Genomic DNA, 48,422 nt, shown 5'->3' with positions numbered 1-48,422 from the left:
CCGTCCGGCGTTTGAGGACGAGGCCCCTTCAGGGCCGAAAAGGGGGGTCTGGGGGCGCAGCCCCCAGGGACGGGAATGGGAAGGGGCGGCGGGGGCGAGTCAGGTGGACGCGCACCCCCCCCGCAACCGTCACCGCCCCGGCAACATCAACCCCAACGCCCCCTCCCGCACCGTCCACGTCCGCCTCCGCACCGGCCCGCACACCCCCGCATCCGCCCGATACCGAAAATCCGCGCCGACCACGGTCACCGTCTTCCCCGAGGCCCGCAGCGGCGACGCCTCCGCGCCCACCGACGCCGGCCGCACCTCGACCTCGGCCAGGCCCGACTCGCCCGGAGTCACCGACACCGCCTCCACGGGCTGGTCCAGATCCACCAGCGTCACTCCGTCGACCTCCACCCGGAGACGGGAGGGCCCGGCGACCGGCGGCACGGGCTCCCGGGCGGGCCGCGCCGGCACCAGCGTGCGTACGAGGGACTGGTACGTCCGCAGCCAGGGACGGCCGTGCGCCTCCTCCGTCGCAGCCACCGGCACCGGAACCGGCGGAATCCGCAACGCGCCCAGCACCACCCCGTCGCTGTCGTCCACCAGCATGTCCAGCCGCCGCTCGACCCCGTCGAGGACGGCCCGCGCGGCCGCCACCGCCCCCGTGGGGAGGCCCAGGGAGCGCGCCACCGACAGGGCGGCCCCCACCGGCACCACCGACAGCACGCATCCGGCCAGCTCCCGCTGCCGGTGCAGCAGGGCCACCGTGCGCATCAGCGCGCGGTCGTCGCCGACGAGCACCGGTCGCCGCGAGCCCCGCCGGGCCAGGACCCGGGCGAACTCCTCCGGCCCCTCCGGCATGCACACTTTGACCCCGGCACCCGCGCTGAGCACGTCTTTCGCGATCCGGACGGACTCGCCGTCCGTCTGAAGGGCGACCGGATCGATGACCACCAGCAGGTGATCGGAAGTCGCGAAAGTCGCCACCTCGGCCATGCCTCGCTTCCTCGGGTAGCATCTTTGTGCAAGAGCCCCTTGCGCTATTGCGCCAGGGGCTTCGTCTATTCCGGGGCATCCGGTCCGACGGGTTGCGGCCAACGAAGGCCGCCGGTGTACGAGGCACGTGCCGTGTCGCGTACGCCCCTGACCTTGGACATGCCCCGCCCGGAAGGGGTGTACGCGCGTGCCCGCACTTGTGCTGCTCGGTGCTCAGTGGGGTGACGAAGGCAAGGGAAAGGCGACCGACCTGCTCGGTGGCTCGGTGGACTATGTGGTGCGCTACCAAGGCGGCAACAACGCCGGCCACACGGTAGTCGTGGGCGATCAGAAGTACGCCCTCCACCTCCTCCCTTCCGGAATCCTGTCGCCGGGGTGTACCCCGGTCATCGGTAACGGAGTCGTCATCGATCCCTCGGTCCTGTTCTCCGAGCTGAACGGACTGAACGAACGCGGCGTCGACACGTCCAAGCTCCTCATCAGCGGAAACGCGCACATCATCACGCCTTACAACGTGACGGTGGACAAGGTGACGGAACGCTTCCTCGGGAAGAGGAAGATCGGGACGACCGGCCGCGGTATCGGTCCGACCTATGCCGACAAGATCAACCGCGTCGGCATCCGCATCCAGGACCTGTACGACGAGTCGATCCTGGAGCAGAAGGTCGAGGCGGCGCTGGACGGCAAGAACCAGCTCCTCACCAAGGTCTTCAACCGCCGCGCCATCGAGGTGGGCCAGGTCGTCGAGGAGCTGCTGAGTTACGCGGACCGGCTCAAGCCGTACGTCGCCGACACGGTCCTGGTGCTCAACCAGGCCCTGGAGGACGACAAGGTCGTGCTGTTCGAGGGCGGCCAGGGCACGCTCCTCGACATCGACCACGGCACGTATCCCTTCGTGACGTCCAGCAACCCGACCGCCGGTGGTGCCTGCACCGGTGCGGGCGTCGGACCCACGAAGATCAGCCGGGTCATCGGCATCCTCAAGGCCTACACGACCCGGGTCGGCTCGGGTCCCTTCCCGACCGAGCTGCTCGACGCGGACGGCGAGGCGCTGCGCCGTATCGGCGGCGAGCGGGGTGTGACGACGGGCCGTGACCGTCGCTGCGGCTGGTTCGACGCGGTGATCGCGCGGTACGCGACCCGGGTCAACGGCCTGACGGACTTCTTCCTCACCAAGCTCGACGTCCTCACCGGCTGGGAGGAGATCCCGGTCTGCGTGGCGTACGAGATCGACGGCAAGCGTGTCGAGGAACTCCCGTACTCCCAGACCGACTTCCACCACGCGAAGCCGATCTACGAGAACCTCCCGGGCTGGTCCGAGGACATCACCAAGGCGAAGTCCTTCTCCGACCTTCCGAAGAACGCCCAGGACTACGTGAAGGCGCTCGAGGAGATGTCCGGCGCACCGATCTCCGCGATCGGTGTCGGCCCGGGCCGGGACGAGACGATCGAGATCAACTCGTTCCTGTAGAGAGAGTTCTGTGGAGCAGGATCCCTGCTGGTGCAGGGCCAGAAGCGGCGGCCGTCCTCATCACGATGACGGTCGCCGCTTCAACTCCAGCGTGGTGACCTCCGCGTTGGAGTGCCGGGTGAGCGTCGCGGAATCGCCGCCGCCCTCGACGTCGTAGAGATACGACACCTTCGCGGACCGGCAGGCCGGGTCCGACTCCTCCGCGATCACGTGCGCGCCGGTCGTCGCGAGCGTCGTCGGCCGTACGTCCAGGAGCGCGGCCTCCCACTCGCAGTGCCGCCCGTTCCCGTCGTCGACGCCCTGCACGGCGAGGGTGCCCGCGGTGCCCGGGCGGACGGTGACCTGGAGGCTGCCGCGGGTGTCGTACCAGTCGCCGAGGAAGGCCTCGGGGACCGCGACGGACGCGGCCGAGACCCGGTCCACCTGGACGGAGGTCATGGGCTTCTGCTCCCACATGATCCCGCCGTTGCCGGGGTCCGACACCAGCTTCATGGTGGCGGGCAGGCCGCAGTCGTACGTCGTCCCGGAGCTGGCGCCCGGTCCGGTCCGCCGTACGTCGAACCCGCCGAGCACCAGCGTGTCCTTCGACCGGGACTGCACGGTCGCGCGGCCCGAGCAGACCGTGTCGCTCGTGGCCGAGACGACCGTGGCGCCGTCCTCGCCCGCCCGGGCGCCGGGCAGGACGTCGAGCCGGATGCTCAAGAGGTCGCTGTCCTCGTCCAGGCCCGTCTGCCAGGCGCCGGCGAAGGTCTTGGAGCCCGGCACCTCGTCGCTCGCCGCGACCCCGACGCCGAGGTGGTCCTCCAGAGCGCGGGGTCCGACCGTCAGCCACAGCACGGCGAACACCGGCACCACGGCGGTCGCCGCCCAACGTCCGGCCCGTTTTGCTCTCATGATCCGGGATCATGCCAGGAAATTGACCTGGACATGGTCTGTTCCTGGTTCCCGGCGCACGGGTGTGCGACCAGCATCTACGCGTGTAGTCCCCGCATGGCTCACCCCGGCTCACCCCTCATCCCGTTCTCGCAGGAGACCGCATGCCCGTCAGTCCCATGAACCGCAGGCAGTTCGTGAAGAAGTCGGCCGTCACCGGTGCGGCCGTCGCCGCCGCGGGGAGCGTCGCGGCAGGCCCCGCCCAGGCCGCCGACCGCAAGCCCGAAAAGGCCCCCCGAACCTGGTCGTTCTCCATCCTCGGCACCACCGACCTGCACAGCCACGTCTTCGACTGGGACTACTACACCGACGCGGCCTACAAGGACAGCAAGGGCAACTCCGTCGGCGTCGCCCGTGTCGCCACGCTCGTCAAGCAGCAGCGCGAGGCCAAGGGCGCCGGCCGCGTCCTGCTCGTCGACGCCGGCGACATCATCCAGGGCACGTCACTGGCGTACTACTACGCGCGCGTGGACCCGATCACCGGCGACGACGCTCCCGAGCACCCGATGGCCGTCGCCATGAACCACATGCGCTACGACGCCGCCGCCCTCGGCAACCACGAGTTCAACTACGGCATCGACGTGCTGAGGAAGTTCGAGCAGCAGTGTCACTTCCCGCTGCTCGGCGCCAACGCGCTCGACGCGAAGACGCTCCGGCCCGCCTTCGCCCCGTACACCGTGAAGCGGATCTGTGTGCCGGGCGCCCCCGACATCAAGGTCGGCATCCTCGGCCTGACCAATCCCGGCATCGCGCTGTGGGACAAGGACAACGTCAGCGGCAAGATGGTCTTCCCGGGCCTGGTCGAGCAGGCCAAGAAGTACGTGCCCCGCCTCCGCGCGCTCGGCTGCGACGTCGTCTTCCTGACCGACCACTCGGGGCTGGACGGGAGTTCGTCGTACGGCGACGAGCTGCCCTACGTCGAGAACGCCTCGAACCTCGTCGCCGAGCAGGTCCCCGGCATCGACGCGATCCTCGTCGGTCACACCCACGTCGAGGTGCCGTCGTACACCGTGACCAACGAGGAGACCGGCGAGGACGTCCTGCTCTCCGAGCCGTACTGCTGGGGCTACCGCCTCACCGTCTTCGACTTCGAGCTCGAACTCCACCACGGCCGGTGGAAGGTGACGAGCAAGAAGGCCCAGACCCTCAACCCGAACACGGTGGACGAGGACCCCGAGATCACCGAACTCCTCCAGGCGGACCACGAGTTGGTGGTGAAGTACGTCAACACCGCCGTCGGCACCTGCACCGAGGACCTCTCGGGCGCGGAGGCCTGCTGGAAGGACGTACCGATCATGGACTTCATCCACGAGGTCCAGATGAAGACGGTCGCGGCCGGCCTGTCCACCTCGGACGCCGCCCTCCCGCTGATCTCGGTGGCGGCCCCCTTCAGCCGCACCGCCGACATCCCGGCCGGTGACGTCACCATCCGGGACGTCGCCGGGCTCTACATCTACGACAACACCCTGTACGGCAAGAAGCTCACCGGCGCCCAGCTGAAGGACTACCTGGAGTACGCGGCGAAGTACTACGCCAAGGTCCCGAGCGGCACCAAGGTCGACACCGCGACCCTCACCAACGCCAACAGCTTCTGGGACTACATGTACGACACCGCCGCGGGCGTCTCGTACGACATCGACATCGCCCAGGCGGAGGGGGCGAGGATCAAGAACCTCGCCTACGACGGCACTGCCGTCACCGACGACCAGGTCTTCGTCGTCGCCGTCAACAACTACCGGGCCAACGGCGGTTCGGGCTACCCGCACATCGCGGACGCGGACATCGCCTACAGCTCGACCAACGAGATCCGCCAGCTGATGATCGACTACGTGACGGCCAAGGGGACGCTGAACCCGGCGGACTTCGCCGCCACCAACTGGAAGCTGACGCAGGACGGGACGGCGGTGTTCTGAGGCTCAGCGAAGGCATCCGTACGACCTGCTGGTGTAGTACCTGCCCGGCAACGCCGGGTAGGTGACCACCTCGTCGGCGGGTTCCTGGCACCAGACGGAGTTGGAGTTGCTGCCGACACCCAGGAAGTCCGTCTGCCCCTGCAACCAGACCGTGTCGCCCTCCCCCATGACGTACACCGCCCCGCAGGAGCCGTATCGGTGTGGTCGGCTCCTGTGTCGGGGACGGCGAGGGCGTGCCAGGCTCCTCATGCGCCCACCGGTGTTGGGGCCGTCAGCAACGTGATTTCCGGCGGCTGCCAGGACAAGGTCGTTCAGGCAGGGGTAGCCGAATCGCCTTCAGGGCGATTCGGCGTCTCGCCCAGGGTGACGGCGCGTCGTACGACGGCGATCAGCCAGGAGTTCAGGGAGCGGTCGTCGGCATCGGCCGCGGCCCGGGCCTGTTCGTGCAGATCGTCGGGGAGTCTCAGGTTCACATGCTTCATGGGACCATTCTTGAGCTAGAATGGTCCCATGGCAAGGTTTCGCATGTACCCGACGCCGCAGCAGGAGCAGACGATGCTCCTGCACTGCGCGCACGCCCGGTACGTGTGGAACCTGGCGGTCGAGCAGCATGCGCACTGGCAGCCCGGACGGAAGTCGGCACCGGGGTTCGCCGAGCAGTGCCGCCAGCTCACCGAAGCCCGCCGTGAGAACGAGTGGCTGCGTGAAGGAAACGCCGACGTGCAGCAGCAGGCGCTCAAGGACTTCGCCAAGGCCAAGAACGCCCGGTTCAACTCGGGCTTCGGTGAGCCGACCTGGCGCAAGAAGTTCCGGCACGAGGGCTTCCGCGTCATCGGCACCGACCGGGTCGCGGAGTTCAACGACGACGGCACGCCCAAGGTCAACCCGACGACCGGCAAACAGGTCATGGGGCGTTCGGTGGTGGTGCACAAGCTGAACCGCCGGTGGGCGCAGGTCAAGGTGCCCGGCTGCGGCTGGGTGCGATTTCGCCTCACCCGCCCCGAACTGCCCGGGTCGAAGACGTTCCGGGTCACCTTCCGGAACGGGCAGTGGCATGCCGCATTCGCCGTCATCCCCGAGCCGGTCGACGCACCGGGCACCGGCGAGGTCATCGGTATCGACCGTGGCGTGACGATCACCGCCGCTCTGTCGGACGGGCGGAAGCTGAACTGTCCGCAGCTCACGGCCAGGGAGCGGGCCCAGATCCGCAAGCACCAGCGGTGTGCCGCCCGCGCTCCGAAGGGCAGCGCGCGGAAGACGGCCGAGTACGCCATGGTCGCCAGGTTCAAAGCCCGCGAGGCCAACCGGCGCAAGGACTGGTGCGAGAAGACATCGACCATGCTCGCCCGCACCTGTGACCTGGTGCGGTTCGAGAAGCTGAACATCAAGAACATGACCCGCTCGGCGAAGGGCACCGTTCAGGAGCCGGGCAGACAGGTGCGGCAGAAAGCCGGGCTGAACCGGGCGATCCTCGCCCAGGGCTGGGGCCTGCTCCGGCAGCGCACCGAGGACAAGGCCCCTGGGCGGGTCGAGGACGTGCCCGCCGCCTACACCAGCCTGCGGTGCAGTGCCTGCGGATGGATCGACAAGAACTCGCGCAAGAGCCAAGCCGAGTTCGTCTGTTCCTTCTGTGGTTTCACCTGCAACGCGGACAGCAACGCAGCAGTCAACGTCGCGGCAGGACAGGGCGGGATTCCCCGCCCCCGGCGCTCAGCCGGTGTCGGAGGGGTGACAACGGCCACCAGCCGTTCGAGCACCCGTGAACCTCAACTCAACTGGGTTGGAATCCCCCTCTTTTAAGAGGGGGAGGATGTCAATGAAGGGCGTTGGACATGAAGCGGCCGGGGCGCAGGAGCGTCCAGGCGAAGCCGCGGGCCGGGTCGGTCACCGCCGCCTCCGCCGTCGTCTGCCAGCGGGCGATCGGGTCGTCGCCCGTTCCGCCGTCCAGCGTGGACAGCTTCACCACCCGGCGGAGGCCCGCCCGCGCCGCCGCCGCGGCGAGCGCGAGGTCGTGGGTGGGCTCGGGGGCCGTGCCCACCGCCTGCGCCGACATCAGGAAGGCCCCGGACGTGCCAGCGAACGCCGCGTCGAGGCTCGCCGGGTCGGCGGCGTCGCCGTACACCGCCGCCACGCCGGCGGGGAGCCGTGCCTCGCCCGGGCGTCGGGTCATCGCCCGCACCGGCTCTCCGGCCGCCGCCAGTCGCCGTATCAGCTCGCCGCCCACATGGCCCGTCGCTCCGGTCACCAGGATCATCGCGGTCTCCCTTCGTCGATGACTCCAGCCTGCGCGCGGGGACCGCGACGGACGTCGCACCGGGGGAGGCTCCCTGTCTGCTCCCGCCGGAGTAGGCAGGGAGTAGGTAGGGAGAAATGCCACATACAGGCATATTCTGGTGATATCTGCGTGCGTCGATCAGGAGAAGGTGAGTGCGATGCGCGTTCTGTTCAGGGCACAACTCGACACGGAGAGGTCGAACGAGGCCATCCGGAACGGCACTTTGGCGAAGCTGATGCAGGCCTCCATGGAGCAGGTCAAGCCGGAGGCGGCCTATTTCACCGCCGACAACGGCCACCGCACCTGCTTCCTCGTCTTCGACATGCAGGACAGCTCCCAGATGCCGTCGATCGCCGAGCCGTTCTTCCTCGATCTGGGCGCCGACGTCTCGTACACGCCGGTCATGAACGCCGAGGACCTGCAGAAGGGGCTTGCCCAGCTGGGGCGCTGACCCTCAGCTGAAGATGATCATCGACCCCTGCGCCAGGCTCCGCGTCGCCGCCGCGTGCAGGCCGAGCCAGACGTGCCGTTCGCGGGCGAAGGGGCTGGGGTCGTACGGCGCGGGGACGGCCGGTTCCTCCAACTCCGTGGGCGCGAGCGGTGCTTCGGGGGGAGTCGGGGGGTTGGCCGGGTCGATGCCGATCACCGGGGCCACGAAGTCCAGCTCGCGCAGCAGGGCCTGGGACGAGCCCAACGGGCCGCCGCCCGCGAGGAGCTCGTCGTCGGCCAGCGGATGCGGGAAGTCCACCGGGACGTACGCGCCCGCGTGGTCGTAGTGCCAGACCAGGTGCGACTGCTGGGCCGTCGTCTCGAACATCTCCAGCAACTGCTCGTAGTCGCCGCCGAGTTCGTCGACGGGGGTGACCGGGAGACCGCACACCTGCAACAGATACGCGCGGCGCAGGAAGTGCAGCGCGTCGTAGTCGAACCCGGCCACCGGGGCGACCTCGCCGGACAGACCCGGCATGTACTGGTACACCGGCACCGGCGGCAACCCGGCCTCGGCGAGCACCTTGTTGTATTGCGCGAGTTCCTCGGCGAACGGGTTGTCCGGGGTGTGGCACAACACGTCGACGAGCGGCACCAGCCACAGGTCACAGGCCAAAGGTCAGCTCCTCGGATACGCGCGGTACGCGGACGTCGTCACACAGTGGTCAAGGAAGGGTAGCCGCCGTGGCGCCGAGGCGGATCCGGTCGTGCAGGTCCGGGTGCAGGACCCATACCCGGGCCCGCGCCCGTCACTCGGCGGCGAGGCGCTCGATGAGGGTCAGGTAGTGCCCGTTGTACGCGGCGAGGAGCGCGCGGGCGGCCACGGTGTCCCGTGCGGAGAGGGCGTCCACGATCTCGGTGTGCCCGGACCACAGCCGGCCGCGCAGATCGGTCAGCCGGTGCAGGTGCTGCACCGTGCACACCCAGGTCTGCACGCGTAGCCGGTGCAGGAAGTCGGCGAGGTAGGGGTTGCCGAACAGGGTGCTCAGCTCGCGCCAGAAGCGCAGGTCGTAGCCGATCAGGACGGTCAGGTCACCGGCGCCGGCGGCCCGCTGGGCCTCCTCGCCGCGCCGTCGTACGCCCGCTACGGCGGCTGCCGTACGGGGGTCGTCGGGCTCCTGGAAACCCTTGTGGCCGGTGTCGAGCGCGTGGAACATCCCGTCGGTGACCAGGCTGCGGGCCTCGAGCATGCCGCGGAAGTCGTCGAGCGAGTACTCGTGCACCCGGAAGCCGCGGTGCTGGTCGGCTTCGAGGAGCCCCTGCGCGGACAGGTCGACGAGTGCTTCGCGCACGGGGGTCGCGGAGACGCCGTACTGCTCGGCGATCTCCTTGACGGTGAACTCCTGCCCCGGCTGCAGCCGCCCGCCCAGCACCTCGTCCCGCAACGCGTCCGCGATCTGCTGCCGCAGAGTGCTGCGGGTCACGGCACCGGTACCGCTGCTGGCGGGCATGGTCGGGGCGTCTCCTCGTCGCGGTCGGGTGGCGTGCACGTGTATGTGTACGAACACGCCACCTTACGCGTTCGGGTTCGCGGCAGACCTACTCCGTGTACTCGTCGGCCACGGACAGCGCCACGTCCAGCGCGGCCAGGCCTTCCTTGAGCTCCGCCTCGCTCACGTTGCACGGCGGCACGACGTGGGTGCGGTTCATGTTGATGAACGGCCAGATGCCCTGCTGCTTCGCGGCGGCGCCGAAGGCGGCCATCGGGGCGTTCGCCTCACCGGCCGCGTTGTACGGCACCAGCGGCTCGCGGGTCTCCCTGTTCTTCACCAGGTCGAGCGCCCAGAACATGCCGACGCCGCGCACCTCGCCGATGCTCGGGTGCCGCTCGGCCAGCGCCCGCAGCGCCGGTTCGACGACGTCCGCGCCGAGCCGGGCCGCGTTGTCGACGACGCCCTCCTCCGCCATCACGTTGAGCGTGGCGACGGCGGCGGCGCAGGCCAGCGGGTGCCCGGAGTACGTCAGACCGCCGGGGTACGGCCGCTTGGCGAAGGTCTCCGCGATGGCGCCGGAGATGGCGACACCGCCGAGCGGCACGTAACCGCTGTTCACGCCCTTGGCGAAGGTGATCAGGTCGGGCGTCACGTCGAACAGGTCCGCCGCGAACCACTCACCGGTCCGCCCGAACCCGGCCATGACCTCGTCCAGGACGAAGACGATGCCGTACTTGTCGCAGATCTCACGGACCCCGGCGAGGTAACCGGGCGGCGGGACCATGATCCCGGCGGTCCCCGGAATGGTCTCCAGGATGATCGCGGCGACCGTGCCCGGCCCCTCGAAGGCGATGGTCGTCTCCAGGTGCTCCAGCGCCCGGGCGCACTCCTGCTCCTCCGTCTCCGCGTAGAAGCGGGAGCGGTACAGGTACGGCGCCCAGAAGTGCACGACACCGGCGGCCGCACCGTCGGAGGCCCAGCGGCGCGGGTCACCGGTGATGTTGATCGCCTGCTGGGTACCGCCGTGGTACGAGCGGTACGCCGACAGCACCTTCGGGCGTCCGGTGTGCAGCCGGGCCATGCGCACGGCGTGCTCCACCGCGTCCGCGCCACCGTTGGTGAAGAAGATCTTGTCCAGGTCGCCGGGGGTCCGCTCGGCGATCAGCCGGGCCGCCTCCGAGCGGGACTCGATGGCGAAGGCGGGCGCGAAGGTGGTCAGGGTTGCGGCCTGCTCCTGTATCGCGGCGACGACCTTCGGGTGCTGGTAGCCGATGTTGGTGTAGACGAGCCCGCTGGTGAAGTCGAGGTACCGCTTGCCGTCGTAGTCCCAGAAGTACGACCCCTCCGCACCGGCGACGGCGAGCGGGTCGATGAGTTCCTGCGCGGACCAGGAGTGGAACACGTGCGCACGGTCCGCGGCCTTCACGGCGGCGCCGACCTCGGGGTTTGGCTGAGGGGTCATGCGCTCGAGCGTAAATGTCCGCGATGCGGAAGCGGTATCGGCGTCCTGTCTGTGGACAGGGGCTTTCCGCGACAGGTTGTCCAAGACATTTCTATTGACAGCATGCTGTCGAAATGACAGTCTGCTGTCATCGGATCGGTCCGAGGAGGCAACCATGAGCCGCAAGCCCGTCCATCTCGCCGTGTACGACACCTACGCCGACTGGGAGACGGGGTACGCGACCGCGTATCTCGCCCGCGCCGGCTACGAGATCCGGACCGTCGGCCCGAGCCGTGAGCCGGTGACGTCCGTCGGCGGTCTCCGCGTCCAGCCCGACCTGGCCCTGGACGACGTACGCCCCGAGGACAGCGCTCTCCTGATCCTCCCGGGCGCCGATCTCTGGGACACCAGTGGCGACCTCGCCCCCTTCGCCCGCAAGGCCCGTGCCTTCCTCGACTCCGGCGCCCCCGTCGCCGCGATCTGCGGGGCCACCGCCGGGCTCGCGCGCGAGGGGCTGCTCGACGACCGGGACCACACCAGCGCGGTCTCCTTCTATCTGGCGGCGACGGGATACGGCGGCGGTGCGCGGTACGTCGACGCGGACGCCGTGAGCGACCGTGGACTGATCACCGCCGGACCCACCGAGCCCGTCGCCTTCGCGCGGGAGATCTTCCGGCTTCTCGAGGTGTACGACGGTGAGGTGCTGGACGCCTGGTACCGGCTGTTCCACGACTCCGACCCGGAGGCGTACGCCGTGCTGGAGAAGGCAGGAATGTAGTGGTGAGTCGGGAGCGACAGGAACTGCTCAGCCGTAGCGCGCTCGGCGTCTTCCGGCTCAACGGCCAATTCCTCGCCGTGGCCGAGGAGTTGGCCGGACCCGCCGGGCTCACCGCCGCCTGGTGGCAGGTGCTCGGCGCGGTGCTCGGGGAGCCGCTTTCCGTCTCCGGGATCGCGCGCGAGATGGGGATCACGCGGCAGAGTGTGCAGCGCATCGCCGATCTGCTCGTGGAGAAGGGGCTCGCCGAGTACCGCCCCAACCCGGCCCACCGCCGGGCCAAGCTCCTCGCGCCCACCGAGGAGGGACGGGCCGCCGTGCACCGGATCAATCCCCAGCACGCCGCCTTCGCCGACCGGCTGGCGGACGCCTTCGGCGAGGGCGAACTCGCCGACGCCGTACGGACTCTGGAACGGCTGTCGAAGGTGCTCGACGCGCTGTCGACGGCTGCTGCGGAACCGTAGACACTGGCGTTGTCGCGCATATGCGGCGCGGCGCGGTGCGGCGCGGCTCGGGTCTCGGGGGAGGGCCTGCGATGGAGAGGTCGGGGGCCGGGGATGCGCGGGAGCACGCGCCCGCCCGTCCCGCGTACGGCGACCCCCAGCAGCACCCCTCGTCCCCCGACGCGCCCGGGACGCCGTACTACTACCCCGCCGTGCCGGAGGAGGAGTCGGAGCCGTGGCGGCGCAGCGGGCGTTCCACGGCGGCGCTCGTCGCGGTGGCCCTGGTGGTGGCGGTCGGGGCGGGAGCCACGGTCCACACCGTCCTGAAGGGCGGCGACCCCGTCGAGCCGGTGGCCGGCGTGATCCCGGTGGGTTACCTGGGCGACTGGGCGACCGCCGACGGTGCGAACACACGCCGACTGACCATCCGGCAGGGCGAGGTGGGAGACCCGGTCCTGACCATGGTCGCCGACGGGACCACTCAACACAGCACCTACCACTGCGTGTTCGAGGCCGTGTTGCTCAAAGCCCCGGTCGGGAAAGGGCCGTTGACGGTCGGTCCGTCCATGGTGACGACCGGAGCGTCGGATCCCTCCTGTTCGCCCGGCGGGACGACCGCGATCAGGCTCCTGCCGGACGGCAGTCTGGAGCAGGCGAAGCTGCACTTCACTCGGCCGGCGTCGTCGTGAACGCCAGGCGAACTTCGCCCCACCGGACCGGAATGCGCCCTCGCACAGTCGTACGGTGATCACTCGATCGAACTGCGGCAGTTGCGGGGGCACACCGTGGAGTGGTTCAGCGCGGAGAACCTGGTGGCCGTCGCGACGGCGGTCCTGGGCATCGGCGCCTCCGGCGTCATGGTCTGGTATGAGCGCCGGGTGCCGCGCCGCAAACGGATCGGCTACCGCGTCCAGATGGACAACCCCATCGGTGACGGCGTGCGTTCGGGCCGGGCTGGGGGTCCCCCCTCTGAGGGAGTACGCCTCGGGCTCTTCGACGAGGCCCCGGACATGACCGACGCCACCCTCGTCCTCCTCCGCGTCGAGAACGACGGCTCGCAGGGCATCGACCGCGACGACTACACGGGCCCCACGACCCACGGCCTGACCGCGGTCTTCACCGACCGCACCATCCGCGGCGTCTCGGTCACCCAGCCCAACGACCGCGACCACCTCATGGACCACTTCACCCCGGAACGCGGCTTCGCCTACGAGGGCAACCGGCTGCGCATCCCGCGCGTCCCCCTCAACCGCGGCGACCACTTCAAGCTGCTCGTGCTGCTGTCCGGCGGCGATGTGGGCCGCGAGATCAGGCTGACCGGCGGCCTGCGCGAGGGCGAGGTCCACCCCAACCGCAGCGCGACCCCCGACGAGACGCCGCCCCTGCTCAACGGTCCGGCGCGGATCTTCACGGCCCTGCTCACGCTCTCCGTCGTCGCGCTGGCCGGCATCATCGTCGCCCGTGACGACACCCGGCCGCCGCTCGGCTGCGAGCGGGGCGACCTGACGGTGACCGGCTCGACCGCCTTCGCCCCCGTGGTCAGGACGCTCGCGAAGGAGTACGAGAAGGACTGCGAGGGCGCCGACATCACGGTCGAGGCGCGCGGCAGCGAGGCGGGGGTCTCCGAACTCGCCGCCGAGGGCGACGAGTCGAACGTGATCGCCTTCTCCGACGGCCCGATGGGCACCCGGCTGGGGCTGCACGGCGAGAAGATCGCGCTGTCCGCCTTCGCCCTCGTCGTCAACGACGGCATCGACCTCGGGCCCGAGGGCCTGTCCCGGGGGGAGGTGAGGCGGCTCTACGGCGGCGAGATCACGCGCTGGCGGCAGTTGGACCCGTCCCTCCCCGACCTGCCGGTCGTCCTGGTCAGCCGGAACGCCGACTCCGGCACCCGGCAGGTCTTCCAGCAGCGGGTGCTCGACACCTGGGAGCGGGTCCCGAGCACGTCACTGGACTGCGTCCACAAGGACGACCGGTCCGCGCCCGTCGTGCGCTGCGAACTCGGCTCCACGGAGAAGGTCCTGGACACGGTCGCGGACGTCGCCGGCGCCGTCGGCTACAGCGAACTCGGCGTCGCCGACGGCCACAAGGGCCTGCGGGTCGTGCCCCTCGACGGCGTCACCCCCTCCGTACAGGCCGACCGCTATCCGTACCGGGGGGTCGAGTACGCCTACACCTACCGCTCGCCGCGACCGGGTTCGCTCACCGCGGCCTTCCTCGCCTACCTCGACGAGACCGCCAGCCAGAACGTGATCCGTGAGCAGGGGCATCTCCCGTGCGCCCAGGAGGAGGAGTCCTGCGGGTGACCCTTGCCGGTTTCTGAGGTGTACACGACCATTGCAGGGTCGGTCGGCATCCCCAGCACCGGGAGGACACATGCGTCCCAGTCCCAGCAGGAGAACGGTCCTGACCGCGACGGCGGCGGGTGCGACGGCACTCGGGGTCTCCACCCCGGCCGAGGCGGCACCGGCGGGCAGCCGCCCACCCGCGACCGCACAGCCCCCCACCCGTGAACTCCGCGCCCTCCTCCGCGAGATCGACTCGGCCCGCATCGAGGCGATGGTCCGCAAACTCGTCTCCTTCGGCACCCGTCACACCCTCTCGGTCCAGGACGACCCGGCCCGCGGCATCGGCGCGGCCCGCGACTGGCTGCTGGCCGAGCTGAGCTCGTACGCGGCGGCCTCCGGCGGCCGGATGACGGCCGAACTCCAGTCGTACGTCCAGGAACCCGGCCCCCGCATCCCGGAGGCCACCCGCATCACGAACGTCCTGGCGACCCTCCGCGGCTCGGTCACCCCGGACCGGATCTACGTCGTCTCGGGGCACTACGACTCCCGGGTCACCGACGTCATGGACGCGACCTCCGACGCACCGGGCGCGGACGACGACGCGTCCGGCGTGGCGGTCGTACTGGAGCTGGCCCGGGTGATGGCGAAGCGCCGCCCGGCGTCGACGATCGTGTTCGCGGCGGTGGCGGGGGAGGAACAGGGGCTGTTCGGATCGGCGTACCTGGCCCAGCAGTTGAAGGCGGCGGGGTCGGACGTCCAGGGCATGTTCACGAACGACATCGTGGGCAGCTCGACGGCGGACGACGGCACGCGGGACCCGTACACGATCCGCCTGTTCGCGGAGGGGGTCCCCTCCTCCGAAACCGCCGAACAGGCCGCGATCCGCCGCTCGGTGGGCGGCGAGAACGACTCGGCGACCCGCCAACTGGCCCGTTTCGTGCGCGACGTGGCCGACAACGACGCGACGGACATGAACATCCGGGTGATCTACCGCCGGGACCGCTACCGGCGAGGCGGCGACCACATCCCCTTCCTCGAACGCGGCTACCCCGCCGCCCGCTTCACCGAGCCCGCCGAGGACTTCGCCCACCAGCACCAGGACGTACGCGTCGACGAGACCGGCAAGCAGTACGGCGACCTGCCGGAGTTCTGCGACTTCGACTACGTCGGCCGGGTGGCCAAGGTGAACGGCGCGGCCCTGTGGACCCTGGCGCAGGCCCCCGGCACCCCTCGGGGCGCGAAGATCATCACCACCAACCTGACCAACGCCACGGAGCTGGTCTGGACGCGGGGCACGGAACCGGACCTGGCCGGCTACGAGGTCGTATGGCGCGAGACGACGGCGCCGGAGTGGACCCATGTCATCCCGGTCGGCGATGCGACGACGCACGAGGTCGACCTGTCGAAGGACAACGTGTTCCTCGGGGTACGAGCGGTCAACGGCTCGGGCCTACGAAGCCCGGTGGCCTTCCCGGACCCACAGGCGTGAGCCCCGGCCTGTCGGGCGTCCGAGGACGAGGCGCAGACCAGGCATTTCAGCCCGTCCGGCGTTTGAGGACGAGGCCGTTCAGGCCGACAGCGGGGGTCTGGGGGCGCAGCCCCCAGGGACGGGACGGGTAGGGACGGGTAGGGACGGGGTAGGGACGGGTAGGGGCGGCGGGGGCGAAAAACCGCTCACCGCGGCTCCGGCGGCCGCTGTCGAGGCATGTTCGGGCGGGCCGCAGGCCCCGGGGGCAGCGGGAAGCGGCCCTGACCGGTTCCCGCATCCGGCCGTCCCCCAGAAGTCACCACCCCCTGAATCCCCATGGGCGCCGACCCGTTCCGGAACTCCACCATCCAGTCCACGGTCTCCACCCGCACCAACTCCGTCACGTCCTCCGAAAACCTCCGCAGCACCCCCAGACACCGCTCGACCGCCTCCCCCGCAGTCCCCTCCGAAGGCCCCAGAACCTCCCGCACACACTCCGAGGCCCAGTCGAACTGCAGCACCTGAAGCCGCCGCTGCACGGCCTGCGCGGTCGCCACGTCCCTTATCCACCCGGAGGTCACACCGAAGAACCGGTCCACGGCCACGCACGCCACCGCGAGCAGCAGCGCCAGATACCCCCAGGGCGCGACCGGACCGCCCACGACGCCCGTCAGGCCAAGGAGCGGCAGCGAAGCGCCGACGACCGCCCCCACCGCCGCACCGCCCCGCAGTACCCGCGCCGACCGCCGCTTCCACACCCGGTCCGCGAGATACCAGGCCGCCGTCTGCAGCGCCCCGCACTCCACCCACCGGTACAGCTCGTCCAGCCGCCGGGCGGGCTCGCCCCAGTCCCCGAGCGGAAACTCCCGCCCGGTCAGATCGCCCGGCCGCAGCCCGGCCACGCCCTCGCCCCGCCCGTCCTGAGGAGGACCCTCGGGCTGCATCTCAGGCTGACCCACCCGGCGCTCCCTACTGATCACGACTGATCACGGCTGCTCACGACTGCTCACGTTGCGTGACACCTGATGCTGATGTGCCGGATCCTTCCTACCGCCCAATGGGTGGCGAAGGCGTGGGTTTCACCGCTTTTCCGCCCGCAAGAGGGCCTTGATCAGGTATAGGACACAGGGCCGACTCACTCGAAAGAGTGCCGGGGCGAGGCCCGCGCGGACCACGTAGGCTCGTGCCAGGCGGGAAAAAACCTCGTCCAGACAGCCGTACGAACCAGGAGCTGATCGTGATCCCCGGTGGTGGCCAGCCCAATATGCAGCAGCTGTTCCAGCAGGCCCAGAAGATGCAGCAGGACCTGGCGAACGCGCAGGAGGAACTCGCCCGGACCGAGGTCGACGGCCAGGCGGGCGGCGGTCTGGTGAAGGCCACCGTCACCGGCTCCGGCGAGCTCCGCGCCCTCAAGATCGACCCGAAGGCGGTGGACCCCGAGGACACCGAGACCCTCGCGGACCTGATCGTCGCGGCGGTCCAGGCGGCCAACGAGAACGCCCAGACCCTCCAGCAGCAGAAGCTCGGCCCGCTCGCCCAGGGCCTCGGCGGCGGCAGCGGCATCCCCGGCCTGCCGTTCTGATCTCCGGAGATCCCCGGCCCGGTCCGCCTTTCTAAGAGCGGCCCCGGCCAACTACCGTACGTACTGCAAGGAACCCCAGGAAGGACGGCAGTCCGTTGTACGAAGGCGTGGTCCAGGACCTCATCGACGAACTGGGGCGGCTGCCCGGCGTCGGTCCCAAGAGCGCGCAGCGGATCGCTTTCCACATCCTGCAGGCGGAGCCGACGGACGTACGGCGTCTCGCGCAGTGCCTGATGGAGGTCAAGGCGAAGGTCCGCTTCTGCGCGACCTGCGGCAACGTCGCGCAGGAGGAGCTGTGCAACATCTGCCGCGACACCCGCCGCGACCTCACCGTCATCTGCGTGGTGGAGGAGCCGAAGGACGTCGTCGCGATCGAGCGCACGCGTGAGTTCCGGGGCAAGTACCACGTCCTGGGCGGCGCGATCAGCCCGATCGAGGGGGTTGGTCCGGACGACCTGCGTATACGAGAACTTCTCGCGCGGTTGGCCGACGGGACGGTCACGGAGCTGATCCTGGCCACGGACCCGAACCTGGAAGGCGAGGCGACCGCCACCTACCTCGCCCGCATGATCAAGCCCATGGGCCTCAAGGTCACCCGCCTGGCCAGCGGCCTCCCGGTGGGTGGCGACCTGGAATACGCGGACGAGGTCACCCTCGGCCGCGCCTTCGAGGGGAGACGACTCCTAGATGTCTGACGCCACACTGCACGCGACTGCCCAGAACCCCGACGACTTCGCGGTCCAGATCGCGGACCAGGTCGAGAGCTTCCTGGTGGCCGTCCAGGAGGTCGCGAAGGGCGACGAGCCGGACTCGGCGGTCCCCTTCCTCCTCCTGGAGGTCTCCCAGCTGCTCCTGGCCGGCGGCCGCCTGGGCGCCCACGAGGACATCGTCCCCGACGAGCGCTACGAGCCCGACCTGGGCCCGGAACCGGACGTGGACGAACTCCGCGAGCGCCTCGCGGTCCTCCTCGACCCGATCGACGTCTACTCCGAGGTCTTCGACCCGTACGAGCCCCGCAAGGCCCCGGTGCCGGCCCGTATCTCGGACGACCTGGCGGACGTCATGGCCGACCTTCGCCACGGCATGGCCCACTACCGCGCCGGCCGCACCACGGAGGCCCTGTGGTGGTGGCAGTTCTCCTACTTCTCCAACTGGGGCTCCACGGCGTCCGCGACCCTGCGCGCCCTCCAGTCCGTAGTGGCCCACGTCCGCCTGAACCAGCCCCTGGAGGAACTGGACGGCCTCGACACCGACCAGGCGGCCATGGGCGACGAGACCCTCGAGTTCGAGGCCGGCAAGGTGATGGTGGAGGAGATCGCGGGGCCGTTGGGGCTGCGGCCGACGCAGTAGTTCCGTTCCGGGTGATGAAGCGGCAGGCGCGGCCTGACAGCGGGGGCGTGGCGAGTGCGCTGCGCCCCGCGCGCAGGTCCCGGGTGACGTCCCGACGAGCCCCGCAGGGCCCCTGTCCCTGCCCGCACTCCCGTCGGACGGGCGCGCGCCCCTCGTACGCCGAACCGCCGTACGCCCAAGGCCAGTTGTGCTGCCGTACCTCACCCGGCGCCGGCAGGAAGTAGCCCCGGGCTGCATGTCGCCGCCCCCGCCTGGACGGCCTTCCTCTCCGGAGTTACCGCGGGTCGGTCCGGAGCCTGAATGCGCGGTGGACTGCCCACGCGTCCGCCACCGGCCCCACGTGCCCGAGCTTGTCGGGGTTGATCACCGTACGGATCGCCTGGATCCGGCCGTCCAGGACGTCGAGTGCCATGGTGTGGAGCACCCTGCCGTCCCGGTCGCGGAAGATCGCGCCCGGCTGGCCGTTGAGCTCGTGGGGCTCGAACGTGACGTCGATCCGGGCCATCCGGGGGAAGACGGAGGCGAGCAGCCGGGCCACGTTCTGGGCGCCGACGACGGCCCTGGCGAGCTGCGGGGCCTTGCCGCCGCCGTCGCCGACCATCGACACGTCGGCGGCGAGGAGGTCCTGCAGGCCGAGGACGTCCCCTTCGCGCAGGGCGTCGAAGAACCGAGACGCCAGTTCCTCCCGCTCCTTGCGGTCCGCGTCGAAACGGGGGCGGCCTTCGGCCATGTGACGCCGTGCCCGCACCGCGAGTTGCCGGCACGCCGCCTCCGAGCGCCCCACCGCCGACGCGACCTCGAGGAAGCCGAAGTCGAAGACCTCCCGCAGCACGAAGACCGCGCGCTCCAGCGGGCTCAGCCGCTCCAGCAACAACAGGGCCGCCATCGACACCGAGTCGGCCAGCTCCGCCGAGCGCTCCGGATCCTCGTAGGGGTCGGTGAGCAACGGCTCGGGGAACCACGGACCGACGTACTCCTCCCGCCGGACGCGGGCCGAGCGCAGCACGTCGATCGATATCCGGGTCACCGCGGCCGAGAGGAAGGCCTTGGCCGATCTGATCTCCGCCGGGGAGGCCTCGTAACGCAGCCAGGTCTCCTGGACCGCGTCCTCGGCCTCGCTGACGCTGCCCAGGATCCGGTAGGCGATCGAGAACAACAGCGGTCGCAGTTCCTGGAACTCATCGGTTCTGCTCATGATCCGGCTCCCTCGAAGCGGCCCCACGCGATGAATGTCGCCAGCGCAAGATAGATCAGGTTCAGTGCCACGAACTTGTATTCGCCGAGCCGGCCGTGGGTGATCATCGCGCCGGCCATCAGCAGGACCCAGCAGACGGCGGTCACCGGCACCATCACCGGTGCGATGTCGAGCGCGGCGGGCAGGATCAGGCCCACCGCGGCCAGGAGTTCGAGGATGCCGAGGGACCTGACGAAGCCGGCGCTGATGTCTGCCGTCCATCCCCCGCCAGGAGCCGCAGCCAGCCTCTCCTTCGGCACGAAGGTCTTTGTGACGCCGCCGGCCAGGGCCACTGCGGCCAGCAGTCCGGCACCGATCCACAGCGCGAGGTCCATCGTCCACTCCTTGATCGAGGATTGCCTGCACCCCGTAGGACGAGACAGCGACGACGCCTGTGACATCCCCTGCCGGTGTGACGCGGGTCACTCAAGAAGGCTTCGGGAATGGCGTAATGCACACGCCCCCCAGGAGCTCTCACTTCACAACGGCCACACCCGGCCCGTGCCGCCCCCGCCCGAATCGGAGCCCCCGCATGTACGTCACCTTGGAGCAGCCAACCGGCGCTCGTCTGGTCACCGCCACGGACCAGGAGATCGCGATACCCGCCACCCTTCGGTACACCTCCGAAGACCCCCTGGCCGTGCACATCGACTTCCCGCCGCACGTCACGCTCGACGGCGAGGTCACGACCTGGACGTTCGCCCGGGTGCTGCTGGGGGAGGGGCTGCGGGCGCCCGCCGGGATCGGCAGCGTGCGGGTGCGGCCGTGCGGGGACTCCCACACGTACGTGGAGTTCCACGCGCCGCAGGGCATGGCCCGCCTCCGGTTCGCCTCCGCCGATCTGCTCCGTTTCCTGGCGCGTACGTACACCGTGATCGCCCCCGGCGAGGAGGCCGTGGGCGCGGAGCTGGACCACGGACTGGTCGCGCTGTTCGGGGGGCGGGTGTGATCCGCGGAGGCGTTCGCGGCGGCGCGTTGTCGGCCCCGCAGGCGTACGCCCTGGGGCACCGACTGCGCGCGGTCCGCGAGGAACAGGGCCTGACCCGGGGGCAGGCGGCCGACGCCGCCGACCTCTTCCCGACCTGGATATCCCAGATCGAGGGAGGCGAGATCCACGACCTGGAGACCATGCGCGCCTACGCCCGTACGCTCGGCGCCCGCATCACGGGGACCCGCGCCGCACGCCTGCGGCGTCCCTGACCACGCCCACGAGGAGGCCGGCGTCGACCCAGGGGGCGGTCGACGCCGGCTCGCCGTACCGGCGCAGGGGCCAGGTGTGGGACACCGAGCCCCTCAAGCAGTTCGCGGACTGATCACAACCCCCAGACCCCCTTCCCCACCGCCGTGACCCCACCCCCCAACGCCAGCAACAGCACCAGCAGCCGGGCCCGTTCCTCCGGCAGCCGCCCCGCGAGTCCCCGGCCGATCAGTGCGCCCACGACCATCGCAGCGCCCACCGACGCCCACTTCGGCGCGCTCAGCGACGGCACCCCGTTCGAGGCGACGGAGAACGCGTTGACGACGACGCCGTAGAACTGCGCGTTCGGCACGAACTCCCGTACCGTCCAGCCCGCGTTGACCGCGTACAGCGAGACCGGCGGCCCACCGACCCCTGCCGCCGAGTTCATGAACCCGCCCGCCGCGCCGGCGACCACCGCTCCCCGCCTGCCCCGCAACGCGGGTATCCGCGCACCCCGCATGACCAGCAGCACGGCCGCTGTCACCAGCGCGCCCATGACCAACAGCAGGACGGGCTCCGGGAGTTGGCGGGTCAGCCACGTCCCCGCCGGCACCGTGCACGCCGCCGCCCCGCACAGCGGCACCATCGCGGCCACCCGGACCCGGCGCCAACCGCCCATCAGCCCCACGACACTGATCGCCCCGGCCGCGCAGTTGGCGAGGACGACCCCCTGCGCCGGTCCGAGCAGCAGCACCAGCGCCGGTACGGCGACCAGGGCGAAGCCCATCCCCGTGAGCCACTGCACCGACGATCCGAGCAGCACGATCGCCGCCAGCAGTAGGTCGTTCATGAATCGGCATCCTGCGCCTTCGATGGTGTAGCCCGCTACACCATGGGTTCGGGAGAGCACTCCCTCGTGACACCCGCCGGGAGACGGGATCGTAGAAGGCACAAGGTCAACGGCACTCACCCCAAGGAAACCGCCATGAAGCAGCTCCTCTCCTCCAAGCCCGTCCTCTGGTTCCTCTTCCTCTTCAACCTCGTCGTCGCCGCGGCCGCGCCGTTCGTCGTCGAGGGCGCGCAGGGCATCATGACCGCCGTGGGAATGGGCGTAGTCTCGCTCGGTGCCGGGGTCAGCCTGCTGCGGAACGGTGGCCAGGGAGTTGCCGCACAGTGAGTGAGCAGCCGTAAGCGGAACGTCAATTGGATGCGTCCTGTCTCGGCCCTGTACTTCCGCTGCACGGGCCCTAACCAGCGCAAAGAGAGTCTGGAGTCACTCCACACCGCACCGGATGCGGAGGGAGAAGGACCCACCTCTAACCGCACTGGAGACAGCGATGACCCGTCGTTCCATAACCAAGCGCGCAGCCCTCGTCACCGCCACCGCCCTCGTCGCCGTCGGCACGGTCACCGCGGGCGTCAGCCTGGCCGGGTCGGAGGGCGAGTCCAAGGCCTCCAAGAAGCAGATCGCGGCGCTCTTCGACACCTGGAACGCCGCGCTGCAGACCGGTGACTCGGAGAAGGTCGCGGACCTGTACGCGAAGGACGCGGTCCTCCTGCCCACCGTCTCCAACAAGGTCCGCACCGACCGCGCCGGGATCGTCGACTACTTCGACCACTTCCTGGAGAACAAGCCGGTCGGTACGAAGGTCCAGACGATCGTCAACGTCCTCGACGACAACTCGGCGATCGACACCGGCGTCTACGAGTTCGCGCTCACCAACCACGACACCGGAGAGAAGAGCGTCGTCACGGCCCGCTACACGTACGAGTACGAGAAGCGGGACGGCGAGTGGAAGATCGTCAACCACCACTCTTCTGCGATGCCCGAAGGCTGATCACCACCTGCAGCCCGCCCCCGGGAGCATCCGCCAGCGTCACGGTCCCGCCGTCGTCGGTCACCAACTGTTTGACGACGGCGAGGCCCAGGCCGGAGCCGGAGCGCCCGGTGAGGCCCTGGCCGCGCCAGAAGCGGTCGAAGGCGCGGGGCTTCTCGGCATCCGACATGCCGGGTCCCTCGTCCAGCACCGACAGCACCACCGCATCCGCCCGTGACTCGACCCGCAAGGTGATCCTGCCACCGTCTGGCGAGACCTCCAGGGCGTTCGAGAGCACGTTGTCCAGCACCTGGTCCAGGTGACCGGGGCTGGCCAGCACAAGCAGCCGGCCGTCGATACTCCCCCCAAGAGCGACGGTGACTCCTCGCTCGTCGGCGGCCGGCCTCCACATCGTCAGACGCTCGTCCACGATGTCCCTGAGGGACAGCGGCTCCGCGGCCGTCACCTTGGCCTCGGCCCGCGCGAGCACCAGAAGTCCGTTGACCAGTCGGCTCATTCGCACCACTTCGGCCGTCGCCTGCTCGACGTCCTCCCGTACGAACTCGTCGTCGACGCCGTCCGCGATGTTGTCCAGGGACAGCCGCAACGCCGTGAGCGGGGTGCGGAGTTGGTGCGAGGCGTCCGCCACGAAGATCCGCTGCGAGGCGACGAGGGTGTCCAGGCGTTCAGCGCCCTGGTTGAGGGTGCGGGCCAGCGTCTGGGTCTCGGGCGGACCCGTCACCGGCGAACGCGCGGTCAGGTCGCCGTCGCTGAACTTGCTTGCCATGCCGTTGAGTTCGCGGAGGGGGGCGGTGATGCGGCGGGCGGCGATCGCGCCGATCGCGGCCGCCGCGGCCAGCACGAGCACGGCCAGCCCCGCGCGGAAGCCCCAGATGCCCCAGAGCCTGCTGGTCATGCCCGAGGTCGAGTACACGATGCGTACGGCACCGACGACCGGGCCGTCCCCCGGCTGGTGTGCGGGGACGGTGACCACCAGGTGCTTGCCCCAGATGAAGTCGGAACCCCAGTCGGCCGTGACCTTGTCGTTCTCCGTGGCCCGGGTCAGGGCCGCGTCCGCGTCCGGCCGGGGCAGCTTCGGCGTGCAGCTGTCGGTGGCGGTGACCTGGACCGTGCCGGGTGTCGCACTGGCGTATGCCTTGGCCACCTCCACCAGGGCGTCGCACGAGGTGGGGTCGCTGTTGCCGAGGAGCAGCGCCATGGTGGCGGCCTCGCGCTGGACGGACTGCTTGGTGTCGTCCCGCAGCTGCTTGGTGAGCGTGAAGGCGACCGGAACGGTGAACAGCAGGATGGCCACCGCGACGAGCAGGATGTAGCTGCGGATGAGCTGGCGGTTCATGAGGGCTCGGCGTCCTTGACGATCTCCAGCCGGAAGCCGACGCCCCGCACCGCCTCGATGGTGATCGCCCCCGCGAGCTTCCGCCGCAGTGCCGCCACATGCACGTCCAGCGTCTTCGTCGGCCCGAACCAGTTCGCGTCCCAGACCGCTTCCATGATCTGCTCGCGCGACATCAGCGCCCCCGGCTCCTCGGTGAGGAAGGCCAGCAGGTCGTACTCCTTGGGCGCGAGGGCCACTTCCTCGCCGTCCAGACGGACACGGGCCGCCTTGCGGTCGATGGTGAGGCGGTCGCCGTACCGGTCGGGCCCGCTCTCCGCACTGGCGGCACGCGGCTGCATGCGCCGCATCACGGCCCGTATCCGCGCGATGACCTCGCGGACGCCGAACGGCTTCGACACATAGTCGTCCGCGCCGAGCTCGAGCCCGACCACCCGGTCCGTCTCGTCGCTGCGCGCGCTGATCACGATGATCGGCACGTCCCCGCGCTCGCGCAGCACCTTGCAGACGTCGAGGCCGTCGGTGTCGGGCAGACCGAGATCGAGGAGTACGACGTCGTAGGGGCCCTCATGGCTGAGCGCCGCCCCGCCCGTCTCGACCCACTCGACCTCGAAGCCGTAGCGGATCAGGCCGCGCCTGAGCGACTGAGCGACCGGCTCATCGTCTTCCACAAGAAGTACGCGCACAGCCGCACACTAGTGCTTGAAACTTAATTCACGGATTCCGTTTGTGACCCGTGGCACTTTTCCGAGTGGCGACCGTGCGATGAGGGCATGTGCTGTCCGGGACAGAGCGGGCCGGACATCTCACCATCCGATACCTCGGAAGGTAAATTCGGACGCTCGTTAAACTGAGCCGACACACACGGACTGAGCGAGGAGCGCACGTGGGCCTTGTCGTGCAGAAGTACGGAGGCTCCTCCGTAGCCGATGCCGAGGGCATCAAGCGCGTCGCCAAGCGGATCGTGGAAGCGAAGAAGAACGGCCACCAGGTGGTCGTCGTCGTTTCCGCGATGGGCGACACGACGGACGAGCTGATCGATCTCGCCGAGCAGGTATCTCCGATGCCCGCTGGGCGTGAGTTCGACATGCTGCTGACCGCCGGAGAGCGAATCTCCATGGCACTTCTGGCCATGGCGATCAAAAAGCTGGGGCACGAAGCCCAGTCGTTCACCGGTAGCCAGGCAGGCGTCATCACCGACTCGGTCCACAACAAAGCCCGGATCATCGACGTCACGCCGGGCCGCATCCGGGAGTCCCTCGACAAGGGCAACATCGCCATCGTCGCCGGGTTCCAGGGTGTCAGCCAGGACAAGAAGGACATCACCACGCTCGGCCGCGGCGGCAGTGACACCACGGCCGTCGCCCTCGCCGCCGCGCTGGACGCCGAGGTCTGCGAGATCTACACCGACGTCGACGGCGTGTTCACCGCCGACCCGCGGGTGGTGAAGAAGGCGCAGAAGATCGACTGGATCGCCTTCGAGGACATGCTGGAACTCGCGGCCTCCGGGTCCAAGGTGCTGCTCCACCGCTGTGTGGAGTACGCCCGTCGCTACAACATCCCGATCCACGTCCGCTCGTCCTTCAGTGGGCTGCAGGGCACGTGGGTCAGCAGTGAGCCGATTGGGGACCAGAAGGTGGAGCAGGCCATCATCTCCGGTGTCGCGCACGACACCTCCGAGGCCAAGGTCACGGTCGTCGGTGTGCCGGACAAGCCGGGCGAGGCCGCCGCGATCTTCCGTACGATCTCCGACGCCGAGATCAACATCGACATGATCGTGCAGAACGTGTCCGCCGCCTCCACCGGGCTGACGGACATCTCCTTCACGCTCCCCAAGGCGGAGGGCCGCAAGGCCATCGACGCCCTGGAGAAGAACAAGCACGGCATCGGCTTCGAGTCGCTGCGCTACGACGACCAGATCGGGAAGATCTCGCTCGTGGGCGCGGGCATGAAGACGAACCCCGGCGTCACGGCCGACTTCTTCACCGCCCTGTCCGACGCGGGCGTCAACATCGAGCTGATCTCGACCTCCGAGATCCGCATCTCGGTCGTCACCCGCGCCGACGACGTCAACGAGGCCGTCCGCGCCGTCCACAGCGCCTTCGGGCTCGACTCCGACAGCGACGAGGCCGTCGTCTACGGAGGCACCGGCCGCTGATGGCCGGAACCGGACGGACCCTACGCCCGACGCTCGCGGTCGTGGGTGCGACCGGAGCCGTCGGCACGGTCATGCTCCAGATCCTGTCCCAGCACGCGGACATCTGGGGCGAGATCCGTCTGATCGCCTCACCGCGCTCGGCCGGCCGCAAGCTGGCCGTGCGCGGTGAGCAGGTCGAGGTGGTGGCCCTGTCGGAGGAGGCCTTCGACGGGGTCGACGTCGCGATGTTCGACGTACCGGACGAAGTCGCCGAGCGCTGGGCGCCGGTCGCAGCGTCCAGAGGTGCCGTCGTCGTGGACAACTCGGGCGCCTTCCGGATGGACCCGGACGTGCCCCTGGTCGTCCCCGAGGTCAATCCGCACGCGGCCCGCGTCCGGCCGCGCGGCATCATCGCCAACCCCAACTGCACGACCCTCTCCATGATCGTGGCCCTGGGCGCGCTGCACGCCGAGTTCGGGCTGCGCGAGCTGGTCGTCTCCTCCTACCAGGCCGTGAGCGGGGCCGGCCGCGCCGGTGTCGAGACCCTGCGCCAGCAGCTGAAGCTGGTCGCCGGCACCGAGCTGGGGACCAACCCCGGTGACGTACGGCGGGCCGTCGGCGACAACACCGGGCCGTTCCCGGAGCCGGTCGCGCTGAACGTCGTACCGTGGGCCGGTTCGCTGCGCGAGGACGGGTGGTCCTCGGAGGAGATGAAGGTGCGGGACGAGTCCCGCAAGATCCTCGGACTGCCGCAGCTGCCGGTCGCCGTCACCTGTGTGCGCGTGCCGGTCGTCACCACGCACTCCCTCACCGTCCACGCCCGCTTCGAGGGCGAGGTCACCGTCGGCAAGGCGCGCGAGATCCTCGCCACCGCCCCCGGGGTCGTCCTCTTCGACGACCCGGCGGCGGGGGAGTTCCCCACACCCGCCGACGTGGTGGGCACCGACCCGACCTGGGTCGGACGGGTACGACGGGCGCTCGACGACCCGACCGCGCTCGAACTCTTCGTGTGCGGAGACAATTTGCGCAAGGGAGCCGCCCTCAACACCGCCCAGATCGCGGAACTGGTGGCGGCAGACTTCGCGTGAGGCGGGAGTCACTCGGGAAAACTCCTGGCCCTGGCCGATTTCGTTTGTAGGATCTGTGCAGAACGTGTGCTGTACGGCCGCTGGTCCGTACCACTTGCTCCGAGCCGCCTAGGCATCCGAAGATTTGCTCCCCGCCCTCCGCAACCGCGCGGAGGGCGGGGAGCGTCTTTGCGGACGCCCTTCGGGGGCGCGGGGATGCACCAAGGGGCGTGGGGACGCCCCGGTCATTCAGGACATAGGGGAAGAGCGGGTAGGGCATGAGCGCGTTTGACGCACGGTCAGTTGTGCTGCCTGAGAGAAGATGGACGGTGGCGTACAACCCTCAAGGGGGTAACCGTGTCCAACTGGCGTGGCAGAGGTTCTCGACTTCACAGCGGTCTCAGGCGGTACGGCTCTACGGCCGCCCCGCGCGACCCTACGACCCCGTATGCCCGGCACGCCCGGTGGCATGCCGGTGATCGCGCCCATGCCCGCAGCGCGGCCGGCCCGCATACCGAACCCGCGTGACGGCGCCGACGACCTCGCGGCGGCCGGCACGACCGTCGACCATCTCACCGAGACCTACCGGGCGCACTACCGTTCGCTGCTGGGTCTCGCGGCCCTGCTCCTCGACGACACCGCCTCCTGCGAGGACGTCGTCCAGGAGGCCTTCATCCGGGTCCACTCGGCGCGCAAACGCGTCCGCGACCCGGAGAAGACCCTCGCGTATCTCCGTCAGACGGTCGTCAACCTCTCCCGCTCGGCCCTGCGCCGCCGCATCCTCGGACTGAAGCTGCTGTCCAAGCCGATGCCGGACATGGCGAGCGCCGAGGAGGGGGCCTACGACCAGCTGGAGCGCGACTCCCTGATCAAGGCGATGAAGGGCCTGCAGCGCCGCCAGCGCGAGGTCCTGTCCCTGCGCTACTTCGCGGACATGACCGAGGCTCAGGTCGCCGAGACGCTCGGCATATCGCTGGGCTCCGTCAAGGCGTACGGCTCGCGCGGCATCGCCGCCCTGCGCGTCGCCATGGAGGCGTCCGCATGAGTGGGGACCACGAGGGACGGCGCCACGTCCCGCACGAGCACGAGCCCTATGAGTGGCACGAGCCGACATGGGCAGGCAAGCAAGAGCCGACGCAATCGCACGCTGGGAACGGAACTGTGAACCACGGCCCCGACGACCCGAGCCCCGAAGGACTCGACTCGGACGAGCTGGCGCTGCGCGACCTGCTGCAGCGGACGGTCCAGGAGATCGAGCCGCGCGACGGCACCCTGGACCACCTGCGCAAGGCGGTGCCCGCCCGGCGGGCCCGCAAGCGGCACGCCGTCGTCGGCATGGCCGCCGCGGCCCTCTTCGTCGGCACCGCGATCCCGGCCCTTCTGCACGTCTCCAACTCCACCGGCCTCCTCGGCGCCGATCCGTCCATCGCCGGCCACGGCTCGCAGGCGCAGGGCGGCGCCGGCCAGGGCAAGGAGACGGAGGGCGGCGAGTCCACCTCCGGCGGCTCCTCGGGCAAGGCCGAGGACAAGGGCTCGGGCGAGACGAAGCAGGACCAGAAGGGCAAGACCGCCGGCACCACCACCGGTGCGAGCAGCGGCGCCGATCCGTCCGCGAGCACCGCCGCCAGTGCCCCCGTCTGTACCGCCGAACAGCTCGGTTCCCCGACCGGGACCACCGACGTCCCCGACTCCGCCGGCACGGTCTACGGCACCTTCCGCATCACCAACGTCTCCTCCTCCGGCTGCACCGTCACCGGCCCCGGCACCGTGGTCCTCACCGCGCAGGGCGCCGCTGACAGCAGCAAGATCAGCACGGTCCGCCATGTCTCCGGCGACGCGGCGGCGAGTCTGCCCGACCCGTCCCTCGAGGTCGCCCAGCTGCTGGTGCAGCCCGGCTCGGCCTACGACGTGAAGTTCGCCTGGGTGCCCTCCGAGACGTGCCCCACGACCGACCCCGGCACCGAGACCCCCACTCCTGATCCGACGGCCACCGAGGACACGTCCACCACCGACGGAAGCTCCACGGGCGGCGACACCGGCACCTCGACCCAGTTGGTCACCGAGGACAGCACGACCGACGGCAGCGTCCTGGTCACCAACACGGCGGAGGGCGGCGCCCCGACGGTCACGGCGACGGTGTCGGACGCGTGCGCGGGGGTTGTGTACTGGACGGGCCTGCTGACGGCGTCCTGAGCGGCGGCCCGGGTCTCCGGACGGACCTGGTGAAGGGGGCTGCGGAACCGCGCCCCGTAAGGGGCGCGTGGAACTGCGCGACCAGCCCCCACTCACCCGCAGCAAACGAACCGCCCAACCCGGCGGAGCGTTTACGCGGAAGCCTTCTCCTGGTCCTGGGTGAGCTCGGGCTCTTCCTCCGGCAGCAGTCCCAGTTCCGCGTCCCGGGCGAACTCCGCCTCGCGGCGCAGCAGCCGGAACCACATGAACACCACGAAGCCCGCGAAGACGAACCACTCACCGGTGTAGCCGAGGTTCTGGAACGCCTTCAGGTCGAGTCCGGTGTCCTGTGCCGCCTTCGCCGGTACGGCCGTCATCCCGGAGTCGGCCTTGTCGAGCGTGATCCACGCGTCGTACAGGTCGTACGGCACGAGGTTCACCAGTGAGGCCGCGCTGATCGCCGCGGTCTGCCCGGCCGGCAGCCCGCCCTGCGCACTGACGCCGTTGTCGCCCGGGGTCTCGGACGCCTGCAGCGCACCCGTGACGGCGACCTCGCCGGTGGGCGCGGCCGGGACCTTCGCCGCGTCGGGTGTGCCCGGCAGCCAGCCCCGGACGACCGGCAGTGCCTTGCCGTCGTCGGTGCGCAGCAGCGTCAGGACGTAGTAGCCCTGCTTTCCGTCCAGTTCGCGGTCCGGCACGAGCAGCTGCTTGCCGTACCTGCCGGTCGCGGTGGCCGTCCTGCCGGACGTCGCCTTGTCCACGGGCAGCAGTTCGGCCAGCGGCCGGGCGGCCGCCCGCTCGTTGGACGAGGCCTGCGTCTCGGCGTTCTGGTGGTCCTGCACCCGGTCCTCGAACCGGCTCAGCTGCCACGACCCCATGTACACACAGAAGGGGATGGCGAGCAGCACGAAGACGTTGATGCCCCACCAGCGGGGTGTCAGCAGAAACCGGTACACACCTCCACGGTACGGGGCCGCGGCGAGGCGCCGGGGCGCGGGGTCAGTACCGCTCGGTGAGGTGGTCGCGGCCCGCCGGCGGTTCGTACGGCTCCGGCCAGAAGTCGGTCATGGCGGATATACGGCCGTTCTCGTCCCCCGTGAAGAACGAGATGGCGTACATCTCCTCCAGCCCCACCGTGAACAGGGTCCAGCTGACCACCTGACCCGGCTCGGCGATGATCCGCTCGATCCGCAGGTGCCAGTCGCCCGGATACTCCCGGTTGAACTCGACGAACCGCTCCCGCCCGCTGATCCGCTCCCGCGTCTGCGGCAGCGTGTACACCACGTCCTCGGCCAGCGTCTCCGCGAACGCGTCCCAGTCCCGGGCCTCGGCGGTGGCCCAGAATGTCTCCACTGTTTTTCGCAGATCGGTCATGCGGACGAGTCTGCACCCCGCCACTGACAATCGGCTCTGGGCGGTATCAGCGGCGGGATCGGTGGAAGTTGTCCACAGGCTGAGGACCTGCCCGGCGGATTGTCGGTCGGGGCGGGCAGTATGGGGCCATGACTGAGAGCAACGAGTCCGCCGCGGCCGAGCGGAACGAGGAGATGCCGGACTGGGAGAAGCGCTTCCGGGCGCCCCGGGTGTCGCTGCCCGACTGGGCGGAGGACGCACCCGACCGCTCCTTGTTCGTGTCCAACGCGACCGGGACGTACGAGCTGTACGCCTGGGACAGATCGACCGGCGCCCAGCGCCAGGTCACCGACCGGCCCAACGGCACGACGGACGGCGTGCTCTCCCCGGACGGCGCCTGGGTGTGGTGGTTCGACGACAAGGACGGCGACGAGTTCGGAGTCTGGCGCCGCCAGCCCTTCGAGGGCGGGCCGGACGACTTCGCGGTGCCGGGCCTGGAGCCGTCGTATCCGTCGGGCGTCGCGATCGGCAGGGACGGCCGTACGTCGGTCGTGGGCCGTTCGACCGACGAGGACGGCACGACGATCTATGTCGCGCACGCCGGCGAGGACCCGGTGGAGATCTACCGCCACCGCGAGTCGGCGGGCGTCGGCGACCTCTCCCACGACGGCTCGCTGATCGCCGTCGAGCACACCGAGCACGGCGACGCGATGCACTCGGCGCTGCGCGTCCTGCGCCCTGACGGCACGGCGGTCGCCGAACTCGACGACACCAAGGGCGGCACGGAGGAGCTGGGCCTGGAGGTGCTGGGCTTCGCCCCGGTGAACGGCGACACCAGACTGCTGATCGGGCATCAGCGCAGGGGCCGCTGGGAGCCCCTGGTGTGGGACGTGGCGACGGGCGAGGAGTCCGACCTCGCCCTGGACCTGCCCGGCGACGTGGGCGCGGAGTGGTACCCGGACGGCACCGGCCTGCTGATCGCCCACAGCTTCGAGGCCCGCAGCGAACTCTTCCGCTACGACCTCGCCACCCGCGAACTCGTGAAGGTCCCGACCCCGCCCGGCACCGTCTCCGGGGCGACGGCCCGCCCCGACGGCAGCGTGGAGTACCTCTGGTCCTCGGCTGCCGAGCCCTCAGTGGTCCGCTCGACGACGGGCGAGGTCGTTCTCGACCCGCCGGGCATGAAGTCGCCGGGTTCGGTGGCGGTGGAGGACATCTGGGTGGACGGCCCGGGCGGCCGCATCCACGCCCTGATCCAGAAGCCGGCGGGAACAACCGGCCCCCTCCCGACGATCTTCGACATCCACGGCGGCCCGACCTGGCACGACAGCGACGCGTTCGCGGCGGGCCCGGCGGCATGGGTGGACCACGGGTACGCGGTGATCCGCGTCAACTACCGGGGTTCGACGGGCTACGGCCGGGCCTGGACGGACGCGTTGAAGCACCGCGTCGGCCTGATCGAGCTGGAGGACATCGCCGCAGTCCGCGAATGGGCCATCAAGTCCGGCCTCGCGGACCCCGCCCGCCTGATCCTCACCGGCGGCTCCTGGGGCGGCTACCTCACCCTCCTCGGCCTCGGCACCCAGCCGGACGCCTGGACCCTGGGCATCGCGGCGGTCCCGGTCGCCGACTACGTCACGGCCTACCACGACGAAATGGAAGCGCTGAAGGCGATGGACCGCACGCTGCTCGGCGGCACACCCGAGGAGGTCCCGGAACGCTTCGAGGCATCGTCTCCCCTGACCTACGTCGACCAGGTCAAGGCCCCGGTCTACATCTCCGCCGGCGTCAACGACCCCCGTTGCCCGATCCGCCAGATCGACAACTACGTCAAGCGCCTGGAGGCGAGAGGAGCGGCACACGAGGTGTACCGCTACGACGCGGGCCACGGCTCACTGGTGGTGGACGAGCGGATCAAGCAGGTGAGGCTGGAACTGGACTTCGCGGAGCGGTATTTGGGAGGAGGCGGAGAGAAGTAGCCGGGGCGCCTCCTCAACGCCGGTCCAGGCACTTCCAGCCCGTCCGGCGTTTGAGGACGACGCCCCTTCAGGGCCGATCGGGGGTCCAGGGGGCGGAGCCCCCTGGGGATGGGACGGGTAGGGGCGGCGGGGGCGAGAAAAGAAGCCCGGCCCGCCCCCTAGGCGCCCGCCCGCTCCCGAGGCCGCCGCCCCAGCAACTCCGCCAACCCCCGCCGCGTAGCCGCCAGCACAACCCGATCCGACCCCTTCAACACATACGTATCCGGCAGCCCCCACACCAGCCCGGACGCCGGAGCGTCCTCATACGCCTCCTCCACGGCTGGCTCCTCCCGCCGCCCGCCGGAGGCCGATGCAGCCGTATCCAGGGCGAGCACCCGCCACGCCCCCGCCCGAAACGCCGCGCCCACCGTCTTCCCCTCCAACTGCGGATGCCCGCCCACATCCACAGCCGCGAACAACAACACCCGCCGCTCGACCGGAATGGCCCCCAGAATCTGCCGCCCCATCATCGCCCCGGCAAACGCGGGCGCGGCCAGATGCGACACACTCCGGCTCCGGGTCGAGGCCCCGGGATGGGCGGCCCGCAGCGTCCGGTACACCGCGGTCGCGAAGTCGTCGTCGTACAGCCGCAGCACCACCCGCAGATCGGGCCGCACGGCCCGCGCGTACAGCACGGCCTCGAGATTCGTCGTGTCCGCGCTGGTCACCGCGAGCAACGCATCCGCCCGATGAACCTTCGCGGCCTCCAGCACCCCCTCCTGAGTGACGTCCCCGAGCACCACGGGCACCCGCAACCGCCGAGCAGTGGCAAGCCCACGAGCCTCGGGATCCGACTCGACACACACCACGGGAATGTGCAGCTCCCGCAACCGGGTCAGCACCCGCGTACCGATCTTCCCGAGCCCGAGCAGCACCACATGTCCACTCAGCCCACGCGGCGGCTTCCGCAGGGCGGACGCGGTCCGGAAGGTACCGAGCGCCTCGAGCACCGCCGCCAACAGCACAGGAAGGAGCAGCAACCCGACGAGCCCGGACAGCAGTTGGAGGATCTGCCGCCCGACGGACTCCCCGATCGCGGGGTCGTCGATGGCGAACAGGTCGAGCAGCGTCAGATAGAAGGCACTCAACGGATGGATCCCGGTCACCAGCCACAAAGCGACGGCCAGTGCGACCACGCACCCCACGAGCCCCGCCAGCGACCACCGAAGCCGCCGCGAGAACAGCGAGGCGAACGGCGGCACGACACCACCACGCCCCGAGGACAGGGAGGGCCCCGAGTACGACACCTGTTCCAGCACGACGGTCCCGCGCCCGACGGCGTCCCGCACCGTCGCCGCGTCCGGCAGCAACTGGGGTCCCTGATCGCCCAGGGACTCGGAACCGTCCGCGAAGGCCGGGTCGTTGACGGTCCTGGACAGCAGGGCGAGCGTGGCCAGCCCCGGATCGGACACCGCCCCGGGCGGCGCCGGGGGCCGCTCCACGGCCCGCAGCAGCAGCCCGTCCGTCTGGACGACCTTGCTGGTGCCGGCGAGGGCGGTGGCGGCCAGCGCGGGTGCGGCGGTGTCGGCGTCGGACAGGACGGTCGTGGAAGCGTCGAAGCCGGAGCCGGCGGCGCCCCCGCCCCCGGTCGCCAACGCGGCGGTCTGGTCGAGGAGTTCCTCGATGTGCAGTCCCAACCGCCGGTTGTAGAGCCGCAGGACGAGCCGCAGTCGGGGATTGAGCCGACGTGCGGTGAGGGCGGCGCGGATGTTGGTCTCGTCGTCGTCGTACACGAGCGCGAGCGCGGCGGCCCGTTCGACGCCCGCCTCACCCAGCGCGTCCTCGGTCGGCTCGGCGGCCTCCATGACCCGTACGTTCCCGGGCGGTTCACTGCTCGCGCCGCCGCCGTTGCCGTTGCCGGTCAGGCCCGCGGCGGCGTTCACCACCCGGTCGAGCAGCGCGGACGCCGCCCGGGCCCGTCCGACCACCGGCGGCCGCACGGACCGTTCGGACGGCGGCACGACGAGCGTGACCTGCTCGCCGTACACACCCCGCAGCTCGGCGGCCAGCCGGTGCGCGAGCCCGTCGTCGCCGCACACCACCATGTGCGCCGACGCATCGCCCGGCAGCCCTGGACCCTGATTAGGAACGCTCCCCACGAGGGGAAAGAGTGCCTTACCGGGACGGGTGGTTCCAGCACGGATCGAACGTCGACTGAACGTCCACACTCTCTCCGCCGTACTGGAGGGGAGGGAAACCAGCGCCCTACGGAGGTACCTCGGCCGTGGCCGTCACCAAAGCACCGCCGCCCACGCGGGAAACCGGCGAGGAAAAGGCTCCCGCACCGGACGACGGAGAAGGCCGACGGCTCAACTCCCCGCTCGTCCTGACCCTGTTGATGGTCCTGGTCGTGCTGTTCCAGGGGCCGGTCCGCCAGGCGCTCGGCGCGCCGGTGATGCAGAGCTGGATGACGGTGTTCGTCGCGGTGCTCGTACAGGCCCTGCCTTTCCTGGTGCTCGGTGTCCTGCTGTCGGCGGCGATCGCGGTGTTCGTGCCGCCGTCGTTCTTCGCCCGCGCGCTGCCGAAGAGACCGGCCCTGGCGGTCCCGGTGGCCGGCGTGGCGGGCGTGGTGCTGCCCGGCTGTGAATGCGCGTCCGTGCCGGTGGCCGGGGCACTGGTCCGCCGGGGTGTCACCCCGGCCGCGGCGCTGGCGTTCCTGCTCTCCGCCCCTGCGATCAACCCGATCGTGCTGACGGCGACGGCCGTGGCCTTCCCCGGCAACCCGGAGATGGTCCTGGCCCGTCTCGTCGCGAGCCTGCTGGTGGCCTGCGCGATGGGCTGGCTGTGGCTGCGCCTCGGCCACCCCGACTGGCTGCGCCCGCCGGCGCGGGAGTCGTACGAAGGCCAGGGCAGGGGAGCGGCGTTCTGGGGCTCGGTCCGGCACGACCTGATGCACGCGGGCGGGTTCCTGGTCGTGGGCGCGATGGCGGCCGCGACCCTCAAGGCCATGGTCCCGGCGACCTGGCTGAGCACGGCGGCGGACAACCCGGTCGTGTCCGTCCTGGCCCTGGCGATCCTCGCCGTGGTCCTGTCGATCTGTTCGGAGGCGGACGCGTTCGTGGCGGCGTCACTCACCCAGTTCTCGCTCACCGCCCGTCTGACGTTCCTGGTGGTGGGCCCGATGATCGACCTCAAGCTCTTCGCGATGCAGGCGGGCACCTTCGGCCGGGCCTTCGCCCTGCGCTTCGCCCCGGCCACCTTCACCCTGGCCGTCCTGGTGTCGGTCCTGACCGGGGCGGTGCTCCTGTGAACCGCCAGGCACAGGCGGCGATCCTGTTCCTCCTCGGCGCGGCCCTGCTCCACGCCGGCCTCACCGACCTCTACCTGCGCTACGTCAAGGCGGGCCTGCGCCCGCTGGTCCTCGCGGCAGGTGTCGTACTGATCGCGACGGCGCTGGCGACGGCGTGGTACGAGTGGCGGGCCAAGAAGGAAGAGCACGCTCACCACGAACCGCGCGTCTCCTGGCTCCTGGTCCTCCCCCTCTTCGCCCTGATCCTGGTCGCCCCGCCGGCCCTCGGCTCCTACAGCGCCATGCGCACCGGTACGGCACTGCAGCAGTCGTACGGCTACGCGCAACTCCCCGCCGACGGTCCGCTCCGCCTCAGCCTGGCCGACTACGCGGGCCGCGCGGTCTACGAACACGGCCGTGACCTCGCCGACCGCCAGATCAGAATCAGCGGCTTCGTGGCCCTGGACCGCTCCGGTGCGCCCTATCTGGTCCGCATGGCCCTCAACTGCTGTGCGGCGGACGCCCAGCCGGTCAAGGTGGGCCTGACCGGCACGATCCCGCCGGTCCTCCAACCGGACAGCTGGCTGGAGATCACCGGCACGTACACCACGAAGCAGACCAGGGATCCGGTCAACAAGGGCCCGATCCCGTTCATCGAGGTCACGTCGGCCAAACCGGTCCCGACCCCGCACGACCCCTACGACGAGACCTGGAACAACTGACGGTCGCTGCAGGTCAACGGCCCGAGAGCGCCGCGAATGCCTCGTCCAGCAACGTGACCAGGTCCAGACGCCCGTCGGACGCGGTCCAGTGGTCGATGGCGACGTTCAGGCAGTGCAGCGCGGCGCCCGCCCGTACGGACTGGCCGAGCGTCGGCGGCTCGGCGGAACCGGCCCGGTCGGCGAGTGCCTGGGCCAGCGCGGGCCCCCAGCCGTGCTGCTTCTCCAGGTGCCGGGCGCACAGCGCCGGTGTCTCCCGCACGAGCCGTGTCGTGGCCAGCGCACCGTCCGGGTCCTCCCGGTAGCGCGCGATGACGGTGTCCAGGGCGTGCCGCAGGGCCGTCCAGTCGTCCTCGTCGGCAGGGCGCCCCCGCAGGGCGTCGGCGACCCGCTGGTCCTGCCCCTCGAACGCCCCGAGGACGGCGTCCTCCTTGGTCCCGAAGTACCGCAGGAAGGTGCTCCGGGACACCCCGGCGGCCGAGGCCAGGTCATCGAGGGTCACCTTGTCGAAGCCGTCGCGGCGGAACAGCTCGAAGGCCACCTGGGCCAGCTCGGCCCGTACGGCGGCCCGTGCGATGTCTCTCGTGGTCGTACGCCCGGTTCCGGTCACCCGGCGATCGTACCGCCCAGTCCGACCCTTACTTGCAGGAGCGGATCTCAGTGGCTAGCGTGACACTCAGTTTCATATCTAGCGCTCACTTTCTGAGAGGCCGTGACCTCCATGCCCCACACCCTCGGAATCATCGGCAGCGGCATGATCGGCGGCACGGTGGCCCGGCTGGCCGCCGCCGCCGGACTGAACGTCGTCGTCAGTAACTCCCGCGGGCCCGAGACCCTCGCCGACCTCGTCGCCGGCCTCGGCCCGAACGCCCGCGCGGCCACGCCCGAAGAGGCCGCGCGGGCCGGCGACCTGGTGGTGGCGGCTGTCCCGTTCCACGCCTACGGGCAACTGCCCGCAGCCGCCCTGGCCGACCGGACCGTGATCGACGCGCTGGTCTACTACCCCGACCGCGACGGCCCCCTCGCCGAGCTGGACTCGGGCGAGCTGACCTCCAGCGCCCTGGTGCAGCGGCACCTCGCCGGCTCCCGCGTGGTGAAGGCGTTCAACACCATCGACTTCCACCACCTGTCCACCCTCGCCCGTCCCGCCGGCGCGGCCGACCGCAGCGCCCTGCCCGTCGCAGGCGCGGACGCGGCAGCCAAGGCGCAGGTCACGGAACTGCTGGACGTCCTCGGCTACGACGCGGTGGACGCCGGCGCCCTCGCCGACAGCTGGCGCACCGCGCCCGGCACCCCGGCCTATGTCCAGCCGTACATGGGGGAGCGCCCCGAGGGCCTGAGCCAGGAGGAGTCGCAGCGCTGGTTCTTCGCGTCGCGCGGCGTCCCGGTCCCTGCCGCGCGCGTGAAGGAACTCATCGACGCCGCTGTCGCCCCCAGCTGACCGCCGCTGAACCACCGTACGAAAGGCACGACATGACCATGCTCGACATCCCCACCCCCGACGGCACCGCCGACGCCTACCTCGCCTTCCCTGCCGACGGCGCCCCGCACCCCGCCGTCCTCCTCTACATGGACGCCTTCGGCCTGCGCCCGCACCTGAAGTCGATGGCGGACCGGCTGGCCGAGGCCGGCTACACCGTCCTGGTCCCCAACGTCTTCTACCGCCATGGCCGCGCCCCCGTCGTCGAACTCCCGGAGTTCATCAACCCGGCCGAGCGCCCGGAGATCATCCAGCAGCTCGGCCCCGCCGCCCGCACCCTCACCCCCGAGGGCGCCATGCGGGACGCCGCCGTCTATCTGGACTGGCTGGCCGCCTCCCCGCTGACCACCGACGGCCCCGTGGGCGTCACCGGCTACTGCATGGGCGCGGGCCTGGCCCTGCGCACCGCCGGCACCCACCCCGACCGCGTCGCCGCGGCGGCCGGCTTCCACGGCGCGTACCTCGCCACGGACGCCCCCGACAGCCCCCACCTCCTGGCGGAACGCATCACCGCCGAGCTGTACTTCGGCCACGCCGACCACGACTCCACCAATCCGGCCGAGCAGATCGCCCGCCTGGACAAGGCCCTCGCCACCGCGGGCGTCCGGCACCGCACCGAGGTCTACGAAGGCGCCCACCACGGCTTCACCCAGGCCGACACGGCGATGTACGGCGCTGAGGCGACGGACCGTCACTGGGCGGCGCTGCTGGAGCTGCTCGGCCGCACCCTGTGATCCTTTCGTCCGGATGCTTGATTCCCCTCTGGTGAGAATGGAATTATCGCTCATCGAGAGTGGGAATTTTGCATGACGTGGGACTGAAGGGAACCGTCATGGAGCGGGACGACCTGATCCTGATCAGCGTGGACGACCACATCATCGAGCCGCCGGACATCTTCGTGCACCACCTGCCGAAGCGGTACCTGGACGACGCCCCGAAGCTCGTCCGCCGGGAGGACGGCAGCGACCGGTGGCAGTTCCGGGACAACAGCGTCGGCAATGCCGCGCTCAACGCGGTCGCCGGGCGACCCAAGGAGGAGTACGGCCTCGACCCGCAAGGCCTGGACGAGATCCGGCCCGGCTGCTACGACGTCCATGAGCGGATCAAGGACATGAACGCGGGCGGTGTCCTCGCCCAGATGAACTTCCCGTCCTTCCCCGGCTTCTCGGCGCGGATGTTCGCCACCGAGGACAGCGACTTCTCCCTCGCGCTGGTGCGGGCGTACAACGACTGGCACATCGACGAGTGGTGCGGCGCCTACCCGGGCCGCTTCATTCCCATGGCCCTGCCCGCCATCTGGAGCGCCGAGCTCACCGCCGCCGAGATACGGCGGGTGGCGGCCAAGGGCTGTCACTCGATGACCTTCCCGGAGAACCCGGCGGCCCTCGGCTACCCGAGCTTCCACGACCCGTACTGGAACCCGGTGTGGCAGGCGGCCTGCGACACCGACACCGTGCTGTCGGTGCACATCGGCTCCTCGGGCCGCCTCGCCATCCCGGCCGTCGACTCACCGCCGGACGTGATGATCACGCTCCAGCCGATCAACCTCGTCCAGGCGGCCGCGGACCTGCTGTGGTCCAGGGCCCTCAAGGAGTTCCCGGACCTGAAGATCGCCCTCTCGGAGGGCGGTACGGGCTGGATCCCCTACTTCCTGGAGCGCGTCGACCGCACCTTCGAGATGCACGCGACCTGGACCCTCCAGGACTTCGGCGGCAAGCTCCCCTCCGAGGTCTTCCGTGAGCACTTCCTGACCTGCTTCATCACCGACAAACTCGGCGTACGGCTCCGCCACGACATCGGCATCGACAACATCTGCTGGGAGGGCGACTACCCGCACAGCGACTCCCTGTGGCCGGACGCGCCGGAGCAGCTCCACGACATCCTGACGAGCTGCGAGGTCCCGGACGCGGACACCGTGAAGATGACCCACGAGAACGCCATGCGCTGGTACTCCTTCGACCCCTTCGCCCACATCCCGCGCGACCGGGCCACCGTCGGCGCCCTGCGCAGGGCCGCCGAGGGGCACGACGTCGCCATCCGCCCCCGCAGTCACCAGCTGAAGGAACCGGTGGACAAGCTGGAGGCGTTCCGTGAGCGGGCGCGTGCCGCGGTGGCCGCCGCGGCACGCTGAACCCCACAGAGCCCTTGCTGTCGTAGGGCCCTCGCCCTAGCCTGCATCTGACGATCCATCAGATACCGGCTAGGGTCTGTCCGGCGGATCAGGCCGGCTGCGAGAAGCGGCACTGATCAGCGCAGCCGAGCGGGGTCTGGTGCGTGCAGCTGCAAGGCGGAGGAGGGCGTCGACGCGGAGCGTCGGCAACCGACGACAACGCGGCAGATGTGCGCACCAGACCCCGCGACGCCGGCATGATCCGCCGGACAGACCCTAGGGGGCAGGCAATGGCCGTCACCACCGAGAGCGGCACCACGGAACTCCCCAAGGTCATCAGCGTGGACGACCACGTCATCGAGCCCGCGCACCTCTTCGAGACCTGGCTCCCGGAGAAGTACCGGGACAAGGGGCCGAAGGCCTTCACCGCGGGAATCGGTGAGCTCGCGTACGTCGGCGGGAAGTACCGGTTCACCACCGACCCGGACGGCCAGCTCACCGACTGGTGGGAGTACGAGGGCAACCTCTTCCCGTACAAGCGCATCATCGCGGCCGTCGGCTTCTCCCGGGACGAGATGACGCTCGACGGGATCACGCGCGAGCAGATGCGGCGGGGCTGCTGGGACCCGAAGGCGCGGCTCGAGGACATGGACCTCAACCACGTCGAGGCGAGTCTCTGCTTCCCGAGCTTCCCCCGCTTCTGCGGCCAGACCTTCGCGGAGGCCAAGGACAAGGAGGTCGGGCTGGCCTGCGTCCGCGCCTACAACGACTGGATGGTCGAGGAGTGGTGCGGCGACAGCGGGGGGCGGCTGATCCCGCTGTGCCTCATCCCTCTCTGGGACATCGACCTGGCGGTCGCGGAGATCCGCCGCAATGCCGAACGGGGCGTACGGGCCGTGACGTTCAGCGAGATCCCGACGTATCTGGGACTGCCGTCGATCCACTCCGGTTACTGGGACCCGTTCTTCGCGGCGTGCCAGGAGACCGGGACCGTGGTCAACATGCACATCGGGTCGAGCTCCCAGATGCCGGCCGCGTCCCCCGACGCGCCCCCGGCCGTCCAGGCCGCCCTCAGCTTCAACAACGCCATGGCGTCGATGATGGACTTCCTCTTCTCCGGGGTCCTGGTGAAGTTCCCACGGCTCAAACTGGCGTACAGCGAAGGGCAGATGGGCTGGATCCCGTACGCCCTGGAACGCGCCGACGACGTCTGGGAGGAGCACCGGGCGTGGGGCGGCGTCAAGGATCTGATCCCGGAGCCGCCGTCGACGTACTACTACCGGCAGATCTTCTGCTGCTTCTTCCGCGACAAGCACGGCATCGCGTCGATCGACACCGTGGGCGTGGACAACGCGACCTTCGAGACGGACTACCCGCACGTCGACTCGACCTGGCCGCACACGAAGGAGGTCGCGGCGGAGCATGTGGCCGGCCTCTCCGACGAGGTCACGTACAAGCTGCTGCGCGGGAACGCGATCCGGATGCTGGAGCTGCCCTTCGACAAGGGAGGCCGATTCGACCGGGGAAGGCCAAGGGGCCTGGGCGCCTAAGCGCTCTGCTGGAAGTGCCGCGATGGGCCGTCAGCTGTCTGCGGCACCATCGTGGCTGGTCGCTCCCCCACTCTCGGCTGCGCTCGAGCGGGGGACCCCCATCGCGGCGGAGCCGCAGATCGACACAGCCCCGCGCCCCTTCAGGGGCGCTGCCGAACCGCAGTCGACTTCGCCGGACCCGCTCAGAAGCCCCACCCGAACCCCGTCAACGCCCGTGCCCGCGCCTCCACCACCGCCATCCGCGCGTCCCGCTCGCCCGCGTCCACATGTGCGGCCTGGCCGGTCGCCTGGCCCTCCCACTTCCGGTACAGCAGCCCCACCTCCGCCGAGAACCATCCGCGGCTGACCGCGTTCAGGGCCAGCAGCAACCCCGTGTCCTCGGAGGCCGGCAACGCCATCCAGCCGCCGAGGGCGAGGACGAGTTCCCGGCGGGCGAAGAGGGTCGCGGGGTGGACCTGGGCGCTGTGGTTGTTGGACTTCCAGTGGTCGAGGACGGTCCCGCGCTCGACCGGCCCGTGCGCGGGATCCCCGGGGAAGCCGACCGTCGAGCCGTCCGGCAGCCGGTCCAGGGCGCGGGAGGTCGCCCAGCCGAGGGTGCGGTCGGCCTCGAGGGCGGCCAGGTCGCGCGCCAGGGTGCCCGGGGTGAGCTGGTCGTCGGCGTCCAGGACCTTCACGTACTCGCCCTCCGCGTGCGCGAGCGCGATCGTGCGGGCGGCACCGGGGCCGCCGGGCCGCCCCTGCCGGAAGGTCACCCGGGCGTCGTCGGGGACGTACGGGGCGACGGCGTCGGTCAGCCCGTCCTCCTGCACGACCCAGTGCCACTCCCAGCCTCCGGGCAACTCCTGGGCCAGCAGCGACTCGTACGCCTCCCGCAGGAAGTGCGCCGAGGGGGCGTGGACCGCGGTGACGATGACGATGCGCCGGCTCATGATGGCTCACCCTACGACCTGCGGGAAACGGGCATGAGAAGACCCGACCGCTGGCGACGGGGGATGCACCAGCGGTCGGGCTGTGGCCAAGACTAACAAGGCAAATGGAACGGCGGGAGCGGACTGCTCAGCTGCATCGAGGAGTTGTGACCGGGATCACTCAGGGCTTGTCCGGCGGATCATGCCGGCGTCGCGGGGTCCGGCACGCGCTGCGGCCCGATCCGGCGGACAGGCCCTGACCCGCCGGGGCCGGCGCCGCGTCATCGGCCGCACGGAGGGTCGTAGGAAAGACGCGGCAGATACTCGTGCCATTTCTCCTTCGTCAGCACATCCCGCGTGGTCGAGCAGATGTGGCCGATCGCGTCGTCGACGTCGAGATTCCACAGCCGGACCGTGTCGGCGCCGCTCGACACCCCGAGCATCTGGCTGTTCGGGCTGAACGACAGGAAGTTGCCGGTCTTGGCGTTGGGGCTCATCGACTGCCCGATGGGCGTGGCCGAGGACGGCCGGGCCACGTCCCAGAGTCGGACCGTGTTGTCGTTGCCACCGCTCGCCAGGGTGCGGCCGTCCTGGCTGAAGGTCAGCGACACGACCGCCTCGGTGTGACCGGTGAGCTGCTTGCCGATCCCGGCGGCCGCACGCGGATCGGTCACGTCCCAGAGCCGCACCGAGTCGTCGTCGCTGCCGCTGGCCAGGGTGTGGCCGTCCGGACTGTAGGCGAGCACGTTGACGGGGCCGGAGTGCCCGGTGAGCGGTTTGCCGAGCAGGGTCGGGTGACGCCGGTCCGCCATGTTCCACAGCCGGATGGTGCCGTCCGCGCTGCCGCTGGCCAGCGTGCTGCCGTCCGGGCTGAAGACGAGGGCGTTGATGTAGCCCTTGTGGCCGGTGAGCGGCGCGCCGAGCGCGCGCGGATGCGCCGGGTCGCTGACGTCCCACAGCTGCAGGGTGCGGTCGGTGTAGGCGGTGGCCAGCGTGCGCCCGTCCGGGCTGTACGCCAGCGCGTCGGGGCCCATGAACCGGGTGCGCAGGGCGAGCGGGGAGCCGTAGGGGGCCGGGTGGGCCGGGTCGGTGACGTTCCACAGGTACACCGTCCGGTCGCCCGTCAGCACCGCGAGGGTGTGGCCGTCGGGCGAGAACGCCTGTGTGTCGCCGTCGGACATGAACGGCTTGCTCAGCGCCACCGGCCGGGCGGGAGCCCGTACGTCCCACAGCCGGATCCGTCCGTCGCGCCCGGCCGTGGAGAGCACCTTGCCGTCCGGACGGAACGCCCCGCTGCGGCCGACCATGTCCGTCGTGGGGATCGACCACAGACGCACCTTGCTGTCACCGCTGCCGGTGGCGAGCGTACGGCCGTCGGGGCTGAAGCCCAGCGCGTACATCTCGCCGCTGCTCCCGGCGAGGGGCTCGCCGACCTGCGACGGGTACGACGGATCGCTCACGTTCCACAGGCTCGCCGTGCTGTCCGCGCTGGCCGCGGCGAGCATGCTGCCGTCGGGGCTGAAGGCCACGGACCAGATGGGACCGGTGTGGCCGGTGAGCGGAGAGCCGATGGCCTTCGCGTGGGCGGGGTCCTCGACGTCCCACAGCCGGATGCTGTCGTCCGCGCTGCCGCTGGCCAGCACGGTGCCGTCCGGGCTGAAGGCCACGGAGTGCACCAGGTCGGTGTGTCCGGTCAGCACGGTGTCGTACGCCTTCGGCTGCCGTGGATCGGTGGTGTCCCACAGCCGGATCGTGTTGTCGTCGCCACCGGCCGCCAGTGTGTGCCCGTCGGGGCTCCACGCCACGGAGCGCACGGGGGCGGTGTGCCCGGTCAGCGTGCGCAGCGCCGCCGCCCGGGCCGGGTCGCTCGTGTCCCACAGACGTACGGTGTTGTCCTCGCCGACGGAGGCCAGCGTGCGCCCGTCCGGGCTGAACGCGATCAGGTAGATCGTGCCGCGATGGCCGGTCAGGGGAGCGCCCAGCGACTTCGGGTGCGCGGGGTCCCGTACGTCCCACAGCCGGATCGCGCCGTCGTCCCCGGCGCTGGCGAGCGTGTGCCCGTCCGGGCTGAAGACCGCGCTGCTCACCCAACTCGTGCCGCCGGCCAGCGGTTTGCCCAGCGCCTTCGGGCGGGCCCGGTCGCTGACGTCCCACAGCCGTACGGTGCGGTCGTAGCTGGCGGTCGCGAGGGTCTTCCCGTCCGGGCTGAACGTCGTGAGATAGACGGCGCCGGTGTGGCCGAGGAGCGGGGTGGCCAGCGGCGCGTTGACTATGGAGATCAGCCGGTTGTTGGTGCCCTCGTCGTTCGGCCGCAACCGGTGCGCGACCAGGTCTATCTGGGCGGACAGCGAGGGATCCGTGTACTGCACGCGGTCGGCCTCGGCGACCACCTGCTCGAACACCGCGTCGTTGCGCTGCTGCCACGCGACGACCGCCGAACCGACGGCCACCATCGCCAGGACGACCAGTGCCGACACCGCGGAACGGCGGATCCACACCGTACGTTTGCGCAGCCTGACCGAGGCGGCCAGGAACTCCACCGCGCCGCGGGTCAGGAAGGTGTCACCGGCGGACTTCGCCCAGATATGGGCCTGTTCGAGACGTGAGCCCCGGTACAGCAGCGACGAGTCGCGGTTCGAGCCCTCCCAGGCCCGGCCGTCCTCCTCCAGCCGCTGGCGCAGCAGATGGTCGCCCCGGCCCTCGTCGATCCAGTCGCGCAGCCGCGGCCAGGCGGTCAGCAGCGCCTCGTGGGTGATCTCCACGGTGTCCGCGTCGAGCGTCACCAGCCGGGCATGCACCAGCGCTTCGAGGGACTCCTCCATCTTGCCGGGATCCGTGGACTCCGCCGACAGCTGCCGCCGCGTCCCCCGCCTGCGGGTGGCCTGGGTGTCCTCGCCCAGCCGCACCAGCCGGAGCAGGAGCAGCCGCGCGGCCGTACGCGCCGCCGGATCGAGACCGGACCAGGCCTGCTCGGCGGTGGCCGCCACCGCGCCCTGGATCCCGCCCGCCGCGCGATAGCCGGCCAGCGTCAGCCGGCCGCCCTTGCGCCGCTGCCAGGTGGCGAGCAGGGCGTGCGAGAGCAACGGCAGCACGCCCGCGTCGTGCGCCCCGCGCGGACCGTCGGCGCTCACCTCCCGCACGATCAGCTCCGCCAGCCCCGGTTCGAGCTCCAGGCCGACGGCCTTGGCGGGGCTGTTCACCGCTTCCCGCAGCTCCGAGGTGGTCAACGGCCCGAGCACCATGTGCCGGTGCTGCAGCGCGTCGGCCAGCTCGGGATACCCGAGGCACTGCTCGTAGAAGTCCGCCCGGATACCGAGCACCACCAGCACCGGCGCCGCCTCACCCGGACCGGCGGGGGTGGCCGCGGCGTGCAGCATCTGGATGAACGCACGCCGGTCCGCCTCGTCGGAGGAGAGCGTGAACGCCTCCTCGAACTGGTCCACGATGACGACCGGACGGGCGGCGGGGGCCTCGCGTTGTGCCCACGCGGCCACGGCCTCGCGCACGGCCTGGGCGAACCGCGGGGTACCGGGCTCCGGAACGCCGAGCCGGTCCGTGTCGGAGAGGACATGGGAGAGCTCGGGTATACGGCGGGACAGTTCCTTGACCGGATCGGCGCCCGGCACGAGCTGGAGCACGTCCCGCGCGCCGTCCTCCAGGGCGGGCACCAACCCGGCGTTCAGCACGGAGGACTTGCCGGCCCCCGAGGCGCCCACGAGCATGACCAGACCGCCGGCCTCCGCCTCCTCGGCCGAGCGGAGCAGCGCGACGAGCGTGTCCGTGCTCCGCTCCCGGCCGAAGAACCAGCGGGCGTCCTCCTGACGGTAGGAGGCGAGCCCGCGGTACGGACACACACCGGGGACGGCCGAGGGCTCGGCCTCCGCCTCACCCGCTTCCGCGGAGGTCGGGTCGGCCACCGCCCGCTCCCACAGGCGCTGCCAGTGGGTCGGGTCGTACAGGCCGGTGGACACCGGAGCGGGCCTGAGCCGTCGTGCTTCCGGGATGAGGATGTGCAGCACCGCCGCGAGGGCGGTGAACTGGGCGGGTACGTTCCTGGCCCGCCGCCAGTCGCTGATGCGCTGGGCGGACACCCGTACGGGCCGCCCCCGTTCGTCGACGCGCTGAAGCCGTCCGACCGCTTCGGACACGCGCTTGAGGGGAGGGTTGCCGGCCTCCCGGTACAGCAGCGCGAGCCGTTCCGCGAAGGCCGTGCGTGCCCCTGAGTCGGAACTCAAGGTTCCACCCCTTACTACCCCCGCAGTCGGATCCGGACCGGAAAACTCACTTTATACGGCTGACCTGCGGCGAAGCCGTAGTCCGGAAACCGGAACCTCCTCTGCGGGGGCCACAGCTGGCAGGATCATGACGCAGGTACACATCACCTGGGCGTCGCCCAGGGAGGCAACCTGCCCAACGCTCGCACACACCACTCATGCCGCCGCATGTTCTCGGTCATCTCCCGTCGGAACGTCGGGAGGACGAGACGGCGCCGGCTCTCCTCGGTCCGGCCCACCCGGCACGGACCGACGCCGCCGCGTCGTTCGGCACCGGTCCCCACGAGGGGAGGGACCGGTGCCGGACGAAGCGAGCCGTCGGCTCTTCTGTACTACGGTTCCGGAAGTGTGCGAGGCCTTGGTGGGGGAGAAGCGTTGAGCGCTCGGATACTGGTCGCCGAAGACGACGAGAAGCAGTCGCGACTGATCAGGATCTATCTGGAGCGCGAGGGAAACGCGGTCCAGGTCGTGGCCGACGGCCGTGCGGCGCTGGAACGGGCCCGGTCGACGAAGCCGGATCTCATCGTGCTCGATGTGATGCTGCCGCTGGTCGACGGACTGGACGTGTGCCGCATCCTGCGCACCGAGTCGGACGTCCCGATCCTGCTGCTCACCGCCCGCACCACCGAGGAGGACATGCTCCTCGGCCTCGACCTCGGTGCCGACGACTACCTCACCAAGCCGTACAGCCCCCGCGAACTGACCGCACGGGTGCGGGCGTTGCTGCGCCGGTCCGGGAAGGCCCGCGACGCGGCCCAGCCCGTGGTGCTGCGGGTCGGCGAGCTGGAGCTGGACACCGCGCGTTTCGAGGTCCGGGTGGCCGGGCGGCCGGTCCCGCTGACCGCGAAGGAGTTCGCCATCCTGGAGACGCTGGCCCGTGAACCGGGCCGCGTCTTCACCCGGGCGCAGATCATCGAGCGCGTCTTCGGCTTCGACCGGGACGTGCTGGAGCGGACCGTCGACGCCCATGTGATGAAC

General features: G+C 70.5%; 48 protein-coding genes (1 of these 48 only partly in view). 28 read left to right on the top strand and 20 right to left on the bottom strand.

Annotated elements, in window-relative coordinates; all coding sequences use genetic code 11:
* Positions 1-129 precede the first annotated feature (129 nt).
* Positions 130-981, bottom strand: a complete 852-nt coding sequence (locus IG08_RS0112120) for a diacylglycerol kinase catalytic domain-containing protein (protein WP_030599972.1) — start codon at positions 979-981, stop codon at positions 130-132.
* 187 nt (positions 982-1,168) lie between these two features.
* Here IG08_RS0112120 and IG08_RS0112115 point away from each other — a divergent pair, with 187 nt between their 5' ends.
* The gene (locus IG08_RS0112115) at positions 1,169-2,452 is read left to right on the top strand and encodes an adenylosuccinate synthase (protein ID WP_030599969.1); all 1,284 of its coding nucleotides are present in this window, start codon (positions 1,169-1,171) and stop codon (positions 2,450-2,452) included.
* A 60-nt stretch (positions 2,453-2,512) separates the two neighbouring features.
* Here IG08_RS0112115 and IG08_RS0112110 read toward each other — a convergent pair whose 3' ends face one another.
* Positions 2,513-3,346, bottom strand: coding sequence for a hypothetical protein (locus tag IG08_RS0112110; protein ID WP_158812216.1), 834 nt, complete (start codon positions 3,344-3,346; stop codon positions 2,513-2,515).
* 143 nt (positions 3,347-3,489) lie between these two features.
* Here IG08_RS0112110 and IG08_RS0112105 point away from each other — a divergent pair, with 143 nt between their 5' ends.
* A complete protein-coding gene (locus IG08_RS0112105) occupies positions 3,490-5,298 on the top strand; it encodes a bifunctional metallophosphatase/5'-nucleotidase (RefSeq protein ID WP_030599963.1) in 1,809 nt (602 codons plus the stop codon).
* 3 nt (positions 5,299-5,301) lie between these two features.
* Here IG08_RS0112105 and IG08_RS60060 read toward each other — a convergent pair whose 3' ends face one another.
* Both IG08_RS60060 and IG08_RS57000 read right to left on the bottom strand, forming a co-directional pair.
* Positions 5,302-5,466 carry a hypothetical protein gene (locus IG08_RS60060; RefSeq protein ID WP_158812215.1) on the bottom strand — a complete coding sequence of 55 codons (165 nt, stop codon included), beginning with the start codon at positions 5,464-5,466 and terminating at the stop codon, positions 5,302-5,304.
* A gap of 143 nt (positions 5,467-5,609) precedes the next feature.
* Positions 5,610-5,780 carry an Arc family DNA-binding protein gene (locus IG08_RS57000; protein ID WP_234342856.1) on the bottom strand — a complete coding sequence of 57 codons (171 nt, stop codon included), beginning with the start codon at positions 5,778-5,780 and terminating at the stop codon, positions 5,610-5,612.
* 28 nt (positions 5,781-5,808) lie between these two features.
* Here IG08_RS57000 and IG08_RS0112090 point away from each other — a divergent pair, with 28 nt between their 5' ends.
* Entirely contained in the window at positions 5,809-7,098 is a 1,290-nt protein-coding gene (locus IG08_RS0112090; RefSeq protein ID WP_030599962.1) for an RNA-guided endonuclease InsQ/TnpB family protein, read from the top strand.
* Between the two features lie 13 nt (positions 7,099-7,111).
* Here the strand turns inward: IG08_RS0112090 and IG08_RS0112085 are convergent, their stop codons facing one another.
* Positions 7,112-7,552: an SDR family oxidoreductase gene (locus IG08_RS0112085; RefSeq protein WP_030599960.1), complete on the bottom strand. Its 441-nt coding sequence runs from the start codon at positions 7,550-7,552 to the stop codon at positions 7,112-7,114.
* 178 nt (positions 7,553-7,730) lie between these two features.
* Between IG08_RS0112085 and IG08_RS0112080 the strand changes: the two genes are divergently transcribed.
* Positions 7,731-8,024 (top strand): DUF3303 family protein, encoded by a 294-nt coding sequence (locus tag IG08_RS0112080; RefSeq protein WP_030599956.1) that lies wholly within the window; start codon positions 7,731-7,733, stop codon positions 8,022-8,024.
* 3 nt (positions 8,025-8,027) lie between these two features.
* Here IG08_RS0112080 and IG08_RS0112075 read toward each other — a convergent pair whose 3' ends face one another.
* The 3 genes from IG08_RS0112075 to IG08_RS0112065 all read right to left on the bottom strand — a co-directional run bounded on the left by IG08_RS0112075 (position 8,028) and on the right by IG08_RS0112065 (position 10,957).
* On the bottom strand, positions 8,028-8,678 hold the full coding sequence (locus IG08_RS0112075) for a hypothetical protein (RefSeq protein WP_030599955.1): 651 nt from the start codon (positions 8,676-8,678) through the stop codon (positions 8,028-8,030).
* Between the two features lie 133 nt (positions 8,679-8,811).
* Positions 8,812-9,513 (bottom strand): GntR family transcriptional regulator, encoded by a 702-nt coding sequence (locus IG08_RS0112070; protein WP_030599953.1) that lies wholly within the window; start codon positions 9,511-9,513, stop codon positions 8,812-8,814.
* Between the two features lie 88 nt (positions 9,514-9,601).
* The gene (locus IG08_RS0112065; protein WP_030599950.1) at positions 9,602-10,957 is read right to left on the bottom strand and encodes an aspartate aminotransferase family protein; all 1,356 of its coding nucleotides are present in this window, start codon (positions 10,955-10,957) and stop codon (positions 9,602-9,604) included.
* A 154-nt stretch (positions 10,958-11,111) separates the two neighbouring features.
* Between IG08_RS0112065 and IG08_RS0112060 the strand changes: the two genes are divergently transcribed.
* The 5 genes from IG08_RS0112060 to IG08_RS0112040 all read left to right on the top strand — a co-directional run bounded on the left by IG08_RS0112060 (position 11,112) and on the right by IG08_RS0112040 (position 15,931).
* A complete protein-coding gene (locus IG08_RS0112060; protein ID WP_030599948.1) occupies positions 11,112-11,714 on the top strand; it encodes a type 1 glutamine amidotransferase family protein in 603 nt (200 codons plus the stop codon).
* Positions 11,715-11,716: 2 nt separating this feature from the next.
* Positions 11,717-12,175 carry a MarR family winged helix-turn-helix transcriptional regulator gene (locus IG08_RS0112055; RefSeq protein ID WP_030599947.1) on the top strand — a complete coding sequence of 153 codons (459 nt, stop codon included), beginning with the start codon at positions 11,717-11,719 and terminating at the stop codon, positions 12,173-12,175.
* A gap of 71 nt (positions 12,176-12,246) precedes the next feature.
* Positions 12,247-12,843, top strand: a complete 597-nt coding sequence (locus tag IG08_RS0112050) for a hypothetical protein (RefSeq protein ID WP_030599946.1) — start codon at positions 12,247-12,249, stop codon at positions 12,841-12,843.
* A gap of 96 nt (positions 12,844-12,939) precedes the next feature.
* Complete coding sequence (locus tag IG08_RS0112045) at positions 12,940-14,460, top strand: PstS family phosphate ABC transporter substrate-binding protein (protein WP_030599944.1); 1,521 nt, start codon at positions 12,940-12,942, stop codon at positions 14,458-14,460.
* Positions 14,461-14,530: 70 nt separating this feature from the next.
* Positions 14,531-15,931 (top strand): M28 family metallopeptidase, encoded by a 1,401-nt coding sequence (locus tag IG08_RS0112040; RefSeq protein ID WP_030599942.1) that lies wholly within the window; start codon positions 14,531-14,533, stop codon positions 15,929-15,931.
* 185 nt (positions 15,932-16,116) lie between these two features.
* Here the strand turns inward: IG08_RS0112040 and IG08_RS0112035 are convergent, their stop codons facing one another.
* Complete coding sequence (locus IG08_RS0112035) at positions 16,117-16,869, bottom strand: SLATT domain-containing protein (protein ID WP_030599940.1); 753 nt, start codon at positions 16,867-16,869, stop codon at positions 16,117-16,119.
* Positions 16,870-17,147: 278 nt separating this feature from the next.
* Between IG08_RS0112035 and IG08_RS0112030 the strand changes: the two genes are divergently transcribed.
* The 3 genes from IG08_RS0112030 (at position 17,148) to IG08_RS0112020 (ending at position 18,842) form a co-directional block, all read left to right on the top strand.
* Positions 17,148-17,492: a YbaB/EbfC family nucleoid-associated protein gene (locus tag IG08_RS0112030; RefSeq protein ID WP_078655558.1), complete on the top strand. Its 345-nt coding sequence runs from the start codon at positions 17,148-17,150 to the stop codon at positions 17,490-17,492.
* Positions 17,493-17,587: 95 nt separating this feature from the next.
* Positions 17,588-18,187 carry a recombination mediator RecR gene (recR, locus tag IG08_RS0112025; RefSeq protein WP_030599935.1) on the top strand — a complete coding sequence of 200 codons (600 nt, stop codon included), beginning with the start codon at positions 17,588-17,590 and terminating at the stop codon, positions 18,185-18,187.
* Positions 18,180-18,842: a DUF5063 domain-containing protein gene (locus IG08_RS0112020; protein WP_030599932.1), complete on the top strand. Its 663-nt coding sequence runs from the start codon at positions 18,180-18,182 to the stop codon at positions 18,840-18,842. Before recR ends, IG08_RS0112020 begins: the two co-directional genes overlap by 8 nt.
* 274 nt (positions 18,843-19,116) lie before the next feature.
* Here the strand turns inward: IG08_RS0112020 and IG08_RS0112015 are convergent, their stop codons facing one another.
* Together IG08_RS0112015 and IG08_RS0112010 are read right to left on the bottom strand one after the other, a co-directional pair.
* Positions 19,117-20,037, bottom strand: coding sequence for an RNA polymerase sigma-70 factor (locus tag IG08_RS0112015; RefSeq protein ID WP_030599931.1), 921 nt, complete (start codon positions 20,035-20,037; stop codon positions 19,117-19,119).
* Positions 20,034-20,411 (bottom strand): DoxX family protein, encoded by a 378-nt coding sequence (locus IG08_RS0112010; protein ID WP_030599928.1) that lies wholly within the window; start codon positions 20,409-20,411, stop codon positions 20,034-20,036. Before IG08_RS0112010 ends, IG08_RS0112015 begins: the two co-directional genes overlap by 4 nt.
* 197 nt (positions 20,412-20,608) lie before the next feature.
* Here IG08_RS0112010 and IG08_RS0112005 point away from each other — a divergent pair, with 197 nt between their 5' ends.
* Positions 20,609-21,025, top strand: a complete 417-nt coding sequence (locus IG08_RS0112005; protein WP_030599926.1) for an SsgA family sporulation/cell division regulator — start codon at positions 20,609-20,611, stop codon at positions 21,023-21,025.
* Complete coding sequence (locus IG08_RS0112000) at positions 21,022-21,276, top strand: helix-turn-helix domain-containing protein (RefSeq protein ID WP_078655557.1); 255 nt, start codon at positions 21,022-21,024, stop codon at positions 21,274-21,276. Before IG08_RS0112005 ends, IG08_RS0112000 begins: the two co-directional genes overlap by 4 nt.
* Positions 21,277-21,389: 113 nt before the next feature.
* Here the strand turns inward: IG08_RS0112000 and IG08_RS0111995 are convergent, their stop codons facing one another.
* Positions 21,390-22,106, bottom strand: coding sequence for a sulfite exporter TauE/SafE family protein (locus tag IG08_RS0111995; protein WP_030599920.1), 717 nt, complete (start codon positions 22,104-22,106; stop codon positions 21,390-21,392).
* 135 nt (positions 22,107-22,241) lie between these two features.
* Here IG08_RS0111995 and IG08_RS0111990 point away from each other — a divergent pair, with 135 nt between their 5' ends.
* Both IG08_RS0111990 and IG08_RS0111985 read left to right on the top strand, forming a co-directional pair.
* A complete protein-coding gene (locus tag IG08_RS0111990; RefSeq protein ID WP_030599918.1) occupies positions 22,242-22,433 on the top strand; it encodes a hypothetical protein in 192 nt (63 codons plus the stop codon).
* A gap of 160 nt (positions 22,434-22,593) precedes the next feature.
* Positions 22,594-23,094 (top strand): SgcJ/EcaC family oxidoreductase, encoded by a 501-nt coding sequence (locus IG08_RS0111985; RefSeq protein WP_030599916.1) that lies wholly within the window; start codon positions 22,594-22,596, stop codon positions 23,092-23,094.
* Here the strand turns inward: IG08_RS0111985 and IG08_RS0111980 are convergent.
* Together IG08_RS0111980 and IG08_RS0111975 are read right to left on the bottom strand one after the other, a co-directional pair.
* The gene (locus IG08_RS0111980; RefSeq protein WP_030599914.1) at positions 23,060-24,430 is read right to left on the bottom strand and encodes a sensor histidine kinase; all 1,371 of its coding nucleotides are present in this window, start codon (positions 24,428-24,430) and stop codon (positions 23,060-23,062) included. The two genes, IG08_RS0111985 and IG08_RS0111980, sit on opposite strands and share 35 nt — an antisense overlap.
* Positions 24,427-25,113 carry a response regulator transcription factor gene (locus IG08_RS0111975; protein WP_030599911.1) on the bottom strand — a complete coding sequence of 229 codons (687 nt, stop codon included), beginning with the start codon at positions 25,111-25,113 and terminating at the stop codon, positions 24,427-24,429. The genes IG08_RS0111980 and IG08_RS0111975 overlap by 4 nt, the downstream gene beginning before the upstream one ends.
* A gap of 200 nt (positions 25,114-25,313) precedes the next feature.
* On the opposite strand from IG08_RS0111975, the gene IG08_RS0111970 reads away from it, so the two are divergent.
* The 4 genes from IG08_RS0111970 (at position 25,314) to IG08_RS0111955 (ending at position 29,824) form a co-directional block, all read left to right on the top strand.
* A complete protein-coding gene (locus tag IG08_RS0111970; protein WP_030599909.1) occupies positions 25,314-26,585 on the top strand; it encodes an aspartate kinase in 1,272 nt (423 codons plus the stop codon).
* Positions 26,585-27,652 carry an aspartate-semialdehyde dehydrogenase gene (locus tag IG08_RS0111965; protein ID WP_030599907.1) on the top strand — a complete coding sequence of 356 codons (1,068 nt, stop codon included), beginning with the start codon at positions 26,585-26,587 and terminating at the stop codon, positions 27,650-27,652. Before IG08_RS0111970 ends, IG08_RS0111965 begins: the two co-directional genes overlap by 1 nt.
* Before the next feature lie 427 nt (positions 27,653-28,079).
* Positions 28,080-28,676 (top strand): SigE family RNA polymerase sigma factor, encoded by a 597-nt coding sequence (locus IG08_RS0111960; protein WP_078655556.1) that lies wholly within the window; start codon positions 28,080-28,082, stop codon positions 28,674-28,676.
* Positions 28,677-28,792: 116 nt separating this feature from the next.
* Positions 28,793-29,824 (top strand): hypothetical protein, encoded by a 1,032-nt coding sequence (locus IG08_RS0111955; RefSeq protein WP_030599904.1) that lies wholly within the window; start codon positions 28,793-28,795, stop codon positions 29,822-29,824.
* Positions 29,825-29,955: 131 nt separating this feature from the next.
* Here IG08_RS0111955 and IG08_RS0111950 read toward each other — a convergent pair whose 3' ends face one another.
* Both IG08_RS0111950 and IG08_RS0111945 read right to left on the bottom strand, forming a co-directional pair.
* Complete coding sequence (locus tag IG08_RS0111950) at positions 29,956-30,759, bottom strand: SURF1 family protein (RefSeq protein ID WP_030599902.1); 804 nt, start codon at positions 30,757-30,759, stop codon at positions 29,956-29,958.
* Between the two features lie 43 nt (positions 30,760-30,802).
* Complete coding sequence (locus tag IG08_RS0111945; protein WP_030599900.1) at positions 30,803-31,177, bottom strand: nuclear transport factor 2 family protein; 375 nt, start codon at positions 31,175-31,177, stop codon at positions 30,803-30,805.
* 128 nt (positions 31,178-31,305) lie between these two features.
* Between IG08_RS0111945 and IG08_RS0111940 the strand changes: the two genes are divergently transcribed.
* Positions 31,306-33,135: a S9 family peptidase gene (locus tag IG08_RS0111940; protein ID WP_030599898.1), complete on the top strand. Its 1,830-nt coding sequence runs from the start codon at positions 31,306-31,308 to the stop codon at positions 33,133-33,135.
* Positions 33,136-33,293: 158 nt separating this feature from the next.
* On the opposite strand, the gene IG08_RS0111935 is transcribed toward IG08_RS0111940, so the two are convergent.
* On the bottom strand, positions 33,294-35,219 hold the full coding sequence (locus tag IG08_RS0111935; RefSeq protein WP_030599894.1) for an NAD-binding protein: 1,926 nt from the start codon (positions 35,217-35,219) through the stop codon (positions 33,294-33,296).
* Positions 35,220-35,398: 179 nt separating this feature from the next.
* On the opposite strand from IG08_RS0111935, the gene IG08_RS0111930 reads away from it, so the two are divergent.
* Positions 35,399-36,424 (top strand): permease, encoded by a 1,026-nt coding sequence (locus IG08_RS0111930; RefSeq protein ID WP_030599891.1) that lies wholly within the window; start codon positions 35,399-35,401, stop codon positions 36,422-36,424.
* Positions 36,421-37,125 (top strand): TIGR03943 family putative permease subunit, encoded by a 705-nt coding sequence (locus IG08_RS0111925; protein ID WP_030599889.1) that lies wholly within the window; start codon positions 36,421-36,423, stop codon positions 37,123-37,125. The genes IG08_RS0111930 and IG08_RS0111925 overlap by 4 nt, the downstream gene beginning before the upstream one ends.
* Positions 37,126-37,138: 13 nt before the next feature.
* On the opposite strand, the gene IG08_RS0111920 is transcribed toward IG08_RS0111925, so the two are convergent.
* Positions 37,139-37,732 carry a TetR family transcriptional regulator gene (locus IG08_RS0111920; RefSeq protein WP_030599886.1) on the bottom strand — a complete coding sequence of 198 codons (594 nt, stop codon included), beginning with the start codon at positions 37,730-37,732 and terminating at the stop codon, positions 37,139-37,141.
* Positions 37,733-37,843: 111 nt separating this feature from the next.
* Here IG08_RS0111920 and IG08_RS0111915 point away from each other — a divergent pair, with 111 nt between their 5' ends.
* The 4 genes from IG08_RS0111915 (at position 37,844) to IG08_RS0111900 (ending at position 42,262) form a co-directional block, all read left to right on the top strand.
* On the top strand, positions 37,844-38,563 hold the full coding sequence (locus IG08_RS0111915) for an NADPH-dependent F420 reductase (RefSeq protein WP_030599884.1): 720 nt from the start codon (positions 37,844-37,846) through the stop codon (positions 38,561-38,563).
* A 32-nt stretch (positions 38,564-38,595) separates the two neighbouring features.
* Positions 38,596-39,336, top strand: a complete 741-nt coding sequence (locus tag IG08_RS0111910; protein ID WP_030599882.1) for a dienelactone hydrolase family protein — start codon at positions 38,596-38,598, stop codon at positions 39,334-39,336.
* A 77-nt stretch (positions 39,337-39,413) separates the two neighbouring features.
* Positions 39,414-40,733, top strand: a complete 1,320-nt coding sequence (locus tag IG08_RS0111905; RefSeq protein WP_234342854.1) for an amidohydrolase family protein — start codon at positions 39,414-39,416, stop codon at positions 40,731-40,733.
* Positions 40,734-41,002: 269 nt separating this feature from the next.
* Positions 41,003-42,262, top strand: a complete 1,260-nt coding sequence (locus IG08_RS0111900; RefSeq protein ID WP_052424625.1) for an amidohydrolase family protein — start codon at positions 41,003-41,005, stop codon at positions 42,260-42,262.
* 182 nt (positions 42,263-42,444) lie between these two features.
* Here the strand turns inward: IG08_RS0111900 and IG08_RS0111895 are convergent, their stop codons facing one another.
* Positions 42,445-43,191: a glycosyltransferase family 2 protein gene (locus tag IG08_RS0111895; protein WP_030599877.1), complete on the bottom strand. Its 747-nt coding sequence runs from the start codon at positions 43,189-43,191 to the stop codon at positions 42,445-42,447.
* A 260-nt stretch (positions 43,192-43,451) separates the two neighbouring features.
* The gene (locus IG08_RS0111890) at positions 43,452-47,405 is read right to left on the bottom strand and encodes a WD40 repeat domain-containing protein (protein WP_030599875.1); all 3,954 of its coding nucleotides are present in this window, start codon (positions 47,403-47,405) and stop codon (positions 43,452-43,454) included.
* Positions 47,406-47,819: 414 nt separating this feature from the next.
* Between IG08_RS0111890 and IG08_RS0111885 the strand changes: the two genes are divergently transcribed.
* A protein-coding gene (locus IG08_RS0111885; protein WP_030599869.1) for a response regulator transcription factor crosses the window boundary here: on the top strand, positions 47,820-48,422 show its 5' portion. 105 nt of this gene lie beyond the right edge of the window; only the first 603 of its 708 coding nucleotides appear in the window; its start codon is at positions 47,820-47,822; its stop codon lies off the right edge, out of view.

Origin of the sequence: Streptomyces fulvoviolaceus (genome assembly GCF_000718165.1) — a bacterium.
In the GTDB taxonomy this organism is placed as follows: domain Bacteria; phylum Actinomycetota; class Actinomycetes; order Streptomycetales; family Streptomycetaceae; genus Streptomyces; species Streptomyces fulvoviolaceus.
Note: the sequence above shows the minus strand (reverse complement) of the source record. Positions and strands in the feature narration are given on the sequence as shown.

Bases quoted from the DNA above. Each gene is read 5' to 3' on its own strand.
- IG08_RS0111940 (WP_030599898.1), top strand. From the start codon at position 31,306: ATGACTGAGAGCAACGAGTCCGCCGCGGCCGAGCGGAACGAGGAGATG.
- IG08_RS0112020 (WP_030599932.1), top strand. From the start codon at position 18,180: ATGTCTGACGCCACACTGCACGCGACTGCCCAGAACCCCGACGACTTC.
- IG08_RS0111935 (WP_030599894.1), bottom strand. From the start codon at position 35,219: ATGGTGGTGTGCGGCGACGACGGGCTCGCGCACCGGCTGGCCGCCGAG.
- IG08_RS0111915 (WP_030599884.1), top strand. From the start codon at position 37,844: ATGCCCCACACCCTCGGAATCATCGGCAGCGGCATGATCGGCGGCACG.
- IG08_RS0112080 (WP_030599956.1), top strand. From the start codon at position 7,731: ATGCGCGTTCTGTTCAGGGCACAACTCGACACGGAGAGGTCGAACGAG.
- IG08_RS0112065 (WP_030599950.1), bottom strand. From the start codon at position 10,957: ATGACCCCTCAGCCAAACCCCGAGGTCGGCGCCGCCGTGAAGGCCGCG.
- IG08_RS0111895 (WP_030599877.1), bottom strand. From the start codon at position 43,191: ATGAGCCGGCGCATCGTCATCGTCACCGCGGTCCACGCCCCCTCGGCG.
- IG08_RS60060 (WP_158812215.1), bottom strand. From the start codon at position 5,466: ATGGGGGAGGGCGACACGGTCTGGTTGCAGGGGCAGACGGACTTCCTG.
- IG08_RS0112005 (WP_030599926.1), top strand. From the start codon at position 20,609: ATGTACGTCACCTTGGAGCAGCCAACCGGCGCTCGTCTGGTCACCGCC.
- IG08_RS0111960 (WP_078655556.1), top strand. From the start codon at position 28,080: ATGCCCGGCACGCCCGGTGGCATGCCGGTGATCGCGCCCATGCCCGCA.
- IG08_RS0111995 (WP_030599920.1), bottom strand. From the start codon at position 22,106: ATGAACGACCTACTGCTGGCGGCGATCGTGCTGCTCGGATCGTCGGTG.
- IG08_RS0111985 (WP_030599916.1), top strand. From the start codon at position 22,594: ATGACCCGTCGTTCCATAACCAAGCGCGCAGCCCTCGTCACCGCCACC.
- IG08_RS0112110 (WP_158812216.1), bottom strand. From the start codon at position 3,346: ATGAGAGCAAAACGGGCCGGACGTTGGGCGGCGACCGCCGTGGTGCCG.
- IG08_RS0112040 (WP_030599942.1), top strand. From the start codon at position 14,531: ATGCGTCCCAGTCCCAGCAGGAGAACGGTCCTGACCGCGACGGCGGCG.
- IG08_RS57000 (WP_234342856.1), bottom strand. From the start codon at position 5,780: ATGAAGCATGTGAACCTGAGACTCCCCGACGATCTGCACGAACAGGCC.
- IG08_RS0111980 (WP_030599914.1), bottom strand. From the start codon at position 24,430: ATGAACCGCCAGCTCATCCGCAGCTACATCCTGCTCGTCGCGGTGGCC.
- IG08_RS0112050 (WP_030599946.1), top strand. From the start codon at position 12,247: ATGGAGAGGTCGGGGGCCGGGGATGCGCGGGAGCACGCGCCCGCCCGT.
- IG08_RS0111945 (WP_030599900.1), bottom strand. From the start codon at position 31,177: ATGACCGATCTGCGAAAAACAGTGGAGACATTCTGGGCCACCGCCGAG.
- IG08_RS0112085 (WP_030599960.1), bottom strand. From the start codon at position 7,552: ATGATCCTGGTGACCGGAGCGACGGGCCATGTGGGCGGCGAGCTGATA.
- IG08_RS0111990 (WP_030599918.1), top strand. From the start codon at position 22,242: ATGAAGCAGCTCCTCTCCTCCAAGCCCGTCCTCTGGTTCCTCTTCCTC.
- IG08_RS0111910 (WP_030599882.1), top strand. From the start codon at position 38,596: ATGACCATGCTCGACATCCCCACCCCCGACGGCACCGCCGACGCCTAC.
- IG08_RS0112120 (WP_030599972.1), bottom strand. From the start codon at position 981: ATGGCCGAGGTGGCGACTTTCGCGACTTCCGATCACCTGCTGGTGGTC.
- IG08_RS0111900 (WP_052424625.1), top strand. From the start codon at position 41,003: ATGGCCGTCACCACCGAGAGCGGCACCACGGAACTCCCCAAGGTCATC.
- IG08_RS0112010 (WP_030599928.1), bottom strand. From the start codon at position 20,411: ATGGACCTCGCGCTGTGGATCGGTGCCGGACTGCTGGCCGCAGTGGCC.
- IG08_RS0112070 (WP_030599953.1), bottom strand. From the start codon at position 9,513: ATGCCCGCCAGCAGCGGTACCGGTGCCGTGACCCGCAGCACTCTGCGG.
- IG08_RS0112090 (WP_030599962.1), top strand. From the start codon at position 5,809: ATGGCAAGGTTTCGCATGTACCCGACGCCGCAGCAGGAGCAGACGATG.
- IG08_RS0111965 (WP_030599907.1), top strand. From the start codon at position 26,585: ATGGCCGGAACCGGACGGACCCTACGCCCGACGCTCGCGGTCGTGGGT.
- IG08_RS0112015 (WP_030599931.1), bottom strand. From the start codon at position 20,037: ATGAGCAGAACCGATGAGTTCCAGGAACTGCGACCGCTGTTGTTCTCG.
- IG08_RS0112105 (WP_030599963.1), top strand. From the start codon at position 3,490: ATGCCCGTCAGTCCCATGAACCGCAGGCAGTTCGTGAAGAAGTCGGCC.
- IG08_RS0112060 (WP_030599948.1), top strand. From the start codon at position 11,112: ATGAGCCGCAAGCCCGTCCATCTCGCCGTGTACGACACCTACGCCGAC.